This window comes from Janthinobacterium sp. JF4 (genome assembly GCF_059617925.1).
The window spans coordinates 57672-115342 of record NZ_JCAQAV010000009.1; the positions used below are offsets into that span (position 1 = coordinate 57672).

Annotated in this window: 39 protein-coding genes and 1 pseudogene (1 of these 40 only partly in view); 21 read left to right on the forward strand and 19 right to left on the reverse strand. The window is 64.4% G+C overall.

All coding sequences use genetic code 11. The annotated features are described in order from the left end of the window. Positions 1–400: 400 nt before the first annotated feature. The 4 genes and pseudogenes from AC54AF_RS10435 to AC54AF_RS10450 all read right to left on the reverse strand — a co-directional run. A complete protein-coding gene (locus tag AC54AF_RS10435; protein WP_496636489.1) occupies positions 401–1444 on the reverse strand; it encodes an OmpA family protein in 1044 nt (347 codons plus the stop codon). A gap of 41 nt (positions 1445–1485) precedes the next feature. Then, complete coding sequence (locus AC54AF_RS10440) at positions 1486–4791, reverse strand: hypothetical protein (RefSeq protein WP_496636490.1); 3306 nt, start codon at positions 4789–4791, stop codon at positions 1486–1488. A 52-nt stretch (positions 4792–4843) separates the two neighbouring features. Beyond that, the gene (locus tag AC54AF_RS10445; protein WP_496636535.1) at positions 4844–9301 is read right to left on the reverse strand and encodes a hypothetical protein; all 4458 of its coding nucleotides are present in this window, start codon (positions 9299–9301) and stop codon (positions 4844–4846) included. Positions 9302–9781: 480 nt separating this feature from the next. After that, positions 9782–16558, reverse strand: a pseudogene (locus AC54AF_RS10450) (hypothetical protein); the annotation flags it as partial. A 464-nt stretch (positions 16559–17022) separates the two neighbouring features. On the opposite strand from AC54AF_RS10450, the gene AC54AF_RS10455 reads away from it, so the two are divergent. Beyond that, positions 17023–17757: a YceI family protein gene (locus tag AC54AF_RS10455; RefSeq protein WP_496636491.1), complete on the forward strand. Its 735-nt coding sequence runs from the start codon at positions 17023–17025 to the stop codon at positions 17755–17757. On the opposite strand, the gene AC54AF_RS10460 is transcribed toward AC54AF_RS10455, so the two are convergent. Then, entirely contained in the window at positions 17720–18349 is a 630-nt protein-coding gene (locus tag AC54AF_RS10460) for a LysE family translocator (RefSeq protein ID WP_496636492.1), read from the reverse strand. The two genes, AC54AF_RS10455 and AC54AF_RS10460, sit on opposite strands and share 38 nt — an antisense overlap. A gap of 234 nt (positions 18350–18583) precedes the next feature. Between AC54AF_RS10460 and AC54AF_RS10465 the strand changes: the two genes are divergently transcribed. Beyond that, the gene (locus tag AC54AF_RS10465; protein ID WP_496636493.1) at positions 18584–21397 is read left to right on the forward strand and encodes a hybrid sensor histidine kinase/response regulator; all 2814 of its coding nucleotides are present in this window, start codon (positions 18584–18586) and stop codon (positions 21395–21397) included. Positions 21398–21461: 64 nt separating this feature from the next. Here the strand turns inward: AC54AF_RS10465 and AC54AF_RS10470 are convergent, their stop codons facing one another. Further along, entirely contained in the window at positions 21462–24617 is a 3156-nt protein-coding gene (locus tag AC54AF_RS10470; RefSeq protein WP_496636494.1) for an NAD(P)-binding protein, read from the reverse strand. A gap of 205 nt (positions 24618–24822) precedes the next feature. Here AC54AF_RS10470 and AC54AF_RS10475 point away from each other — a divergent pair, with 205 nt between their 5' ends. Together AC54AF_RS10475 and AC54AF_RS10480 are read left to right on the forward strand one after the other, a co-directional pair. Continuing rightward, positions 24823–25365: a phosphohydrolase gene (locus AC54AF_RS10475; protein WP_496636495.1), complete on the forward strand. Its 543-nt coding sequence runs from the start codon at positions 24823–24825 to the stop codon at positions 25363–25365. A 358-nt stretch (positions 25366–25723) separates the two neighbouring features. Further along, positions 25724–26323: a hypothetical protein gene (locus AC54AF_RS10480; RefSeq protein WP_496636496.1), complete on the forward strand. Its 600-nt coding sequence runs from the start codon at positions 25724–25726 to the stop codon at positions 26321–26323. A gap of 417 nt (positions 26324–26740) precedes the next feature. On the opposite strand, the gene AC54AF_RS10485 is transcribed toward AC54AF_RS10480, so the two are convergent. Next, complete coding sequence (locus tag AC54AF_RS10485; RefSeq protein ID WP_496636497.1) at positions 26741–26962, reverse strand: hypothetical protein; 222 nt, start codon at positions 26960–26962, stop codon at positions 26741–26743. A gap of 219 nt (positions 26963–27181) precedes the next feature. Between AC54AF_RS10485 and AC54AF_RS10490 the strand changes: the two genes are divergently transcribed. Next, positions 27182–27769, forward strand: a complete 588-nt coding sequence (locus AC54AF_RS10490; protein ID WP_496636498.1) for a chromate transporter — start codon at positions 27182–27184, stop codon at positions 27767–27769. Then, entirely contained in the window at positions 27766–28350 is a 585-nt protein-coding gene (locus AC54AF_RS10495; protein ID WP_496636499.1) for a chromate transporter, read from the forward strand. The genes AC54AF_RS10490 and AC54AF_RS10495 overlap by 4 nt, the downstream gene beginning before the upstream one ends. Positions 28351–28352: 2 nt before the next feature. Here AC54AF_RS10495 and urtE read toward each other — a convergent pair whose 3' ends face one another. The 7 genes from urtE to AC54AF_RS10530 form a co-directional block, all read right to left on the reverse strand. Next, positions 28353–29051 (reverse strand): urea ABC transporter ATP-binding subunit UrtE, encoded by a 699-nt coding sequence (gene urtE, locus AC54AF_RS10500; protein WP_131686298.1) that lies wholly within the window; start codon positions 29049–29051, stop codon positions 28353–28355. Positions 29052–29069: 18 nt separating this feature from the next. Beyond that, on the reverse strand, positions 29070–29900 hold the full coding sequence (gene urtD / locus AC54AF_RS10505; protein ID WP_496636500.1) for an urea ABC transporter ATP-binding protein UrtD: 831 nt from the start codon (positions 29898–29900) through the stop codon (positions 29070–29072). Beyond that, positions 29897–31018, reverse strand: a complete 1122-nt coding sequence (gene urtC / locus AC54AF_RS10510) for an urea ABC transporter permease subunit UrtC (protein WP_496636501.1) — start codon at positions 31016–31018, stop codon at positions 29897–29899. Before urtC ends, urtD begins: the two co-directional genes overlap by 4 nt. Then, a complete protein-coding gene (gene urtB, locus AC54AF_RS10515) occupies positions 31015–32613 on the reverse strand; it encodes an urea ABC transporter permease subunit UrtB (protein ID WP_496636502.1) in 1599 nt (532 codons plus the stop codon). The genes urtC and urtB overlap by 4 nt, the downstream gene beginning before the upstream one ends. A gap of 141 nt (positions 32614–32754) precedes the next feature. Next, positions 32755–34008 carry an urea ABC transporter substrate-binding protein gene (gene urtA / locus AC54AF_RS10520; protein ID WP_496636503.1) on the reverse strand — a complete coding sequence of 418 codons (1254 nt, stop codon included), beginning with the start codon at positions 34006–34008 and terminating at the stop codon, positions 32755–32757. Between the two features lie 186 nt (positions 34009–34194). Beyond that, complete coding sequence (locus tag AC54AF_RS10525; RefSeq protein WP_496636504.1) at positions 34195–34983, reverse strand: DUF4349 domain-containing protein; 789 nt, start codon at positions 34981–34983, stop codon at positions 34195–34197. A 16-nt stretch (positions 34984–34999) separates the two neighbouring features. After that, positions 35000–35197: a hypothetical protein gene (locus AC54AF_RS10530; protein ID WP_496636505.1), complete on the reverse strand. Its 198-nt coding sequence runs from the start codon at positions 35195–35197 to the stop codon at positions 35000–35002. Between the two features lie 302 nt (positions 35198–35499). On the opposite strand from AC54AF_RS10530, the gene AC54AF_RS10535 reads away from it, so the two are divergent. The 3 genes from AC54AF_RS10535 to AC54AF_RS10545 are packed head-to-tail and all read left to right on the forward strand — an operon-like array spanning position 35500 to position 40741. Next, complete coding sequence (locus AC54AF_RS10535; RefSeq protein ID WP_496636506.1) at positions 35500–36078, forward strand: DUF2760 domain-containing protein; 579 nt, start codon at positions 35500–35502, stop codon at positions 36076–36078. Next, entirely contained in the window at positions 36075–37946 is a 1872-nt protein-coding gene (locus tag AC54AF_RS10540; RefSeq protein WP_496636507.1) for an Hsp70 family protein, read from the forward strand. The genes AC54AF_RS10535 and AC54AF_RS10540 overlap by 4 nt, the downstream gene beginning before the upstream one ends. A 2-nt stretch (positions 37947–37948) precedes the next feature. Beyond that, positions 37949–40741: an Hsp70 family protein gene (locus AC54AF_RS10545; protein WP_496636508.1), complete on the forward strand. Its 2793-nt coding sequence runs from the start codon at positions 37949–37951 to the stop codon at positions 40739–40741. A gap of 24 nt (positions 40742–40765) precedes the next feature. Here the strand turns inward: AC54AF_RS10545 and AC54AF_RS10550 are convergent, their stop codons facing one another. The 3 genes from AC54AF_RS10550 to AC54AF_RS10560 form a co-directional block, all read right to left on the reverse strand. Beyond that, positions 40766–42307, reverse strand: coding sequence for a CHASE2 domain-containing protein (locus tag AC54AF_RS10550; protein ID WP_496636509.1), 1542 nt, complete (start codon positions 42305–42307; stop codon positions 40766–40768). Between the two features lie 106 nt (positions 42308–42413). After that, positions 42414–43742: a serine hydrolase domain-containing protein gene (locus AC54AF_RS10555; RefSeq protein WP_496636510.1), complete on the reverse strand. Its 1329-nt coding sequence runs from the start codon at positions 43740–43742 to the stop codon at positions 42414–42416. Between the two features lie 28 nt (positions 43743–43770). Beyond that, positions 43771–45267 (reverse strand): alginate export family protein, encoded by a 1497-nt coding sequence (locus tag AC54AF_RS10560; protein ID WP_496636511.1) that lies wholly within the window; start codon positions 45265–45267, stop codon positions 43771–43773. Between the two features lie 208 nt (positions 45268–45475). On the opposite strand from AC54AF_RS10560, the gene AC54AF_RS10565 reads away from it, so the two are divergent. Both AC54AF_RS10565 and AC54AF_RS10570 read left to right on the forward strand, forming a co-directional pair. After that, positions 45476–46618, forward strand: a complete 1143-nt coding sequence (locus AC54AF_RS10565) for a sigma-54-dependent Fis family transcriptional regulator (protein ID WP_496636512.1) — start codon at positions 45476–45478, stop codon at positions 46616–46618. Between the two features lie 143 nt (positions 46619–46761). Further along, on the forward strand, positions 46762–48570 hold the full coding sequence (locus AC54AF_RS10570; protein WP_496636513.1) for an NAD(P)-binding domain-containing protein: 1809 nt from the start codon (positions 46762–46764) through the stop codon (positions 48568–48570). 73 nt (positions 48571–48643) lie between these two features. On the opposite strand, the gene AC54AF_RS10575 is transcribed toward AC54AF_RS10570, so the two are convergent. Continuing rightward, positions 48644–49210, reverse strand: coding sequence for a YceI family protein (locus AC54AF_RS10575; protein ID WP_496636514.1), 567 nt, complete (start codon positions 49208–49210; stop codon positions 48644–48646). A 454-nt stretch (positions 49211–49664) separates the two neighbouring features. Between AC54AF_RS10575 and AC54AF_RS10580 the strand changes: the two genes are divergently transcribed. The 4 genes from AC54AF_RS10580 (at position 49665) to AC54AF_RS10595 (ending at position 52784) form a co-directional block, all read left to right on the forward strand. Beyond that, a complete protein-coding gene (locus AC54AF_RS10580) occupies positions 49665–50123 on the forward strand; it encodes a YbaN family protein (RefSeq protein ID WP_496636515.1) in 459 nt (152 codons plus the stop codon). Positions 50124–50447: 324 nt separating this feature from the next. After that, positions 50448–51257 carry a methionine ABC transporter ATP-binding protein gene (locus tag AC54AF_RS10585; protein WP_496636516.1) on the forward strand — a complete coding sequence of 270 codons (810 nt, stop codon included), beginning with the start codon at positions 50448–50450 and terminating at the stop codon, positions 51255–51257. After that, a complete protein-coding gene (locus AC54AF_RS10590) occupies positions 51250–51924 on the forward strand; it encodes a methionine ABC transporter permease (RefSeq protein WP_152251093.1) in 675 nt (224 codons plus the stop codon). Before AC54AF_RS10585 ends, AC54AF_RS10590 begins: the two co-directional genes overlap by 8 nt. 32 nt (positions 51925–51956) lie before the next feature. Further along, the gene (locus AC54AF_RS10595; RefSeq protein WP_496636517.1) at positions 51957–52784 is read left to right on the forward strand and encodes a MetQ/NlpA family ABC transporter substrate-binding protein; all 828 of its coding nucleotides are present in this window, start codon (positions 51957–51959) and stop codon (positions 52782–52784) included. A 224-nt stretch (positions 52785–53008) separates the two neighbouring features. On the opposite strand, the gene AC54AF_RS10600 is transcribed toward AC54AF_RS10595, so the two are convergent. Further along, complete coding sequence (locus AC54AF_RS10600) at positions 53009–53626, reverse strand: OmpW/AlkL family protein (protein ID WP_496636518.1); 618 nt, start codon at positions 53624–53626, stop codon at positions 53009–53011. A 367-nt stretch (positions 53627–53993) separates the two neighbouring features. Here AC54AF_RS10600 and fur point away from each other — a divergent pair, with 367 nt between their 5' ends. The 6 genes from fur to AC54AF_RS10630 form a co-directional block, all read left to right on the forward strand. After that, the gene (gene fur, locus AC54AF_RS10605) at positions 53994–54434 is read left to right on the forward strand and encodes a ferric iron uptake transcriptional regulator (protein ID WP_131686278.1); all 441 of its coding nucleotides are present in this window, start codon (positions 53994–53996) and stop codon (positions 54432–54434) included. 73 nt (positions 54435–54507) lie between these two features. After that, positions 54508–54873 (forward strand): MerR family transcriptional regulator, encoded by a 366-nt coding sequence (locus AC54AF_RS10610; RefSeq protein WP_496636519.1) that lies wholly within the window; start codon positions 54508–54510, stop codon positions 54871–54873. 59 nt (positions 54874–54932) lie between these two features. Continuing rightward, entirely contained in the window at positions 54933–55523 is a 591-nt protein-coding gene (locus tag AC54AF_RS10615; protein ID WP_496636520.1) for an NAD(P)H-dependent oxidoreductase, read from the forward strand. A 239-nt stretch (positions 55524–55762) separates the two neighbouring features. Continuing rightward, positions 55763–56920, forward strand: a complete 1158-nt coding sequence (locus tag AC54AF_RS10620) for a SpoIIE family protein phosphatase (protein ID WP_496636536.1) — start codon at positions 55763–55765, stop codon at positions 56918–56920. Positions 56921–56985: 65 nt separating this feature from the next. Continuing rightward, the gene (locus AC54AF_RS10625) at positions 56986–57543 is read left to right on the forward strand and encodes a SiaB family protein kinase (RefSeq protein WP_071076508.1); all 558 of its coding nucleotides are present in this window, start codon (positions 56986–56988) and stop codon (positions 57541–57543) included. A gap of 22 nt (positions 57544–57565) precedes the next feature. Further along, positions 57566–57671 carry the beginning of a SiaC family regulatory phosphoprotein gene (locus AC54AF_RS10630; protein ID WP_131686274.1) on the forward strand. 293 nt of this gene lie beyond the right edge of the window, so the window shows 106 of its 399 coding nt (coding positions 1–106); its start codon is at positions 57566–57568; its stop codon lies off the right edge, out of view.

The window sequence follows — 57671 nt, forward strand, 5'->3', positions numbered from 1 at the left end:
TTCGCAAAGTGCGGTAGCCGGTTGAAACGCTGTTTCAGAGCGCAGGGATAAAGCAGGAAAACACATGAAAAAGTAGAAATCGTGCCGGTCATTGAGGTGTCCGGCAACCTTGCGCTCGGGGTTTCCGTGCGCCATGTATCCACTATGCCAGTCCTTCGTCGACACAGGCTTAGGACTTCATTAAATCCCCGCCCGCTCCCTGCATTTCCCCTGCCCCACCCTGCGATCATTACTATAAAACAAGTTTTACGTGTCTGGTGCCGATGGTTGAGCTCACCGGCTAAGCTGTTGAGTCATGCCTGCATCCTATCGCTCCCGGAACGTAGTGATTTGCGCACCGCATGCTGTGTGCCAACAAGAGCATCATAGCAGCGGCATATGACCGGCTTATGACGTAGCGCTAAGGTGCGCCACCCTCCTTCGCGGAACTTTTGATACCCGTCAACTCAATTTCCACGCGACGGTTCGGCTGCAAACAGGCGATCAGGGCCGCGCGCGGCGCCACCTTTTCGCAGGTGGCGACGGGTTCCGCCTTGCCCTTGCCGTACGCACTGATGACATTGGCGATGCCTTGGTCGCGCAGCAACTGTTTCACCGTCAAGGCGCGCCGCTCGGACAGCGCCTGGTTGTAGCTGTCCGTGCCCAGGCGATCCGTATGGCCCGTCACGGACAAGGTATCGATCTGCACGTAGCCCTGCTTCAGGCGCGCCGCCAGCTCGCGGATCTTCTCGACGCCCTGCGGCAGCACGTCGGCCGCTCCCGCCTTGTCGAAACGGAACAGGGCGTCCATGTCCAGCGTGATGCGTTCATGGACGAGGTGCGGTGGCAACGGATCAGGCTGCGGTATCGGCTTGTCGACCGGACATGCCGCAGCGGCGGACTGGGCGACGGCCTGCGCATCCTCGGCCAGCTGCACATACGGGTTCGCATGGCGCCAGCCCTGTTGCTTGTACTCATTGCCCGCATGCACCAGTTCCACTTCGCCACACGCCACCTTCTGCGCCGCGCAGGCGAAACCGGGCGACTCGCGCAACGCTCCAAAGCTGGACCACAGATCCTCGCGCAAGCGCGTGGCATCGTTTACCAGCGGCGTGGCGTCGCCGGGATTGGGCGTGCTGCCATCTTCCAGCGCGGCGACGATCTTTGCCGATTCCTGCAAGGCTAGCAGGGGAAAGGCCGAGCGGTCGTTGCGCGTGTACTCATGGAAGGACACGTCGAGCCAGCATTGCGCCTTGGACAGGTAATAATCGCCCACGCGCACGCCGCCGTCGTTGAGCTTCCTGATGCGTTCCTGCAGCAGGCGGTAAGCCTGCTGGTCGGCAGAGACGGCTTGGTCGCTGATGCGCAGCTCGGGCATGGCCAGCGGCGCCGTTGGCAGGGTCGGCGTGGCCGCCTGGGCCAGGCCCATGGCCAGCAGGCTGGCGAGCGGTATCAGTTTCATCATCGGGGTCATCCTCGGTGTCATTTTCGGTGTCATGGTGGTTTTCATGGCCGGGCCAGGGTACGGTTGATGGTGGCGTCTTTGCCTTTGAACAGGTTTTCATCGAACTTGAAGCGCAGGCGCAGGTAGGGGCCGCGCGCCGTGTAGTCGGCGCCCGTCAGGTCGCGGTCGGAGAATCCCGACCAGTTGTGTCCAGCCGAGAGCCACAGGTTTTGCGCCAGCAGATAGCCCACTTCGACGCCGTTGGCCCACTGGCGGCTGCCCCCTTGCGGGCTGCCCATCACGGCCGCCAGCACGCCGATGTCCCAGTGCTTGCTGATGTCGTACACGGTGCGCCCGGAAAACAGCCAGGCCGTGTATTTCTCTTGCCCGGCGGGCAGGTTCTTGTCGTTGTTGTGCTTGGCGGCGACCCTGCCCGTGAACCACCACGGACGGCTGGGGTGGTAATCGAGGTGTGTGGAAACGATGTGCGCGCGGTAATTGTCGCCATCGATCTGCGACTGGTCGCGCACGGTCTTGTACTCGTAGCGGGCCAGGCCGTTGAAACGGTTGTCGTCCACCGGACGCCAGGCAAAGCCCAGCTGCGCCCGGTCCTGCAGCACGTTGCCCACGGGCGCGCCGCTGGCGTCGTCGTTGTTGCGCGTGTACAGCAGGTAATTACGCGCAAGCAAGGTCCAATCGCGGCTCAGCTTGCGCGCCCAGGCGATGGTGTTGAGCCATTGATCCTGGCGCTGGTCGCCGGGCGCGATCTCGCTGTCGAACAATCGCCGGTACTCGAGCTTGACGGAGCCGCGCCACAGGGGATTGACGGCATAGTCGAATCCCGCCGCCACGGCCACGGCTTGCTGCTGCTGGCCGTTCATGACTTTCAGGTATTCGATATTCGTGTTCGCCGCCATCCCTTCGCCGAGGTTCCACGTGTTGCGCAAGCCGGACGCCAGCTGCAAGTCGCGCTGGTTGCTGAGACTGTAATCCATGGCGTCGCGCATGCGGTACTCGCCAAACACGGTGCCGCCCGGCATGTAGCCCGTGTCCGCGCCGGCGACGAAACTGGTGCTGCGGTCAGCCGGATTGAGCGAGTAGGCCGATGCCAGCCCCGTCTGGTTTTCATAGCGGGCGTACAGGCGGCTGCGTTCAGCCAGCTGGTATTGCGCGCCCAGGCCGTAGCGGTGCTGGTCCGCGTCGGAGACGCTTTTTTCCACGTCACCATTCAGCGTCCAGCGCTCCGTGGCCTTGTATTGCGCCCCCAGGCGCACGGTGGTGGCATCCAGCGGTGCCGTCGTGCCCGTGCCAGCACCGGGATTGATCGGCGCAAACGTGGTGATGCTGCCGCCCGTGACGGGGTCGATGGCCGTGTTCGCCGTGCCGTTGCCAAAGAAACCGCCCGTGGGATTGAGGCCCGTGCCCAGCGGCGACGTGTTCGGCGCGATGCCGGCCGTCGACGGCATGCCGCCGCTCTCCTTCATGTGCTGGACGGACACGTCGAGCAGCCAGCGTTCGCTGGCATTCCACGCCACGCCCAGGCGCTGCGCATCGCGGCGCGCATCCGTGCTGCGCTCGTCGCTACGGATGGCCTCGCCATACACGGTGACGGCGGGACTGAGCTTGTAGCCCGCCTTCACGCCCGCCTCGCCCCGCCCTCCCGTGATGCCGGCCGCCGTGTTATTGAAATCCCTGTCGGAACGGTTCCAGAAGGCTTTCGCTTCCAGCTTGTCATCCTTGTGCTGCAGCTCGATCCGGGCCGCATTGCCGCTGACTTCATCGCGCAGCTCGCCCGCCTGGCCGGACGGCGTCGTGTAGATGCTGCCGCCCGCGCTGTAGCTGGTGGATGTGGTGCGCGCTACTTCGAGCACCAGCAGGCTGTGCTCGCCGAAGCGCAAGCCCGCATTGACGCTGTGCAGTTTATACGGCGACAAGGGATTCTTGTCTTCCACAGCCGAGCCACCGAGCGAAACCATCTTGCCCAATTGCACTTGCCCATCCACGCCCAGGGTCCAGAATTTTTCGCCGCCCTGATCCACCTCATAGCTGATGCGAATCGATTGCGGATCGCCATTCGGCGTCAGCGCGGGGATCGCCTGCTTGAACAGGATGCGCCCGCTGAACGGCTCGAAGCTGTAATCCTCGAAACGGCGCAGCTGCGTCACTTGCACGATATTGCCGTTCTGGTTCTTGTCGCGCACCACGATCTCGATCTTTTCCGCGTTTTCGATGGCGTTATTGTTGCGCACGGCAAACGGCCCCGAGGTGCCATTCGCCCGGTATTCCTCGACCACCTGCTTCAGGCTATCGTTGATGGCGAAGGCATTGGCGACGATGCCATCCTGTTCGTAGTGGCCGCGCCCGCCCGTGGCCGTGCGGTTGTACTGGCCCAGTTTTCTCTGCTGTAAGTTGGCCACGGCGCCGCCGCCCGTCATCTGGCTGAAGCCGTCGCCGGTGGCGAAGTCGCCATACAGCACATAGCTTTTCTGCTGGTCGATGCGCACGTACAGGCGGTCGCTGGAACGGGCGTCGAAGTTGCGCACGGAACTGTCGCCGTACACGGGATAAAACTCTTCCGGATTGACATCGCGCAAGAGACGCGCGCGCGTATCCTTGTCCGAGTCGTAGGCGGCCGTCAGCAAGGCATCGCCACGGATCGTCCCTTTTAAAAACATCGCTGCGCGGCCCGCCACGTTGGCCTTGCCGTTGTTGAAGGCGCGGCTCCAGCGCACGATGTCGCGCTCGAAACCGTCATTGAAACGCGACGGTGCAATGTCGCTGCTCGACAGGCTGCGCTTGCTGATGATGCCGTCGATCAAGCCCACGGCCAGCATGTCGCGCAGTTCCGGCAAGAAGCTGATGGTGCCCTGCGCCGCCACCTTGCCGGCCGACACGCGCAGCAGCACGTCCTGCGGCGTGGCCGGGGCCAGCAGGCTGAAGCTCGCTACGCCATCCTCCACCGTCAGCTGCGTGCCGGGCGTGACCCTGTCGACGTCGCGCCGCTCGGGGCCCAGCTCGTCCGTGCGGGCGCCGGGCAGCAGGATGCGCCCGCCGCTGGCTTCGATGGTGAGCAAGGCCGTGCCCGCCAGGGACTTGCCGTGCGCGTCATACAGCCTGACCGTCACCGTGACGGGGCTCTGGCCATCGGCCGGTGCCTCGCCGTGATCCGTCTCGACGGCGATGCGCGCCACGCCACGGTTGATCGCATAGTCGGTGCCGCTCACTTTGCCGGCAAGGAAGGATGGCGCCGCCACGGCGGAACCTGCCGCATGGTCCGGCAAGGGCAGTTGCGCGTGGCCAAACGCCGGGAAGGCCAGCAGGGCCAGCGCGGCGGCCATGCGCCGGGGCGCGGGGAGGGTTCTCTTCATGGCCTGTTTCTCTTTAGCTGCATTGGCAAGCGGCAAGTGAGGTGAAGGAGGCTTACTGCGCATGGCTGCCTCCTGCGGCTGGCACAGCGGCGGGCGCGGGCGCGCGGGGCGCGACGACAGGCTGGTTGGCGCTGTCCGTCGCCTGCGCGGGCGCGCTGGCGGGCTGGCTGCTGAAACGCAGTCCCGGCCCCGCCCTGCCCTCCCTTTCCACGCTGCGCACCTCGCCCTGCGCGCGGCGCGCCTTGACTTGCTCGAGCACGGGGTTCGAGCACGAGCCTTCGATGAAGTCGGCGCGCAGCAGTTCGCCGTTCTTGGTATCGAGGAACAGACTGTGCGGGTCGCCCAGGTTACGGTTCGACGCTTCCATCATGCGGCTCAGACGTGGCAAGGTGGCGCCATCGACCTTGATGACATGGCTGTTCGGCGTAATGCCGCAATAGCTGTACTTGCCTTCAACGTCCGTGGTGAAGTTCGTGCCATCCTCCATGTACAGGCGCACGCCCGGGATGCTCAGTTCCTCGGCGTCCTGCACGTGGTTGTTGTTGCAATCGACAAACACCTTGCCGGCGATGCAGGCATCCGTCGTAAACACGCCGCCCGTCACTTTCACCTTCGCGCGCGCCTCGTTCGAGGGCGGGCCGTTGGTGGTCGAGGCCTGGGCGCGGTTGATGCCGTCGCCCTGCAGCGAACCGACGCCCACGCGCAGGCGGTAGCGGAAGCTGGCGCTGGCGTTCGGCGCCAGCGACTCCAGCTTGAAGCTCAACTGCGGCCCCGGCTTGCCGGAGGGATCGGGCTGCACCACATTGTTGCGCGTGGTGGTGCCGTCGATATAGCGGAAACCGGCCGGCAGTTTATCGAGCACGCTGACACCAAACGCCGTCGCCACGCCCGTGTTCTTCACTTCGATCGTGTACTGCAGGCTGTCGCCGATCTCGGCCTGGGTCTTGTTGACGCTCTTACTGATCAACAACATCGGCTTGTCCGTCGTGTTGAACACCACGGGCGTGAAGCTCGGCGGCGTGGCGCCTGGCGTGGCCGGCAGCAGCAAGGTGTCGGCCGAGCTGGCCAGGGCCAGCACGCTGGCGGGGGGCAGCGGCGTCGTCGACGTACCCGTGCCGCTGTAGCTGTGGCCGATGTTCATGCCACCGCCGTCCGTGCCGAACATGGTGCTCGCATACACCTGGTTCAGCTGCGGCACGGTGGGAATCGCCGCCACGCTGCCGAAGTCGACCAGCACCGTGAAGCCGATGCTGCAGCTTTCCTGCGGCTGCAAGTCGCCCTTGCCATTCAACAAGCCAAACACGGTGGCGCCGTTGAAGTCAGGATTGGCAACGCAGGCCGTGGCGCCGGCGGGCCGCGCCGTGACGGCCAGGCTGCCCGGCTTGAGGGTGACGCTGGTCGCCGTGGGGAAGACGGCCTTCAGGTTTTCCGCCACCTGCACCATGGTCGAGGTCGGATAGCCGGCAGGATAGCGGTTGGCCGCCTGCACCGTGTAGCTGATCTCGAACTTGCTGGCATCGACCTGCTGTTGCGCGGACACTGCCTTGATGACATCGACCACTTGCCGCAGCAAGACCACGGGCGTGGGCGTGTCTTCGCCCGTGAAGGCGACGCCGCCCACGGTATCCGAGGCATTGCCGTTGCGGTTGGGATCGACCTTTTCCGCCAGCGCGGCCACGTCGGCGGCCGTGGCCACGGCGCCCGCATGGCTGCCGCCATTGTTGGACGCATCAAACACGAGGCTGCCCACGGGCGGCGTATAGGCCGGATTGGCGGCGATGGCGCCCGCCGTCGGCGCCGGCGGCACGCTGATGGCCCCGCCCCCGTTGGCGACATTGCCGCCCAGCGCGCTGGCAAACACGCTGTTGTTGTACTGCGGCAAAGTCGTCTCCTGCACCGTGATTTCCACGGTGAAAGTGATGACGCTCAGTTCGCCCTCGCCCAGGGCTGCGTCGCCGCTGAGCAAACGCAGGTCGCTGCCGCCGCAACCGCCCGTGAAGCCCGGGTTGACGGCCAGCTGCCTGCTGCCGCCAATGGCGGGCGCAGCAGGTGGCGCGACGATGCGACACGTGACGGGTTCGGGGAAGGCGGCGCGCAGGCTGTCGAGCGCCTGCACATTCGATGCCGTGCCCTTGCCCACATTCTTGACGACCACCGTATAGGGCACAGTGAAGACTTTGGCCGACAGCTGGGCCACCTTGCCCACGCCCAGCGCCACGCCGATGGCCGGATGCGCCACCTCCGTGACAGCCGTGCAGTCAGATGCTTGCGCGCAGCGTGGCAAATCGGCACCGGTGGGCACGATGATATTGCTCAATGTGCCGCTGGCGGCCACTTTCGCGCTCACCGTGACGGCCGCCACGGCATTGGGCGCCAGGCCTGCCGGCACCGTGCAGACCAGTTTATTTGCGGCCAGCGGCGCGCAAGTGGTGGGCGCGGCGGGCGTGACGACGATCTCCGTCAGGCTGGCGGCCAGGTCGTCCGTCAAGGTGATGGCCGCCGTGGTGGCGCCGCTGCCGCTGTTGGTGGCCGTCATCGTCCAGCTGACGGTGTCGCCGATGCTGGCATTGGCCTTGTCCGCCACTTTCTTCACCATCACACTGGGGCTGGTGACGTTGGTGCTGGTCTGGCAATCAGCTGGCACCAGGCACAGCGGCGCATCGGGACCGGACGGCACGACGCGGTTGAGCGCCGTGCCCGCCTGGGTGACGGTGGCCGACACTTCCACGCTGGCTTCGCCGCCATTGCCGATCAGGCCGGCAGGCACACTGCAGGTCAGCACATTGCCGGCCACGGGGGCGCAGGTGGCGCGCACGGGCGTCACTTGCACGTTCGCCAGGCCGGCCGGCAAGGTGTCGGCCAGGGTCATGACGGCGCGCGTGGGACCGCTGCCCGAGTTGGTAGCGCTGATCGTCCACACGACGGTCTCGCCCACGTTGGCGCTGACGCGGTTGGCGATTTTCTTGACGGCCACTTTCGGCCCCGTCAGCACCACGCTCGATTCGCAGCTGTTCGCCTGCGCGCAGGCCGGATTGTCCGGACCGCTCGGCATGACACGGTTCGACAGATTGCCTTCCAGGGTGCCCGTGGCCGTCACGCGCACGCTGCGCGTGCCATTGCCGATAGCCAATTGACCAGCAGCAATGGTGCAGCTTTGCACGCTATTCGCCACCCAGTTCGCCAGCGGCGGGCAAGTCACGCCGGCGTCGGCGTTGACGGCCAGCACCGTCAGGTTCGGCGGCAGGATGTCTGCCAGGGTCACCACGCCCAGGTTGGCCACGCCGCCGCTGTTGACGGCGGTGATGGTCCAGATGATGCTGTCGCCCACGTTGGCATTGCCGACGTTGGCCGTCTTGCTGACACGGATGACGGGGCCCGGCATGGTCACCGTCGCCGTGTTCGGCAAGTCGTACTGCACTTCCGTCGAGCTGGTGGCAATGAGGCTGACGATGGTCGACACGTTGCTGGCCGGCTGGATATACGACAGGCCGAAGCTGTGCAGCTCGTTGGGCGCCAGGCTGGCGGGCAAGCCCGTCACCGTCAGCATGCCGCTGATGGCGTCATAGCTGCCGGCCGCGCCGCTCAGGGTCACGCCCATCAGGCCCTGCGCCAGTTTCAGGCTATACGTCACGTTCTCGGCCGTGCCAGGACCGGCATTGCTGAAGCTGACGATACCGTTGATCTGGTCGCCGGCGCTGGTGCTGCCGGGGAAACCGTTGAGTGTGGTGGTCACGTCGACCAGCAGCTTGATGGCCGTGGTGCTGGTGCTGCAGTCCGCCGCCTGCACGCAGACCGGATTATCCGGGCCGCTTGGCAACACCGTGTTCTGCAGCACGCCGGCCGCGCCGGCCGTGGCGCGCAACACCACTTGCGCCTGTCCGCCCGGCGCCAGGCCGGCCGTCACGCTGCACGTGACGATATTGCCGGCCACGGGCGCGCAGGTCGCCAGTTGCGTGGACAGTACTTGCACGCCGCTGACGCCGGCTGGCAGATTGTCGGTCAGCACGATGGCGGACTTGGTCGCGCCCGTGCCGCCATTGCTGGCAGTAATGGTCCAGGTCAGCACGTCGCCCACGCTGACACTGCTCTTGTCGACGCTCTTGCGCACCGTCACTTGCGGTGCCACCAGGATCGTCGTGGCCTGGCAGGCGCTGGCCGTATCGCAGGCGGGATTGTCGCCACCGCTGGGCAAGACACGATTCGACAAGGTCCCCCCCAGGGTGCCGCGTCCCGTGATGACGACCTTGCGGCTGCCGTTAGCGGCGGCCAATTGACCTGCCGCCACCGTGCATGCCTGCACGCTGCCAGCCGTCCAGCTGGCCACCGGCGGGCAGCTCACGCCTGCGTCGGGCGTCACGCTGAGCACGGCGATGTTGGCCGGCAGCACATCGGCAATGACGACGGCCTGTTGATTCGGCAAGTTGCCCGTGTTCGTCGCCGTGATGCTCCAGGTCAGGATATCGCCCACTGCCGCGTTCGCCTTGTCGACCGTCTTGCTGGCGCGGATCACGGGGCCGGGCAAGTTCGTCGTCGCCGTATTCGGCAAGTCGTTGGCGATTTCCGTCGAACTGGTGCCCACCACGCTGCTGATGCGCGAGCTGTTGCTGGCAGGCTGGGTGTAGAACAGGTTGAAGCTGGCGCTCTGCCCGCTGATCAGGGTGGCCGGCAAGCCGCTCAGCACATACAGGCCCGTGCCGCTGTTGTAGACGCCGCTGATGCCGGGCGCACCGCTGACGGGGCTGACAGAAACGCCGCTCAGGCCCGCTTCCAGCTGCAGGCTGTAAGTCATCGTTTCCGCCACGCCAGGGCCCACGTTGGCAAACGTCACCACGCCACGGATGGCGTCGCCCGCATTGCTGCTGGCGGGGAAGCCGTTCAGGGTGGTCGTCACGTCGACCAGCAGTTTCGATACCACCGTGGTGGTCTGGCAATCGCCGGGGACGGCGCAGACGGGATTGTCCGGGCCGCCCGGCAGCAGCGCGTTGACGAGGCTGCCCGACACGGTCGCCGTCGCGCTCAGTTTCACACTGGCGCTGGCGCCGGCGGCCAGGCCGGCCGGCACGCTGCAAGTCACGACATTGCCTGCCGGCGCAGCACAGGTGACGGGCGCCGTCGGCGTGACCAGCACATTTGCCAGGCCCGCCGGCAAGGTATCGCTCAAGGTGGCGATGGCCGTGCTGGGGCCCGTGCCGGTATTGCGCAAGGTCAAGGTCCACACGAGGGTATCGCCCACGTTGGCCGCCGTCTTGTCGACGCTCTTGCTGGCGCTCAGCAAGGGCGAACTGACGGTGCTGGTGGTGTTGCAGTCGCCCGCCTGCAGGCAGGAAGGATTGTCCGTGCCGCTGGCGCTGACGCCATTGACGAGGCTGCCGGCCACGGCGGCGCGCGCCGTCACTTGCAGCGTGGCATTGCCGCCGGCGGCCAGGCCGGCCGGCACGCTGCACGTGAGGACATTGCCGGCCAGCGGCGCGCAAGTGACGGGCGCGGCGGGCGTGACGACGATATTTGCCAGGCCGGCCGGCAAGGTGTCGGTGATGGTGGCGACAGCCGTGCTGGCCCCCGTGCCGCTGTTGGCCAGCGTGACCGTCCACGTCAGGCTGTCGCCGATATTCAGCGCCAGCCTGTCGACGCTCTTGCTCAGCGCCAGGCTGGGGCTGGTAATGGTGGTCTGCGTCTGGCAGCTGCTGGCCTGGAAGCAGGCTGGATTGTCCGGGCCGCTCGGCATGACCTGGTTGGCCAGGGTGCCGCCCGCGCTGGCCTTGCCAGTCAGCACGATCTGGCGTTGGCCATTGCCTGCCGCCAGCTGGCCGATGGCCACGCTGCAACTCTGGCTGCTGTTGGCCACCCAGCTGGCCAGCGGCGGACAGGTGACGCCGCTGTCGGGCGCGACATTGGTGACGACGATGTTCGCTGGCAGCAAGTCCGTCAGGATCACGGCGCCCTGGTTGGCCAGGCTGCCCGTGTTGCTGGCCGTAATCGTCCAGATGATTTCCTCGCCCACGTTCGCCACGGCCTTGTTGGCCGTCTTGCTGACGCGAATGATGGAACCGGGCATGGTGACGGTCGCCACGTTGGGCTGGTCATTCGGCACTTCGGCCGACGTCGTGGCAATGCGGCTGACCACGGTCGACAGGTTGCTGGCCGGCTGGACGTAGCTGAGCTGGAAGCTGAAGCCCTGCCCCTGTGCCAGGGTGGCCGGCATGCCGCTGAAGGTCACCAGGCCGGAGCCCGCGTTATAGCTGCCCGCCACGCCGTTGACGCTCACGCCGGCCAGGCCTGGCGCCAGTTGCAGGCTGTAGGTGACGCCTTCGGCCGGGCCCGGGCCGATATTGCTGAAATTGACCGTGCCGGCGATCGCGTCGCCCGCATTCGTGCTGCCAGGAAAACCGTTCAGGGTGGTGGTCACGTCGACCAGCAGTTTCACGGCCGTGCTGGTGGTGCTGCAATCGCCGGGCTGCGGGCAGACGGGATTGTCGGGGCCGCTTGGCACGACGGTATTGACGTAGGCGCCGGCCGCATTGGCCACGCCCTTGACGACGATATTCAGCGCGCTGCCCGCTGCCATGCCGGCGGGAATCGAGCACACCAGCTGATTGCCGCCAGGCACCGCACACGTGGCGGGCGACGCGGGCAGCACTTGCCACAGGGTCAGGCTGGCCGGCAAGGTGTCGGTCAGGGTGATGACGCCCGTGGTCGCGCCCGTGCCCGTATTGGCCACGGCGATCGTCCACGTCAGCGCATCGCCGACATTGATATTGCTCTTGTCGACGCTTTTATGCACGGCCACTTGCGGGCTGAGGATGGTGGTGCTGGTCTGGCAGGAAGCGGCCTGGGCGCAGGCGGGATTGTCGGGCCCGCTCGGCAGCACTTTGTTGCCCAGGCTGCCGCCGGCCGTACCCCTGGCGGTAATGACGATGCTGCGGCTGCCATTCACGGCGGCCAGCTGGCCTGCCGCGACGGTACACGCTTGCGCGCTGTTGGCCAGCCAGCTGGCCAGCGGCGGACAGCTCACGCCGGCACCCGGCGCGACGGACAGCACCACCACGTTGGCGGGCAGGATATCGGTCAGCGTCACCGCGCCCAGGTTGGCCAGGCTGCCCGTATTCGTCGCCGTGATGCTCCAGGTGACCGTCTCGCCCACGTTGGCCGTCGCCTTGTCGGCCAGTTTCGTCACGCGGATGATGGGACCGGGCACGGTGGCCACGGCCGTGTTCGGCAAGTGGTTCGGCACTTCCACCGAGGTGGTGGCGATGGAGGACGTCACCATCGACAGGTTGTCGGCCGGCTGCGTGTAGCTGACGTTGAAACTGGTGCTCTGGCCATTCGCCAGGCCCACGGGCAAGCCGCTGAGGGTGACGACGCCCGTGGCGGGATTGTAGCTGCCCGCGGCGCCCGTCAGCACGACGTTGCCCAGGCCCGGCGTCAGCTGCAGGGTGTACGTCACGCCTTCGGCCGGGCCCGGTCCCACGTTGGCGTAGGTGACGGTGCCGGAAATCGTGTCGCCCGCCAGCGTATTCGGCGGGAAATTGTTCAGGGTGGTGGTGACATCGACCAGCAGCTTGACCACCGTGGTGGTGGTACCGCAATCGCCGGGCAGCACGCAGGCGGGATTGTCCGGCCCGGATGGCAGCACGCTGTTGACGGCAAACCCGGCCAGGGTGGCCGTGGCGCTGACGATGACCTTCGCCGAGGCACCGGGGGCCAGGCCGGCCGGCACGCTGCACGTCAGGTTCTGGCCCGCCACGGGCGCGCAGGTAACGGGCGCCTGCGGGCTGACGACGATGTTCGCCAGGCCGGCCGGCAAGGTGTCGGCCAGCGTGACGATGCCCGTGCTGGCACCCGTGCCGCTATTGTTCACCGTCAAGGTCCACGTGAGCGTGTCGCCTACGTTGACGCTGACCTTGTCGACTGTTTTCTTCACCGCCACGTTCGGGCTGGTGACGCTGGTGGTGGTCAGGCAATCGGCCGGCATGGCGCACGCGGGCGTGTCGACGCCGCTCGGCACGAGGCTGTTGGCCACCGTGCCGGGCGCATTCGCCACGGCCTTGATGAGCACCGTTGCCTGCATGCCGCTGGCCAGTCCTGGCGGCACGGTGCACGTCAGCGTGGTGCCGACTGGCACGCCGCAACTGGCGGGCGCCGCGGGCAATATCTGCAGCGCGCCCACATTGGCGGGCAAGCTGTCCGTCAGGGTGATCGGACCGTTCGTCGGGCCGCTGCCGCTGTTGATGGCTTTCAGGGTCCACGTGATGGTGTCGCCGAGATTGACGGTGGTCCTGTCGACGCCTTTCGTCACGGCCACGCTGGGGCTGGTCACCGTGCTGGTGGTGGCGCAGGCGGCGGGCGTGGCGCAGGCCGGATTGTCGGCGCCGGATGGCACGACGCTGTTGTTATACGTGCCCGCTGCGCCAGGCTGGGCCGTAACGGTGAAACCGGCCACGCCGCCGTTCGCGGCCAGGCCGGCCGGCACCGTGCAGGTGAGGATATTACCCACTGGCACGGCGCAGTTGGCGCTGCCGACCAGCGCCACGTTCAGGCCCACCAGGTTGGCCGGCAAGGTATCGGTCAGGGTGATGGGCGCGGTGGTGACGCCATCGCCGCTGTTCGTCGCCGTGATGCTCCAGGTCAGGGTGGCGCCGATGTTGATGCTGGCATGGTCGACGGTCTTCGTCACAGCCACTTTCGGACTGGTGATGGTGCTCGTCGTCTGGCATACGCTGGCCGAGCTGCAAGCCGGGTTGTCAGGACCGCTGGGCATGATGCGGTTCGACAGGCTGCCAGCGGCTGTGGCGTGTGCGGTGATGATGACCGTGCGGCTGCCGTTCAGGGCGGCCAGCTGGCCGGCAGCGACCGTACACGTCTGCGTGCTCGACGCCACCCAGCTGGCCAGCGGCGGGCACGTCACGCCCGGTGCGGCCACCACGCTGGTCACCACCAGGTTCGGCGGCAACAAATCGGCGAGGCTGACGACGCCCTGGTTGGCGACATTGCCCGTATTGCTGGCCGTGATCGTCCATACGATATTCTCACCCAGGTTGGCCGTGGCCTTGTCGGCCGTCTTGGTGACGCGCACGTTCGGTCCCGGCACCGTCACCGTGGCCGTGTTCGGATAATCGTTCGCCACCTCGGTGGAAGTGGTGGCGATGATGCTGGTCAACGAGGAAATATTACTGCCCGGCTGGGTGTACGACAGGTTGAAACTGACGCTCTGTCCTGGCGTCAGGGTCGCGGGCAAGCCCGTGAACGTGATGAGGCCGGTGCCCGCGTTATACGTGCCGCTCACGCCAGTGACCGACACGCCGGCCAGACCTGTAGCCAGTTGCAGGCTGTACGTCACGCCTTCGGCCGCGCCCGGTCCCAGGTTGGCATAGGTCACGACGCCAGCGATGACATCGCCCGCGTTCGAGGTGCCGGGGAAACCGTTCAGTGTCGTGGTCACGTCGACCAGCGGCTTGCTGACCACGGTGGTGGTCTGGCAGGCGACAGGCGTGACGCAGCCGGCGCCGTTGCCTCCCGACGGCAGGACGCTGTTGATGAAATTGCCTGCCGCCGTGGGGCTGGCGCTGATGCTGACCTGGGCGCTGGCGCCCGGCGCCAGGCCGGCAGGTACCGTGCAGGTCAGCGTATTGCCGGCCAGGGGCGCGCAGGTAGCGGGCGCCGTGGGCGTGACGACGATGCTGGCCAGGTTCGCCGGCAGGGTGTCGGCGAGGGTCAGGATGGCCGTGGTGGCGCCCGTGCCGGCATTGTTCGCCATCAAGGTCCATTGCACTGTGTCGCCGATGAAGGCGCTGCTCTTGTCGACGCTTTTTTGCACGCGCACGAGCGGGCTGACGATGCCCAGCGTGTCGCTGTCGACGTTATTCGCGGGAATGGGATCGAGCGTGCTGGCGCCGGCCGTCGTGGTGATCGTCAGGCTGCCGCTGGCGGGCAGATTAAAAGTGGAACTGCAATTGATGCGCGAGCCGGGAATGAAGGGCGTCACGGGTGCGCTGCAGCTGGCCGTGGCGCCGGCTGGCAAGCCGCTCATCACGCAGGTGGGCGCGGCCGCATTGTCGGGGCCGTTATTCGTGCACACGCCCGTCACCGTCACGGGGGCGCCGGCATTGTAGGGACCGGCCGGCACCGTCGTGACGGCTTGCATGTCCGCCTGCAGGCGGCGGTTGCTGATGGTACAGCTGACGGGCGCCTCGGGCATGGTGAAATTGCCCGCGTTGGCCGCGCCGCTGGAAATGACGGCGGCCGTATCCGTGCGCGCGCAGCTGTAGCTGCTCTGGTACTGCGCCAGGTTGGTGGCCGTGCCCGCAGTTTCCGCGAACGTCGCGAGGTTACCCACGCGCACCACGGCGCTCGCCGTGGCGCCGTTGCCGCCCTGCGCGCCAGCCGTGCCGTTGGCATTCATGATGAACAGGCCGCTGTCGCTGGCGGGCGTCAGCGCCTTAAGCACCGTCAAGGTATTCGTCCGGACCGTGGCCGTGGTGGTGCTGCTGTTGTTGCTGAGATCGCTATCCGTTTCATTGGGCGAGACGGTCACATTGGCCGTGTTCACGATGCTGGCCGCGTTGCCCGGCGTGGCCGTGATCGTCACGGTCAGGTAAGCACCCGTGGTGGGGTCGCTGACGGCCGCATTCACGGGCAAATTACCCATGACAATACCGACGCTGTTGCTGCCCGAGCCCGAGGTTTTCGTGCCGCAGGAAGCGCTGCCGCTGGCGGCGCAAGTCCAGCTGATGTTGCTCAAGCTGGCTGGCAGCACATCGCTGAAGGTAGCGCCCGTGCTGAGGGCCGGGCCACGGTTCCACACTTTCACCGTGTAGCTCAAGGGCTTGCCGACAGAGAACTGCGCCGGGCCCACCTTGCCGACGGCAAGGTCGGTCTTGCTATTGGTGCAATTGGCATAGGAACTGGCCAGGCTGGGGTCGCGCAATTGCGCTGCGGGAATAATTTCCGTCACATTGTCAGGACGCGTCCAGCGCATGCGTAAATAATTGATGCCGCCCACGTTATTCCACAGGACGCGGGCCAGATAGCAGCCGCCCGGCGTGGCGCTATTGAAATTGCCGGCCAAATTCTGGAAATCCGTTTCATTATTCGAATATTCGGCCACGCTGCCCACGGCCACGTTGTACACGGTATTGCGATAATTGGTCGAATACTGGGTCGAGAAATCGACTTTCACGTCATCATCATGCGCAACGCTGAATTTGTAATTTCCCGCCTGCGGAAACACGACCAGCGTGTACATCACGCGGCCCATGATCCAGGCCTGGCAGGCTGTCGACGTTTGCTGCGTATCGAGGTTGCATAACTGCGCGGGATTGGCGGGGGTGCCGTTGCTCCAGTTCATCAGCGCCGAGGTGCCCGTGCGCGCCGCGTTGGCGGCAGGATTAGCGGCCAGCGCCGCCAAACTGGCGAGCCGGCCGGTGCTGCCCGCGTTGAAACCATTGTTGTAATTGGGCGCGGGCGGATTGGCCGGCACCCGCTCGACGCCCCGGTAATCTTCCCACAGCACTTGCGCACTGGCGGGCGCAGCGGCGCCCAGCAGCAGGGTAGCGAGCGCCAGCGGCACAACATGACTCTTGGAAAGGTGCGGCAAGCGGGTGCGGCGGGCTAGCGCGGCCAGCATTCCCATGTAGCGCCCGGAGGACGAAAAAGCTGCATGGCGGCCAGAACGGCCTGCCGTTTCCTGTCGTGTTTTGATCATGTTATTCGCTAAGAAATGTACTGCTGCAAGGTGCAGACCAATATAAAAATGACATTTATTTGTCATGATTATATGAACAAGTAACAGTTCAAGCGTACGACAACAGTGGTTTTTTTGTTTTCAATATGGAAATTAAATAATATCGTTGATATTTCGCAACACATTTATCAAATTAATCGGGTATCAAGGCGACATTCTATTTTCTGCAGCATACTGATCAGCTCGGCATAGTCATTAAATTATCATTTATATAATTATGCGAAACTATCAAATGTGTAGTTTGTTTTTCAAAAGAAACTATTAATGCAAATTTTCATTAATTATTTCAATACACATTTTCTTTTCATGGCCGGCAGCCGTACGATTCAGTTCTGCGCCCCCGCCCATACACTCTCAAGCGCCCACGGTTATTACCATTCGCGCTTCCTTCGCGCGTAGCGGCTATCGCGCCGACGCCCGCATCGCTTACTATCTCCCCATTGCGCCATGCGCCACCACCGTTGCCATCCCTTTGCCAGGAGTCCTCATTGATGCCACATGCCCACCGCCGCGCGCTGCAGGCCTGCGCCTGCGCCTTGCTCGCGGCCTGCACCCCGTTCGCCCCGCCGCCCGCCGCCTCGCTGCCAGCCACGCCAGTAGCGGCGCCAGCCATGCAGGCGCCCGCGTGGCAGCGGCCAGGCGGGCAACTGCTGCACATCGCGCCCGAAGCATCCCTGCTGACCATCACCGTGCGCCGCGGCGGCGCGCTGGCGCGGCTGGGACATGACCACGTGATCGCCAGCCGCACCTTGCATGGCGTGGTGGCGCCTGCACTGGGGCGCGCGCAATTCCAGTTCCGATTGGATGAGATGAGTGTGGATGAAGCAAGCCTTCGGCAGGCGGCCGGCTTGACGACGACGCCATCGGCCGACGCCATCGCCGGCACGCGCCACAACATGCTGGTGCGCGTGCTGGACGCAGAGCGTTATCCGTGGGTGAGCATCGACGCCCGCCGCGCGGGCAAGCAGGACATGTTCGAGGCCGACATCACCCTGCATGGCGTGACGCGCACGCTGCAGCTGCCGGTGCGCATCGAACAAGCGGCCGATGGACGCCGCCTGCAGGCCAGCGGCAGCCTGCTGCTGAAACAGAGCGACTTCGGCATCGTGCCCTTTGCCGTGCTGGGCGGCGCCATGGCCGTGCAGGACCAGATGGAGCTGGCCTTCCGCATTACCGTCCGGCGAGACCTCAGCGGGCCAGGATCAGGCGCAAGCCCAGGCCGATGAAGATGGTGCCGGCCACGCGGTCCAGCCACAGGCCGGCGCGCGGGCGGCGGTTGAGCCACAAGCCGACGGCGCCGGAGAAATAGCCGAGCAGGCCGAACAGCACGCACGCCTGCGCCGTAAACACCAGGCCCAGCTGCGCCGTCTGCCAGCTGGCATTGCCCTGGCCCGCGACGATGAACTGCGGCAGGAACGAGAGAAAAAACAGCACGACTTTCGGATTGATACTGTTGGCAAACAAACCCTTGCCGAACAGGCGCAGCAGCGATTCGTCGGGCAGGGCCGCCGCGCCATCCACTCTGGCGCCGCCACGGCTGCGCAAGGCGCCGATGCCCAGCCACACCAGGTACAGGCCGCCAGCCACTTTCAGCATGGTAAACGCCATGGGCGAGGCGGCCAGCAGGGCCGACACGCCGATGGTCGCCAGCACGGTGTGCGTGAGGCAGCCAAGAGCGCAGCCCAGGCCGAACGCCATGCCCTGGCGGCGCCCGCGCGACATGCCCACGCCCAGCACCATCAGGTTGTCGGGGCCGGGACTGGCGGTGATCAAAACGGCGGCGGCCAGGAAGGCCAGGAACTGGTCGGGACTGAGCATGAACATCTCGCGGGCAAAGGCGCCATGATACCGGAGCGCGCGCCATGCCGGCAGGGCAGGAAATTGCCCGTGTGCCACCGAGAGTCGATTAAAATGAGTACTCCACAGCAAACGGCGCCGCCGCCAGTTCCCGCGCGACCATCACCAAGCCCATCGATGCCAGCCCATCCGCCCCCTTCCCGCCACCGCGCTTCCAGCTCCCGCGTCCGCGCCTGGCTATGCGGCTGGCCGCATGTGTTCGGCCTGCTGTTTAGCCTGCTGGGCTTGGCGGGCGCGGCGCAGGCGGCGCCCTTGCCTTTGAACCAGCAAGGCATCGGACACCTGGGCAACGGCGGGCAACTATTTCTCGCCGACAATGAAGCCGCGCCTGCCGATGCGGCCGCCCTGCCCGCCTGGCTGGCGCGCCAGCGTCTGGCCGGCCGGGTCGACCTGTTCGGTGGCGCCTACTGGCTGCATGCGCAGGTGCGCAACGACAGCGCTGAAACCGCCTGGGTCATTGACCCGAACGACACCCTGATCGACCTGGTGGACGTGCACGTGTATGGCCCCGGGCCGCACGCGGCGCCGCAGACCTTGCTGACGGGCTACCAGCGCCCGCACGAGTATTTGTTGCACTACGGCGGGAACGTGCAGCTGGCGCCGGGCGCCACGTATGACATCCTGATCCGCTTTTCCAGCCCGTACTACGCGCGTGCGCCCATGTTCGGCGTGAAGACGCAGCGGGACTACCGCAAGCTGGTGGGCAAGGAAAACTTCCTGATGGTGGCGTCGATCGGCGCCCTGCTGGCGCTGGGCCTGTTCAATTTCTTCATCTTTTCCATCACCCTGGAAAAGGCCTCGGCCTATTACGCGCTGTACGTGCTGACCTATGGCCTGGCCTGGGCCATGACCTTCCACGTCTTTGCCGACCTGTTCGACTGGCACCAGTTGCAGCTCCATTACGTGCCGTTTTTCCTGCTGCCCGTCTTCAGCACCCTGTTCTACATGCATTTCCTGCGCCTGCGTGACTACTCGCCCCGTCTGCAGCGCATCAGCCAGGTCAACCTGGTGCTGCCCTTGCTGCTGCTACCCAGCTGCTTCTTCGCCCTGTCGTATGCACACACCCTGGCCACCATCGTCATCAGCATCTGGATGCTGCTGGCGCTCATCTGCGGCATCGTCGTCTGGTGCCGCGGCTACCAGCCGGCGCGCTTCTTCGTGCTGGCCTTCGTCGCCCTGATGCTGCCCGGCTTTCTGATCCTGCCGGCCAACCTGGGCCTGATGCCGGCCATGGTGGCCAACGCCCAGCTGGTGACACTGCTGGGCGGCACGCTCGACGGCTTGCTGCTGGCGTTTGCCCTGGCCGACCAGATCCGCCTGCTGCGCAACAACCTGGAACAGCGCGTGCAGGAACGCACCCTGGCGCTCACCCTCAGCAACGACGCCCTGCTGAAGGCCAAGGAACACGCGGAAGTGGTCAGCCGCCACCGCATCGATTTTCTGTCCGCCATGAGCCACGACATCCGCACGCCGCTGGCCGGCGTGATCGGCATGCTGAAATTCGCCCTGCGCGACCAGTCCGTCAAAGGCCGCACGCAGGAATACCTGCGCATCGGCCTGCACAATGGCGTCTCGCTCCTGACCATCCTCAATGACATCCTCGATTTCTCGAAGATCGACGCAGGCAAGCTGACCCTGGAAACCGTGGACTTCGACCTGCTGGCGCTGATCGGCGACGCGGCCGGCATCGTGCAGGGCCAGGCCGACGCCAAGAGCCTGCTGCTGCGCCGCGAAATGGCGCTGGACCTGCCGCGCTACGTGCGCGCCGATCCCACGCGCCTGCGGCAAATCCTCATCAACCTGCTGGGGAATGCGCTGAAATTCACGGCCAATGGCGAAGTGCTGCTGGAAGTGCGGCGCGCCCGCACGCCGCCGCGCCACGATGGCCGCAGCGCCATCGAATTCATCATCAGCGATACGGGTCCCGGCATCGACGCAGACACCTTGCCGCGCCTGTTCCAGAAATTCGAGCAAGCCGACCACTCCACCACGCGCCGCTACGGCGGCACGGGCCTGGGCCTGGCCATCTGCAAGGAACTGGTCGAGCTGATGGGTGGCACGATCGGCGTGGAAAGCCGGGTCGGCATCGGTTCGCGCTTCCATTTCACCTTGCCGCTGCAAGACGGCAGCGCGCCGGCGGCCGATGCGCGCCGGCCCGCACGCCACGCGCGCCACGCCTGCCGCCTGCGCATCCTGTGCGCCGAAGACGTGCGCACCAACCAGATCATCATCGGCACCCTGCTCGAAAGCATGGGACATGCCGTGACCATCGTGGAAAACGGCGAGCAGGCGCTGCGCGCGCTGGGCACGGCCGCCTACGATTGCGTGCTGATGGATGGCCGCATGCCGCTGATGGATGGCGAACAGGCCGCGCGCCTGATCCGCGACGGCGGCAACGCGCAATTCCCCATTCCCGACGCGCACATCCCCATCCTCGCGCTGACGGCCAACGCCAGCGAACATGACCGGCAACGCTACCTGGCTTGCGGCATGGACGACTTCCTCAGCAAGCCCGTCGACGAAGAGCTGCTGTTCGAGAAAATCGACGCCATCATCGACTTGCTGCTGGCGCGCGGCCACGCGCTGCCGCCTGCCGCGCCCACCGAAGACGATACCCTGGCGCGCCAGTTCGGCCTGGATGACGCCGCCGACGCGCCGCCCGCGCCGGCCGATCCCATGACAGTGCCCGTGCACATTTTGCCGCTGGCCGGCCTGTCGCCGCAGCACTTGCAGCGCATCGCGCAAGCGTTCCTGACGGAAGCGCCGCGGCGCCTGGACCTGGCCTGCCACGCCGTGCGCGACGGCAACGCCAGCGCGGCAGCCGCCGCCTTCCACGCCTTGAAGGGCAGCGCCGGCTACCTGAGCCGCCCCACCCTGCACGGCCTGTGCCACCAGATGGAAACCCTGGCCTCGAACGGCCAGCTGGACAATGTGGAGCAGTTCCTGCCGCAGCTGCAGGCGGCGCTGGATGCGGCGCGGCGGGACCTGGAAACTCAGCCCGCCGGCTGAACCAGCCAGCCATCTGCCTGCAGCCAGGCGGGCCAACGGGCGAACAGGACGCGGTGAACCGCCATCAGACCTGAAAATCCGTCTCGCCCTGGATCACGGCCGGATAACCGGTCATGGCGCGCGCGGTCTGCATGCCGGCCATCACGGCCGCCTCCACGCAGCCCGCGTTGAGGCCCGTCCTGATCCAGTCGCCCGTGAGGAACAGGTTGCTGAACCCTGACTGGTCGGTGGCCAGCCGGTACTGCGTGCTGCCCACCACCGACATCACGTAGCGCTCGGACGGGTCGACGTTGGCGCGCCAGTACTGGCTGTCGAAGCGCGCCGGTCCCGCACTCTCCTTCGCATCGACCAGCCATTGCCACGGAAACGCGCCCGGTGCGCCCGCTTCCGGCCACAGCGCGCCGATCTCGCGCTCCAGCTGGTGCAGCGCGCCCTGCTTCGCCCTGGCCGCGCAGCGGGCGGGAAAGTCCGTGTCGGTGACGGGCGGATAGCTGTCGACGGGGAAGGCGCTGCAAAAATACGAGACGTTTTTCGGTTCCTGCCCCGCCGGCCAGTCTTCATGCGCCAACAACTGATCCATCGGCGCCCACGTGTCGTACGGTTCCGTGAAGGCCGACAGCACCGGTTGCTGGCCTTTCGGCTGCGTGGTCCAGCCCATCTGCGCCAGGTTCTTGTTGAGCCACACCTGGTACGCCTGCGTGGCCACGGTTTGCACCTTCTCGGACGCCAGCCGCAGGGCCGGACTTTGCGCCAGCAGTTGCGGGCACAGGGCGGGCAGCGAGCCGATGGAAATACCGAACACCACCTTGTCGAAATCGACGCCCTTCTTCAGTACCGTGGCGGGCAGCGCGCGGCCGAACGCCTGCTGGTACTGCTGCGGCCAGCCGCTCCAGTACGATTCCAGGTTGACTTCCTGCGCTTGCAGCAGCGCCGCCTGGGCCGGTTCGATCTGCGCGTAGTCGGGCGCGCTGGGCCAGCAAGCCAGTCCCTTGACGTCCACCAGCGGCGCATAGCCGGCGGCAGGGTCCTTCAATTGCACCTGCTGCGTGATGCGGATGCTGTCGATGTCGCCCGCGCCCGGCACCAGCTCTTCCACGCGCTGGAAGAATTTGAATTCCACGCCCCTTTTTTTCAGCACTTCGTACAGCGGCGTGAAAATCGTGTCGCCCATGCCGGCCTGCATCTTGAACATGATGCCGCCCTTGTAGGCCAGACCGATGCGTGCCATCGCCCGCAAGAGCGTCCCCGCCTCGATGTTCGGTTTCGAAAAATCGCCGCCCTCGTAGGCGAATACCAGATCATAGAAGCCGCGCACGGGCGCCGAATTGACGCTGAACTGCTCGTCGCCGCCATGTTTTTTCAGCCAGGCGCGGAAGTCGATGTCGTTGATGACGTCGAAGCCGTTCTTGAACACGCCATCTTCGAACATGCCCTTCATGACCGTGATGCCCAGGTCCAGGCAGGTGAACAGGCGGCGCAATTCATCGTCGCCGTCGATCAGGGCGCGGTAGCGCAAGCGCAGCCACGCGCGGATGCCGTTCAGGGTGCTGGCCAGCAGTTGGTGGCGCGCCTGGTCGTGGCGCGCGGAGTCCGGCGCCAGGTCGGCCACCAGCGCCGCCAGCGCGCCCACGGACAGGCCCACGTCGAGGCCCAGCTCATCGGCCTGCCCCACCACTTCATCGGCCAGGCGGCGCAGCCAGCCCGGCCACACGCCCTCGCCTTCGTCCTCACCTTGTGGCGCGCTGGCGCGGACGATGCGCGCGTCAGCATCGGCCACTTGCCGGATCTGGCGGATCCACTGCTCGATCCAGCCCACCATGGCGATGGCCATCTGCCACAGGGTGATGTCTTCGCCACCCTCGCCCGGCTCGCCCGGCAGGGTGGGAAAGACGATGGACCAGTTGCGCCATTGTCCCTTGACGTCTTCCGACAAGGCCACGTAATCGTGCTGCTTGAAGGCGTCACGCCAGGTGGCTAGCGGCGCGCCGGGTGGACGCTCCAGGCTGGCGTAGGCTTCCTTGATCATCCTGAAGGCATTCGCGTAGAAACCGAACCAGATATGCAGGCCGTGTTCCTCAATGCGCTGGCCCGCCTGCGCATTGCGTCCGCTGGCGCCCTTGCCGCCGAGGCGCCAGCCCAGCTGGTAGACGGTGATGGCATGCCGGTTTTGCCAGCCCGGCTGGTTCGTCAGATAATACGCCGTGGTCATGGCCGCCACGCCGCCGCCCAGGATGGCGATCTTTTCCGGCGCGATGCGGGAATTGTCGACCAGCTCCTCCCCCGGCATGGCCGTAAAGTCAAAGTTCACATTGAACGGCAGGATCGCCGCCTGCGGCCCCAGCTGCAAGCCCAGGGTCTGCTCCAGCGGGAAGCTGTCGAAGGCGTGCAAGGTGCATTCGTATTCATAGCCGAGCAGGCGCGCGCTGTGCAGCCGGTTGATCTCGGCCGGCGCAGCCACCAGGGCCTGGTACACGGCCTTCACGCCCGCGCTGTCGGGGAATTGCTTGAGGAAGATCTGGTCGATGCGGGGGTTGCGCAGCAGGGACAGGATGTCGGCCCAGCCGGATTGGTCCATGTCGAAGAAATCCGGGATGGAGAGGAAAATCTTGAACGCCTGCTCGATGAGTTCCAGGAAACTGTTGACGGGTTTGTGCTGCCCCGTCTGCACGGTGGCGTTCACTTCCAGCAACGGGTGCAGGGCCAGTTTCGTTTCTGGCGAAAAATGCTGGAAGCCTTTGGCGGCCACGGAGCAGCGCAGCGGCTCGCTGCCGGCGGCGGGGATCTCGTAGTCGCACAGGTATTTCGGATAGCCGAACAGCTCGCGCCCGTTGATCAGGGCCATCGCGTCGTCGACGAAGATATGGCATGGGTACCAATAGATATGCGCAAGCTTGCCCTGTGCATCCATCTCGCCGACCATGATCCAGGTGACGATGTCGACTTCCGTGATCCAGCCCTTGGCCTGGTCGACGGGGTTGGCGGAATCCGCATGGTTGACGCGGGTAAATGTCAGCATCACATACGGCGACAGGGCTTTCAGGGTCATCTTGCTGCCCGCCACCTGGTTCAGGGTGGTATTCACTGTCGCTTGCAGTTTCGCCAGGTCGCCCCGGACGAAATAGCCGTACATTTCCGACTGTTTCAATTGCAGCGGCGCGTGCATCAGCACCGAACCGCCCTGATAGATATACGAAGGTCTTGCCGAAGGTGTCGCCGTCATTGCCCTGTCCCCTTTAAATTTCATTCAAACAAGATTTCTACAGTGTATTTGAGAAATATCAATAAATGATATGAAATAAATTAAAGGATTTGCCAAGATGCATAGGCTCGGCAGCATGGAGGGGGTGGCGCGCAGGAGGCAGGTAGGCGCGCGCCATCGGGTGTAGGATGGATCATCCGTGCAAAGCAGGCGAACTGATCCAGAAATGATTACTACCGACTACGTATCGACCTATTCCGGCAACCGTTTTTATCCCTTGCGCCCGCATATCGACAAGGTCGCCATCGAAGACATCGCCCACGGCCTCGCTTACCAGTGCCGCTTCAATGGACAGACGCAAGTGTTTTACTCGGTCGCCCAGCACAGCCTGATCGTCGCCGAACTGGTGCCACCCCATTTGCGCCTGGCCGCCCTGCTGCACGACGCAGCCGAGGCCTACCTGGGCGACATGGTGAAACCCTTGAAAGTGCTGCTGCCGGAATTTGCCGTGCTGGAAGACAAGGTCAGCGCCCTCATCGCCGCCACGTATGGCCTGGACTATTCCGATTACGCGCCCATCAAGCGGGCCGACCTGATCGCGCTGGCCACGGAAAAGCGCGACCTGATGCCGCACTCGGCCGAACGCTGGGCTTACCTTGACGGCATCGCCCCCTTGCCCGGTATAATCGAGGCCATGGGCCCGGCCGAAGCCAAGCAGCGCTTCCTGCATGCCTTTGCCCAGTTGGGCGGGCTTGGGCTGTCGGCATGAACGCCGCTACCGCACGAACGGATGCTAAGCCCCGGTTTTTGCACGGCTTTTCCAGATATCCACAGCAACTGTGGATAAAGTTGTTGATAAGCCCCTCTTGACAAGCCGCAACGCCAGTACTGATGCGGGTTTCAATAATTTGCTGATTTCACAGGCAATTTTTTACCCCAATGAAATCAATGACTTGCAATCATGCATTTGCGCTTGAGCAAACTTACTCCACCTCCATGAAAATATATTTTTGCTGTGCATAAGCCGATGGGGCACCAGGCCGTCTTGCTTGAACAGCATTGTTTTGACAAACCACGCAGACTGGCATAGTGTGGAGTAGCGAGTACGATCAACGGTGGATAAACGCATGAATATGGATAGCGATAGCACCGCCAAGGGGGCGGATGAACCCGACTGGCTGGTCGACGAACCGCTGGGACGGGAAGAGGTGGCGGCAGAGCCTGCCACCGCAGCGCCTTGGCGCGTGCTGATCGTCGATGACGATGTCGACGTGCACGTGGTAACCAAGTTCGCCCTCAGCCAGGCCAGCTTCCAGGGACGCAGGCTGAGCTTTTTGCACGCGTATTCGGGCGCCGAGGCGCTGGCCTTGTTGCGCAGCACTCCCGATATCGCCGTGGTGCTGCTCGATGTCATCATGGAAACCCAGGATGCCGGCCTGCAAGTGGCGCGCCAGGTACGCGAAGACCTGCACAATAGTGCCGTGCGCATCATCCTGCGCACGGGCCAGCCCGGCCAGGCGCTGGAACACCGCATCATCATCGACTACGACATCAACGATTTCTGGTGCAAGACGGACCTCACCACGCGCAAGTTGTTTACCACCGTGATCGCCTCGCTGCGCACCTATGCGACCTTGCGCGAGGCGCAGCAACAGGTCACCGAACTGGCTGCCGCCCTGGCCCAGTGCGGCGACACGCCAGCGGCGCCGGCCGGCGGCACACCCTGACCTCCGGCTGCTACTTTCAGTCATAAAAACAAGAGCACTGGATAGGCATACAGGCTTGTGGAATCCCCCATTTTGGCCCATCTTGCCCGCCGATTGCCTGTGGCTGGCGGCTCCCATTTCCTAAGTGGCGGATTGTTAAGCGCTTTTTCAGATATCCACACGGACTGTGGATATCTTTGTGGATAAGGGCCTATTGACAGGCCTCAAAGCCACAGCCCGTGCGGCTTTCAATAAACTGCTCAATCAAACAGCAAAAATAAAATCCATTAAAATCAAGTACTTATAAAATCACACATAATCACAAGAAAATTATTTCGTCAATTTCGTTACCCCATCATTTGTGCATAACTGAGCCGTAATGATCAATCCGACAACACCGGATCGCGGCCGCCGGCAACACAGTTGCCGTGGGAATACTCAATGCATAATCTGGCGGCGCTGCTCCGGATGCAGCAGCACGCGCTCAATCAGTTCAGGGGCGACATTGTATGACTTCAGGTATTCCAGCGCGCACAAGGTGCTGAAGGCGGCCTGCACGGCGATGCCAAGATTGACGATATCGCACATCTTCTGATCGACCCGGGCATGCAGCACCACGGTGTTGACGGGCATATGCAGCGTTTCTGTGGAATGAGGCATGATGAACAACTCCTGCGAAGGGGGACGGAGGGAGAGACGGCGTAGCGGTGCGAACCGCGACAGCGCGGACAGGGACAGCGGTCATGTTGCCGCTAAAAGTATTGCCGATAAACTCACGATGTCAATGGCAGGGAAACATGAGCCACGGTTTTTTTCTTGCAGGCACAAGCGCAGCCGAAAGCGATGGACAAGCGCGAGCGGCCACGGCGATAATCAGCCATGTCTTCCCCTTCCGCCCTTCCACCCGACCGTCCCCGCCCGCAGCCCGCCTCGCTTGCCGACCTGTTTTTCTCGTTCACCTGGCTGGCCCTGCAGGGATTCGGCGGCGTGTTGGCCGTGATCCAGCGCGAGATGGTCGAGCGCAAGCGCTGGCTGACGCAGGAGGAATTCCTGGAAGACTGGGCCGTGGCGCAAATCATGCCCGGGCCGAATGTCGTCAACCTGTCGCTGATGGTGGGCGGACGCTATTTCGGCTTGCGAGGCGCGCTGACGGCGCTGGCCGGCATGCTGGCCGTGCCCCTCGTCATCGTGCTCGTGCTGGGCTTGCTGTACACGCGCTTTGGCGATAACCCGCAGATGGCGGGCGCCCTGCGCGGCATGGCGGCCGTGTCGGCCGGCATGATCGCCGCCACGGGCGTGAAACTGGCGACCGCGCTGGCCAGGCATCCGCTGCCCTTGTGGCTGACCTTGCCCATCACCGTGCTGGGCGTGCTGATGGTGGCGGTCTTGCGCTGGCCCCTGCTGTACATCCTGCTGGGCCTGGGCGGCATCGGCTGCCTGCTCACGTACCGAAAGCTGTCCGCATGAATCCGCCCTTGCAACTGGTGTTGAGCGCGGGCGACTGGCTGAACCTGTTCGGCCACTACCTGATGCTGTCGCTGATGTCGATTGGCGGCGCCATTTCCACCACCTCCGAAATGCACCGTTTCCTCGTCGAGCAGCATGGCTGGCTGACGCAGGCGCAATTCAATGAGTCGATTGCCATCGCGCAAGCCGCGCCCGGCCCGAACGTGCTGTTCGTCGCCCTGATGGGCTGGAACGTGGGCATGAATGCGGGCAGCTACACGGCCGCCTGGCTAGGCGTGCTGGTGACCATGGTGGGCATCATGCTGCCCAGCACCACCCTCACCTACGTGGCGGCCCAGTGGGGCTACCGCAACCGCGACCTGCGCCCCGTGCGTGCCTTCAAGCAGGGCATGGCGCCCATCGTCGTCGCCCTCCTGATTTCCACGGGCATGATACTGGGCGGCGCCAACCATGACCTCCGCACGGACTGGGCCCTGTGGAGCCTGTCCATCGTGGCTGGCCTCATCATCTGGCGCACGAAAATCCATTTGTTGTGGCTGCTGGCGGCCGGCGCCGTGCTGGGATGGCTGCAACTGGTGTAATGCTACACGGCCAAATGGCGCTTCACCTCCTCGCCATCCATCTGCGCCGCCGGTCCGCTGGCCACCACCTGCCCCCGCGACAGCACGATGAAGTCGTCGGCCAGTGCGCGGGCAAAATCAAAATACTGTTCGCACAGCACGATGGCCATGTCGCCGCGCTGCTTCAGCAAGGAAATGACCCTGCCGATATCCTTGATGACGGAGGGCTGGATGCCTTCGGTCGGTTCGTCGAAGATGATCAGCTGCGGCTCGGCCAGCAGGGCGCGCGCGATGGCCAGCTGCTGCTGTTGCCCACCGGACAAATCGCCGCCGCGCCGCTGCAGCATCTCTTTTAACACCGGAAACAGCTCATACACGTGGGGATCGATGCGCGACGCTTGCCTGCCCCGTTTGACCGCCATGCCCATCAGCAAGTTTTCCTCGACCGTCAGGCGCGCAAAGATGTCGCGGCCCTGCGGCACATAGGCGATGCCCAGCTGTGCCCGCGCATGCGGCGCCAGCCGGGTGATGTCGCGGCCCTGGAACACCACCTTGCCCTGCGCCACGGGCAGCACGCCCATCAGGCATTTCAGCAGGGTCGTCTTGCCCACGCCATTCCTGCCCAGCAAGGCCAGACACTCGCCCTTGCGCGCCGACAAGTTGATGCCGCGCAAGGTGTGCGAGGAGCCATAGTATTGATTCAATTGTTCGACTTCCAGCATGGTCTGTGATCTCCCCTATTACCTTCCCAGATAGACTTCGATGACGCGCTCGTCCGCCTGCACCTCTTCCATGCGGCCCTGCGCCAGCACGGACCCTTCATGCAGCACGGTGACGATGCCTTGCTGGGCAATGTCCGTGACGAAACCCATGTCATGCTCGACCACCATGATCGAATGCTTGCCGCGCAATTCATTGAGCAACTCCGCCGTGCGCGCCGTTTCCGCATCCGACATCCCGGCCACCGGTTCGTCCAGCAAAATCAGCTGCGGCTCCTGCATCAGCAGCATGCCGATTTCCAGCCACTGCTTTTGCCCGTGCGACAGCAAGCCGGCCGGCCGCGCCTCGTGGCCGTTGAGGCGGATCAAACGCAAGATCGCTTCGATCCTGCCTGCCTGCTCCGAGCTCAAACGGGCAAACAGGGTGGGCGCCACGCGCTTGTCCATCTTCATGGCCAGCTCCAGGTTGTCGAACACCGTGTGCTGCTCGAACACGGTGGGGCGCTGGAACTTGCGGCCGATGCCCGCATGGGCAATTTGCGCTTCCGTCATCGTCGCCAGATTCATGGTCTGGCCAAACCAGGCCGTGCCGGACGTGGGCCGCGTCTTGCCCGTGATCACATCCATCATCGTCGTCTTGCCTGCCCCGTTAGGGCCAATGATGCAGCGCAATTCGCCCACGGAAATATCGAGGCTCAGCTTGTTAATCGCCTTGAAGCCATCGAACGACACGCTGATATCTTCCAGATACAGAATAGCGCCATGCGTCGTATCGACGCCCTCGCCTTTCACGCGCGAATAGGTGGCGCCCGCTTCCGCGCTGGCCATGCCGGGCAACATGCGGATACTCATGCGGCCTCCTCTGCCACGGCGGCCACCTTTTTACGTTTGAGCTTGCTCAATACACCGAGCATGCCTTGCTGCATGAACAGGGTGACGCCGATGAACAGCAAGCCCAGCGCGAACAGCCACAGTTCCGGCAAGGCGGCCGTAAACCAGCTCTTCAAACCATTGACGGTGAAGGCGCCCAGGATGGGGCCGATCAGGGTGCCACGCCCGCCCACGGCCACCCATACGACCATCTCGATGGAGTTGGCCGGCGACATTTCGGACGGGTTGATGATGCCCACCTGCGGCACGTACAGGGCGCCGGCGATGCCGCACAGCACGGCCGACAAGGTCCACACGAACAGCTTGAACCACAGCGGGTTGTAGCCGAGGAACATCAGCCGCGCCTCGCTGTCGCGCACGCCCTGCAGCACGCGCCCCAGTTTCGAGCGGACAATGGCGCGCGCGCCGATCAAGGCCGCCAGCAGGAAAGCCAAAGTCAGCAGAAACAGCACGGCCCGCGTGGCGGGCGCCGTGATGCTATGGCCCAATATCGTCTTGAAATCCGTGAAACCGTTGTTGCCGCCAAAGCCGGTGTCATTGCGGAAGAACAAGAGCATGAAGGCATACGTCATCGCCTGCGTGATGATGGAAAAATACACGCCCTTGATGCGTGAGCGAAAGGCAAAGTAACCGAAGACAAAAGCCAGCACGCCTGGCACCAGCACGACGAGGGCCATGCAGTACCAGAAATGTTCCGTAAATGCCCAGTACCACGGGTAGGTTTTCCAGTCGAGAAAGACCATGAAGTCGGGCAAGCTGCTGTGGTACTGGCCCTGCTCGCCGATGGCGCGCATCAGATACATGCCGTGCGCATACGCGCCCAGGGCAAAGAACACGCCGTGGCCCAGGGACAGGATGCCCGTGTAGCCCCAGACGAGATCCAGCGCCAGCGCGGCCAGCGCGTAGCACATGAACTTGCCCACCAGCGCCACCGTGTAGGCGGACACGTGCAAGGCATGCCCTTCGGCAAACGCCAGGTTGAAAATCGGCAACAGCGCCGCCAGCACCGTGCATGCGGCAATCGCCAGCCAGACGGGCCGCGTGAACAGGCCCTGCTTGTTTTGACAGGAGATAGTCATTCGACGCTGCGTCCCTTCATGGCAAACAGGCCCTGCGGCCGGCGCTGGATAAAAATGATGATAAATACCAGAATGGCGATCTTCGCCAGCACGGCGCCCGCCACCGGTTCGAGAAATTTGTTCACTTCACCTAAGCCCAGCGCGGCGATCACGGTGCCGGCCAGCTGGCCCACGCCACCGAGCACCACCACCATGAAGGAGTCGACGATGTAGCTTTGGCCCAGGTCCGGCCCCACATTGCCCAGCTGCGACAGGGCCACGCCGCCCAGGCCCGCGATGCCGGACCCGAGGCCGAAGGTCAGCATGTCGACCTTGCCCGTGGCCACGCCCACGCAATCGGCCATGCGGCGGTTTTGCGTGACGGCGCGCACGAACAGGCCCAGGCGCGTCTTGTTCAAAATCAACCACACGGCCACGACGACGACGACGGCGAAGACGATGATGGCCAGCCGGTTGTACGGCAGCACGAGGCCGCCCAGCACGGTGACGCCGCCCGACATCCAGGCCGGATTGGCCACTTCCACGTTTTGCGCGCCAAAGATGGTGCGGACAAGCTGCATGAGGATCAGGCTGATGCCCCAGGTGGCCAGCAGGGTTTCCAGCGGACGGCCATACAGCCAGCGGATCACCGTGCGCTCGAGCGCCACGCCCACCAGCCCCGCGACGAGAAAGGCGGCAGGCAAGGCGGCCAGCAGGTAGGCATCCTGCAGTCCTGGCAGGTAGGCGCGGAAAAACAGCTGGCACAGATAGGTCGTGTAAGCGCCTATCATCAGCAATTCGCCATGCGCCATGTTGATGATGCCCATCAAGCCGAACGTGATGGCCAGCCCCAGCGCGGCCAGCAGCAGCACGCTGCCCAGCGAGATGCCGTAGAACACATTGCCGGCAAATTCCATGCGCGCCACTCTGCCCTTGATCTGGCGCATGGTGTCGATGGCGGCCAGTTGCACGGCTTCGTCCGGCTCACCGGCGCGGCCATCCGTACCCTTGTCCAGCATGGCTTGCAGCACGGGCAGCAAGCGCGCATCGCTGCTGCCCGCCAGCGCCTGCACGGCGGCCTTGCGCGTGGCCGCGTCCGGCGCATGCAGGTTGGCGCTGGCGATCAGCACCTGCAATAGTTGTTTAATGTCAGCATCGCTTTCCCGCGCCAGCGCGGTGCGGATCAGGGGCAGCTGCACCGGGTCGACGGCGCGCTGCAGCGCCTGCGCGGCGGCCAGGCGTGTGGCCCGCTCGGGCGCCAGCAGTTGCAGCCCCGACAAGGCGCCCGCCACAGCCGCGCGCAAGCGGTTGTTGACCATCACGCCATCGATGCCATCGGGCAGCGGCACGCTCTGACCGAGCGCCGGGTCATATGCCTGCTCGCCATCGACGATATACACCGTGCCATCGGGCGCGGCATACAAGGCGTCATCCTGCAAGGCTTGCAGCACGCGGGCGGCATCGGGCGTGGCCAGGGCGGCGATCTGGGCGACGGCAGCGATCCTGGTGTCGGGATCGTCGCCGGATAGCGGTTTCAGCAGGTCGGGAGGGATGGCAGCCTGCGCAGACAGCGGCAACAGGCAAAGTAATAGCAAAATACGACGTAGCAGACGCATGCGGAAAGACCTCTCATCGTTACTTCAGCCCAAGCGAAAATCTGGGGTCAGACGGGGACGCCAAGTTCCGTCGGGGGAATTCGTCCCAATGGGACGAATTCCGATCGCGAAGCGACGGACCCCGGCCTTTCTGCCGCTAACTCATAACTTCTGCTTGCCCTCATTGCCCTTGATAAACGGGCTCCAAGGCTGGGCGCGTATTGCGTCCTTGGTTTTCCACACGACATTGAATTGCCCATCAGCCTTGATCTCGCCGATCATCACGGGCTTGTGCAAGTGGTGGTTGGTCGGGTCCATGGTCAGGGTGAAGCCCGATGGCGCCTTGAAGCTCTGGCCCGCCATGGCGGCGATCACCTTGTCCGTGTCCGTCGATTTTGCCTTCTCCACGGCTTGCGCCCACATGTGGATGCCGACATAGGTCGCTTCCATCGGGTCGTTCGTCACCACCGAACCCGCATTCGGCAACTTTTGCGCCACGGCATACGCTTTCCACTGCCTGATGAAGGCCGCGTTGACGGGATTCTTGACGGACTCAAAATAATTCCAGGCCGCCAGGTGGCCCAGCAAGGGCTTGGTATCGATGCCGCGCAACTCTTCCTCGCCCACGGAAAACGCAACGACGGGCACGTCCGTGGCTTTCAGACCCGCATTGCCCAGTTCCTTGTAGAACGGCACGTTCGAGTCGCCATTGATGGTGGAAATGACGGCTGTCTTGCCGCCCGTGGAAAACTTCTTGATGTTGGCGACGATGGTTTGATAGTCGGCGTGGCCGAACGGCGTGTAGACCTCGCTGATATCGCTATCCTTGACCCCTTTGCTTTTCAGGAAGGCGCGCAATATCTTGTTGGTGGTGCGCGGATATACGTAATCCGTGCCCAGCAGCACGAAGCGCTTGGCGCCGCCGCCATCCTTGCTCATCAGGTATTCGACGGCGGGTATCGCCTGCTGGTTCGGCGCGGCGCCCGTATAAAACACATTCTTTTCCAACTCCTCGCCCTCGTATTGCACCGGGTAAAACAGCAGGCTGTTGAGTTCCTTGAACACCGGCAAGACGGATTTGCGCGACACGGATGTCCAGCAGCCAAACACGACGGCAACTTTATCCTGCGCCACCAGCTGGCGCGCTTTTTCCGCGAACAAAGGCCAGTTCGATGCGGGGTCGACGACGACGGCTTCCAGCTTCTTGCCCAGCACGCCGCCCTTGGCATTGATCTCGGCGATCGTCATCAGCGCCACGTCTTTCAGCGACGTCTCGGAGATGGCCATGGTGCCCGACAGGGAGTGCAAGATGCCCACCTTGATCGTATCGGCGGCCAGGGCCGACTGCATGGTGATGGACGTGGCCAGGGCCAGTGCGCCGGCGGCGGCCGCTTTCAGGATGATGCGTCGTGACATGGGGACTCCTGTGATGGGTTCGTGGGGGTCGGGCTGGGCTACGATGTTGTTAAAGCAGAATGCATGCCAGCGCCAACCGTCGTCCGCCATGGTGCGTGCACGCCAGCGCCGCACGAAAAAAAACCTGGCCGCACAAGGACTGTGCAGCCAGGTTTCAAATTGCCGTAAAACGGTGCGCGGCAGGCTTTACATCTTGCGCGGTGCACCTCGCAAACGGCGCCAGCCCTTGCGGCCCAGCGGGAACAACAGCACGAAAGCGATCAGCCACGGCAGGATATAGGCCATGGCCGTGATGGCGTTGGCCACGCCTTCCGACAGGTTTTCCGTGAAATTGCCCAGTGCGCGCTTGACGGGGCGCCAGAACGATTGTCTGCCTTCGGCGCTGATGACCACATTCAGCAAGTCCGTATCAATACGCTGCATCAACAGCGCATTGGCCGCCGTCGCCTGCTCCAGTTCCACTTGCACGGTGGCCAGTTCCTTGGTGACCTTGATCAGGGCATCGACGTTGGCGCCCGAGCGCTTTTCCAGGTCTTGCAGCTGGGCCTGGTACTGCCTGAGCATGTCCAGGCGTTTCTTGCTGTCGAGCACAGGACGGCCCAGGTCCTCCACCTTGGTGCCCTGGCTGGTGACGTCGCCTTCGGCCGCGACCAGCGCAACGAGCTTCTTGATACCGGCAGGCTTGGCGCGCATGCTGATGCGCGCATGCACGTAGCGGCCGCTGTCGACGCTGGAATCGAGCAGCAAACAGCCGTTTTCCGTATCGGCCTTGCAGGCGGCGACCACTTTCTCATACAGGGGCCGCACTTGCGCTTCGCGCGTATCGACGCTGACATTATGTTCATAGGCAAGGAACTCGCTGCCCTTTTCCTTGCCGTCAAGACGGGCAGCGCTCGACTGCCCGCCGCTCTCGCCCTTGCTGCCGCAGCCGGCCAGCAGCATCAGGCCAATCAGGCATATGGATATTTTTTTCATGATTTCTTTCTTTGGATTATTTTTGCAGCGGCAACAATTCGATATCGGGCAAGTGCGCCGCCACATCCTGCACGGTCGCATGGCCGGTCAGGGACGCCACTACCTGCGGCAACGGTGCCGGCCAGATTTCCGGCAAGTCGCGCTCTTCGGGCGCCAGCACGGGAAAGGCCGGCTGCTCGCGTGGCGGCGTGAAGGCGGCCGCCCTGGCGCGCACGGCCGGATGGTCGCTGTCGCTGTACAGGCTGAAAAGTCGGTAGACATGGCATCCAGGTCATGCAAAAAGATAATGCGCGATTCTAGTCGAAGCGGCACGAAATCGAGCGTTTCCTTGCGCAGGAACAAAGAAAAACCTTGCGTCAGGCTGGCTGCGCGGGGGCCGGCGACTTTGGCGGCGGGCCGGTAGCTGGTATCATGCGGACAAACGCAGCAGGCCCTATTGGCCCCGCACATGGCACTACCTTGCGAAGCGGCCCCCGCCGCCGACGCCTCCCTACAGATCAGAGAAACGAGTTCCCTATGAGCACTTCATCGTCCCACCCATCGTTCTGGCGCCGAATCCCGCTGGCTTTCGGCGCCTTCTTCAGCACCCTGTCGGACGCAGCCTATGCGGCCCGCGTGGAAAAACTGTCCCTGCCCGAGGCTGCGCCCGTGGCGCCTGCTCCTGCGCCAGCTCCCGTGCCGACGCCGGCCGCCGCTCCCATCATCTTGAAAGAAGCGACGCCGGACGCCGCCCTGCAACTGCTGGCCCTGCTGCAACGCGAAGCGCGATTGATCGACTTTACGCAGGAAAACCTGGGCAGCCATGCCGATGCCGACATCGGCGCGGCCGCCCGCGTGGTGCATGAAGGCTGCGCCAAGGTCATGCGCGAGTATTTCACCATCGAGGCCGTGCGCCAGGAAGCCGAGGGCAGCCGCATCGTGCTGCAGGAAGGTTTTGACTCCGCGCAAGTTCGCCTGACGGGCAACGTGGTCGGCTCGGCGCCATTCACGGGCACCCTCAGCCACCGCGGCTGGCGCGCCTCCAGCGTGCGCCTGCCGAAACTGAGCGGGCAGCACGACGCCGCCATCCTGGCACCGGCCGAGGTGGAACTGTGAACGATCAAACCAACACCACCGCGCGCTACGCCATCGGCATCGACCTGGGCACCACCCACAGCGCGCTGTCGTATGTGAACCTGGTCGAAAGCGATGGCGAGCAATCGAGCCACGGCGTGCTGAAGGTGCCGCAGCTGTCGGCGCCGGGCACGGTCGAAGACCTTGCGCTGCTGCCGTCGTTCGTCTACCTGCCGCACGCCGATGAAGTGGCGGCGGGCGACCTGGCCCTGCCCTGGGTCACCGAGGAAGCGGAAGCGCCATTCGTCGTCGGAGAAATGGCCCGCAGCCGCGGCGCCACCACGCCCATACGTCTGGTCTCAAGCGCGAAAAGCTGGCTGTGCCACCCGGGCGTGGACCGCCGCGCGGCGATCCTGCCGAACGACGCGCCGGCCGAAGTGGCGCGCATTTCGCCCATCACGGCCGCCACGCGCTACCTGACGCACTTGCGCCAGGCCTGGGACAACGCCCACCCGCAAGCGCCGTTCGCCGAGCAGGAAATCACCGTGACGATTCCCGCATCCTTCGACCCGGCCGCGCGCGAGCTGACGATGGAAGCTGCGCAGGCGGCTGGCTACACCTCGCTGACCCTGCTGGAAGAGCCGCAGGCAGCCCTGTACAGCTGGATCCAGACCAGCGAAGGCCGCTGGCGCAAGGAAGTCAAGCCGGGCGACATCATCCTGGTCGTCGACGTGGGCGGCGGCACCAGCGACTTTTCGCTGATCGCCGTCCTCGAGCGCGACGGCGTGCTGGAACCGCACCGCGTGGCCGTCGGTGAACACATCCTGCTGGGCGGCGACAATATGGACCTGGCGCTGGCCCACCTGGTGGCCCGCAAACTGGCCGCCAACGGCACCCAGCTGGACGCCTGGCAGATGCGCGCGCTCACTTATGGCTGCCGCAGCGCCAAGGAAAGCCTGCTGGCCGACAGCGGCCTCGATGTGGCACCCATCGTCGTGCCGAGCCGCGGCTCGAAACTGATCGGCGGCTCCATCCGCACGGAACTGACGCGCGCGGAAGTGTCCACCTTCATCCTCGACGGCTTCTTCCCGCAGGTGGAAGCGTCGAGCCGCCCCGCCGTGCGCACGCGCGCCGGCCTGACGCAACTGGGCTTGCCGTATGCGCAGGACGCGGCCATCACGCGCCACCTGGCCGCATTCCTGGGCCGGCAAGTAGCGGCGACAAGCGAACTGGAAGGCTTTGCGGGCCGCCAGGCGGACGGCGCCAGCTTCCTGCACCCGACGGCCGTGCTGTTCAACGGCGGCGTCTTCAAGTCCGACCTGCTGGTGCAGCGCATCATGGCCACCGTCAACGACTGGCTGTACATGGAAGGCGCGGAACCGGCGCGCATGCTGGCAGGGGCCGACCTGGACCTGGCCGTCGCGCGCGGCGCCGCCTACTACAGCTACGTGCGGCGCGGCCATGGCGTGCGCATCCGGGGCGGCACGGCCAGTTCCTTTTATGTCGCCATCGAGTCGGCCATGCCGGCCATCCCCGGCATGGAACCGCCTATCCAGGCCCTGTGCGTGGCGCCGTTCGGCATGGAAGAAGGCAGCGAACTGGAACTGCCGGGCCAGCAATTCGGCCTGGTCGTCGGTGAACCCGTGCACTTTCGCTTCTTCGCCTCGTCCACGCGCCGCAACGACCAGATCGGCGACCTGCTCGACTTCTGGGGCCCCGATGAATTGCAGGAGCTGAGCGAAATCCAGGCTACTTTATCTGCCGAAGGCCGGTCGGCCGGCGACGTCGTGCAGGTGAAACTGCATGCGCGCGTGACGGAAGCGGGCACCCTGGAGCTGCTGGCCGTTTCCCCTGATGGCGCCGAGCGCTGGAAAGTGGAATTCGACGTGCGCGGCACGCCGCAGCAATAAGCATGCGCAGCGCTGTGGGCAAGCCGGCCTTCCTGGTCGGCATCGACCTGGGCACCACCAACACGGTGGTCGCCTATGCCAATGCGGCCAATGCGGCCGATATGCAGGCAGGAATCGAGCTGTTCGCCATCGAGCAGCTGGTCGCTCCCGGCGAAGTGGGCGCACGCCCCCTGCTGCCTTCCCTGCGCTACCACCCTGCCGCCGGCGAACTGGCGGCGGGCGACTTGCAGCTGCCCTGGCCGCAGCAGGACGCGGCCGGCGTGGAGCATGCCGTGCTGGGCGCCCTGGCGCGCCAGCTCGGCGCGCAGGTACCGGGCCGGTTAGTTGCCAGCGCGAAGAGCTGGCTGTCGCATGCGAACGTGGACCGCCAGGCGCCGATTTTGCCGTGGGACGCCGATGCCGACGTGGCCAAGGTGTCGCCGGTGGCGGCCAGCGCCAGCTACCTCGCGTATGTGCGCGCCGCGTGGAATCACCGCTTCCCGCACGCTCCCCTCGAAGAGCAGGAACTGGTGCTGACCATTCCCGCCTCGTTCGACGAGGGTGCGCGCGCACTCACCTTGGCATCGGCGCGCATGGCGGGCTTGCCCACGCTACGATTGGTGGAAGAACCGCAGGCCGCCTTTTATGACTTCCTGCAGCGCCGGCGCGCCACGCTGCGCGCAGACCTGGCCAATACGCGCCGCATTTTAGTGTGCGACGTGGGTGGCGGTACCACCGATTTCAGCCTGATCGACGTCGCCTTCGATGACGATGGCAAACCGCAGCTCACGCGCAGCAGCGTGGGCAACCATTTGATCCTCGGCGGCGACAATATGGATCTGGCGCTGGCCCACCTGGTGGAAACGCGCATGGCGGCAGGCAGCGAAGGCGGCATGAAGCTATCGGCCGCGCGCCTGTCGCAGCTGATGGAGCGCTGCCGCGCCGCCAAGGAGCTGCTGCTCTCCAGCGACGCACCAGACAAGGCCACCGTCACCCTGCTGGGCGCCGGCTCGCGCCTGATCGGCGCCAGCCGCTCCGTCGACGTCACGCGCGAGGAAGTGGCGGCCATGGTGGTCGACGGCTTCTTCCCGAAAGTGGAATTCAACGAGACGGCGAAAAAGGGTCGCGCCGGCATCGTCGAATTCGGCCTGCCGTATGCGCAGGACGCGGCCATCACGCGCCACCTGGCCAGCTTCCTGCAGCAGCATGCCGGAGAACTGCCCGACACCCTCTTGCTCAATGGCGGCGTGTTCCGCGCCGACGCGCTGGCGCGCCGCCTGGCCGACACGCTCGCGCACTGGCGGGGTCAGCCCCTGACCATCCTGCATAACGACAATCCCGACGTGGCCGTGGCGCGTGGCGCCGTCGCCTACGCGCTGGCGCGACGCGGCCAGGCGCCGCGCATCGGCGGCGGCTCGCCGCGCAGCTACTTCCTCGTGCTGGGCGAAGCGGGCAAGGACAAGCGCGCCGTCTGCATCCTGCCCCGTGGCAGCGCCAGCGGCGAGGAAATCCGCCTGACGGAACGCCTGTTCGCGCTGCGCCTGGGCCGGCCTGTGCGCTTCCACCTGGCCACGTCCCTCTTTGAGGCGGGCACGCCGCCGCGACTGGGCGAGATCGTCGACCTGGACGCCGGCGAGTATCTGCGCCTGCCGCCGCTGGCCAGCGTGCTGCACGATAAACAGGATGCCAGCGACAAGCGCGAAATCACCGTGCAGCTGGCCACCGTCATGACCGAGGTCGGGACGCTGGAAGTGCATTGCGTTGCCGCAGCCGATGCCGGCCAGCGCTGGCTGCTGGAATTCCAGCTGCGCGCTGGCAAGGAAGAGCAAGGCGATGGCGAGGCTCAATCCATCTCGCCGCGCGTGAAAGAAGCGGTCGAGAAGATCGAGCGCATCTTCGGCGGCAAGGCGCAAAAGGTCGAAGTCAAAGAAGTGCGCCAGCTACGCCAGCACCTGGAACGGGGGCTGGGCGGGCGCGAAAGCTGGGAGACTCCCCTGCTGCGCCAGCTGTTCGACGCCTTGCTACAACGCGCGCGTGGGCGGCGCCGCTCCACCGAGCATGAGCGGGTCTGGCTGAACCTGGCGGGCTACTGCCTGCGCCCCGGCTATGGCGACGCGCTCGACCCGTGGCGCATCGAGCAGCTGTGGGCCCTGTTCGACGCGGGCGTGCAGCATTACAAGGACAACCAGGTGTGCGCCGAATGGTGGACCCTGTGGCGCAGGGTCGCCGGCGGCTTGAGCACGCAGCAGCAACTGCGCCTGCTGGACGACTTCGCCTTCAACCTGCAAGCCGATGCGGCCCAGCGCGGCAGCCGCCCCGTCACCCTCGTGAACGGCAGTGACGACGACATGCTGCGCCTGGGTGCATCGCTCGAGCGCATCCCCGGCGCCTACAAGGCGGAAGTGGGCGCCTGGCTGATCAAGCGGCTGGACACGGCCGCCAGGAAGGGTGAAGCGGCCGACACGAATACCCTGTGGGCGCTGGCCAGGGTAGGCGCGCGCCAGCCCTTCCACGGCAGCGCGCACGAAGTGGTCGACAGCGCCACCGTGGCCGAATGGCTCACTATGCTGCTGGCGCTGGACTGGAAAAAGACGGAGCCGGCGGCGTTTGCCGCCACCCACCTGGCACGCATGACAGGCGACCGCTCGCGCGACATCGCCGAAGACCTGCGCGCCACCATTCTGGCCCGCCTGAAAGCCGTCGGCGCCCCGCCCCTGTGGCAGGCGATGGTCAGCGAAGTGACGCAGCTGGACGAAGCTGTTACCCGGCGCATGCTGGGAGAGGCGCTGCCGCCGGGGTTGAAGCTGATCGGCTGATCGGCTTCCAGCGCAGCCTCCCCCCTACACCAGCGCCACCACCAACACCAACACCGCCAGCGGCGCCTGCACCAGCACGATGCCCGGATGCGTGCGGCGCAGCTGTGCCCAGACGGACAGGCCAGCCACTTCCTCGTGCGGATGGTGCGCTTCGTCGCGCAGGGACATCGCGTGCAGGAACATGCCGGCGATCAGGGGGCCGGGGTTGACCCACCAGCCCTGCTCGAGCAAGCCGCGCGACAGGTAGATGGCCAGCGCGCCGATGGCAAACGGTGAAGCCCACACCAGCGCCAGCATCAGGCGGATGCCATAGAATTCGAACAGGGTGCCCAGGCGGTGCAGGCGGCTGAAATCGTGGTCTTCCATGCGCTTGTCGATGGCCAGTTCGGCGCGGCCGTACAGTGTCCACAAGCCGCCGAACAGGCAGCCCAGCAGCACGCCGATGACGATGTCGGCCACGAACACCGCATATTTGTTGACGTCGGCCGTGCCGATGCCGAGCGACGTGTGGGCGGCCGCGTGCAGGTGCAGGCCGGCCTGCTCGCCTTCGGCCGTCGTATAGCGGTCGCGCACGTCATACGTGCTGCCGATGTAGACGACTTTCTTGCGCAGTGTGTCGTCCGCCACGCCAGCCTCGCCATCGCTCAGTTTGACGCGTGTGCGCGTGGGATTCAGGAATGCCGGCGCCACGGCGGCCGGGTGAAACGGCGCGGTGACGGCGTTCTGCTCCGCCGCATCCTTCGCATCGCCGTGGATGACGGGCTCGAACGCCCAGCGCGCCAATTCCTTTTCGCTACCCGCGCGCCGCGCCAGCTGGCACACGCGGCCGGCCAGCGCCAGCCCTTCCTTTTGCTCGGACAATGCGGCCGGCATGGGCTGCTTCTGCTCCTGTTCGTCGGCGCCATGCGCCAGCTCGAAGGCCACGGCCGCCAGCACGGGGCTTTTCAATTCGATGCGCGTGACGGCGCCCATGCGTTCGCGGATCTGCGGGCTGGCAAAGTGGATGCCCGCCGCGCAGCGCACGCGTATCCAGGGCAGGTTCGCGTTCCGGTCCGATTGTTCGGGCAGAATCAGCGCCAGTTGCCGGCCATCGGCAGCCAGCCGGTCGAGCAGGCGGTCCAGCGGCCGCTCGCCCGCCTTGTGCTGTTCATACACGGCTGGCGCCAGGTCCAGGTCGATGGCCAGCACCTTGCTGCCGCGCGCGGCGGCGCTGGCGATCACTTGCTCCAGGCGTGAACGCTCCAGCGGCTCGCGCTCGTCGAAGACCTGTTCAAACGCGGGCTGGTCGATTTCGATGATGCCGGGCCGGTAGGCGGCGCCCGGGTCCTTGTCCCGGTTCAGCAGCTGCCCCTGTTCCGCGCTGGCGCGCAGCATGGCCGCATCGAGCCATTCGAGCACGTGAAAACCTTCCAGCGCCAGCATCAGCGCGGCGATCAGGCTGGCGCCGATCACGTGGTGCAGCAAATGCGTGCCCGTCAGCTTGAAGGCAGAGCCTAGCTGGGCAACTGGCCACAGCAGGCGCCGCCAGAGCGGCGGGCGCGGTCGATCTGGCGGGCTGGTTTCCACGGTGTGCTTCCCTTGCGTGCGGTGCGTGAATTGCTATTCAGGCAATAATTAATGACGAAAGGACAGTGTATTCCAGTTTTGCCCAGCCCTCCGCACGGCTGGCAGCCTATTTCGGCTTGGCCAGCAACAGCTTGCCCAGCGCTTCGAAGGCTGGCGTGGTGGTCGGGTCGTTGGCCGCATTGGCTGCCGTCGGCGTCGAGGCGAAACGCACGATCACCATTTCCGCCTTCGGATCGATATAGATGCGCTGGCCGTACACGCCGCGCGCCATGTAAGCGCCATGGTCGTTATGCGTGACCCACCACATGTCGCGATAACTCCAGCCTTTGAGCAAATCATAGCCGCCCTTGGCAAACAGCTGCTTGTCGCCGCCGCGGCGGATATCGTCGACGGCCGCCTTGGGCACAATCTGCTGGCCGTTGTAGCGGCCATCGTTGCGCAGCATCTCGCCGAAGCGGGCCAGATCGCGCAAGCCCGCGCTCAAGCCGCCTCCGGCAAATGGGGTGCCCGTCGAATCGACACTCATGTAGGCATCCTGCTCGGCGCCCAGCTTCTGCCAGACGCGCTCGGACAGATACTCGTTGACGTTCTGTCCCGTGACCCGGGCAATGATCCAGCCCAGCACGTCGGAATTGACCGTGCGGTAGCCGAACGCCTCGCCGTGCCGGCCCTCGTGCTTCACCGTTTGCAGGTACTCGAAATAGCTGCGCGGCCCCGTATAATCCTTCGGCTTGGGCAGCGGATTGCCTGCCGCTGCGTGCTGCCACACTTCCGCTTTCGGGTCGGCGTAATCTTCGCTGAATTTCAGGCCCGTGGTCATGTCGAGCACCTGGCGCACGGTGGCGTCACCAAACGCCGACTTGGCCAGCTCCGGCACATACTCTGCCACTTTCTTGGCCGGATCGAGCTTGCCTTCGGCCACCAGCGCCGCGCCGATGGTGCCCATCACGGACTTCGTCACCGACATGGCGCCATGCTGGCCGCTTTCCTTCAGCACGCCAAAGTAACGCTCGTACACGATGCGGCCCCGGTGCAGCACCACGATGCCGTCCGTGTAGTTGGCGCCCAGCGACTGCTCCCAGGTCATCGTTTCCTTCGCGCCCAGGGGCGTGAAGCGCAGGCTGTCGATATCCTTGCGCAGCGCGCGTTTCAATGGCACGGGTGCCTTCAAGCCGCGTGCTACGTCCACCGTCGGCATCAACTGGCGGAAGTGCGACACGCTCCAGCGCAGCTGCGGGAAAGTGAAATAGCTGCCATCGTCGAAGCGGATGATTTTATCGGCCGGCGGCGGCGCGCCCACCATCCATTGCAAGGCAGCCGGATCGCTGGCGGCCGCTGACAGCGGCGCCGTCGTCTCTGCCGCTTGGGCGCCGGCGGCCAGCGCCAGACAGGCGGCGGCCAGGGCCCGGCGTTTCATGCTGGGGAAATCGTTCATGTGATGCTCTCCTTGATAGAAAGAATGCTTAATAGACCCATACGACGTTGGCCAGCCAGCCCGTCCACGTCCTGGCCTGCCCGTTCACCAGCTGGTTCACGCCCGACTGTGCGAACGATGCGCTGAAACCCAGGGTCAGATAGGTATTCGGGTTCACCACGCGCACATACTTGACGAAGACATCGTTTGCCAGCATCGGGCGCAGCACGCCGGCGATCACCACGGGCGCGTCGCCCGGCACGTCGAGGCGCGTGGCCTGGCCGAACTGCAGCGGGCTGCCCATCCGGTTGGCGCGCACCTGGGCCAGGTAGGCGGTCACGGTGTCTTTCGGCGTCGGGTGCAGCTCGACGGTGGCCTGCAGCGCATTCACGTTGGCATTGACGAAGACCCAGGTCGCCTTGCTGCCCGAAGCCCAGGCGCCCGGCGTGCCTTCGAAGAACAGCGGGTCGAAGCGCTCGTTGCGCGCCGTGCGCGGATCGTCGCCGGAAAAGCTCTGGTAGCCGAGGGTGAGCTTCGGCGTCCACGCCACGCCGGGCAGGGAAACGCCCCCTTCCGCGCGCCAGCCCCAGCCACGCATCGGCTCGCGCGTATTCCATTCGCGCGCCGCGTCGACGCCGAACCAGCCTTTCGACAGCACGGAGGGCAATACGGGAACGCGCGCGTAGCCATACACGAATTGCAAGTCCTTGCGGCCATCGGGCACGGCCAGCGGCGCGCCGATGCCGCCGGGCGCCGCCTGTGGATACGCGGCATGGGAGCGAGGCACCTTGCCATACGCGAGGCCGGCCTTGCGGTCGTTCGCGGGCGCATAGCTGACGTCCGCGCCCACCAACCGCGTGCCCGAATCGTTGTCGGGATTTTCATTCGGGTCGAGATAGAACGCCTGGACGCTGAACGCATCCTGGCTTATTTTGGCCACCACGGAATTCTGGAAGGCCTTGCGCGGGCCGAGCTTCAGCGCGCCACGGTCAAAGCCGTTCGAGCCGCCATTGGCGATCAGCATGCCGGTGCCCAGCGTGAAATTCTGCGCGCCGGCCGACAGATCGAGCATGGCGCGCGTGCCGCCGAGCGGCATGCGGATGCCGGCGACGAATTCCTCGATCGAGATGCGGCCCGTGTCGCCAGCGCCGAATGGATCGTGGCGCAAGGTGCCCGATCCGACGGCGGAGACGCGCGCATACAGCTGCTTGCCGTCGCTGAAATTGCGCTTGAAGCCGAGCGCCGGCTTGACATAGAACTCGTACCAGTAGGGATTGAAATCGAAGTCGGGATTGCGCGCCGGGGTGTTCAACAGCTTCCAGAACAAGTTGTTTTCGCCAGCCACCTGCACGCCCGCTTCCACGGAACGCGTCATGTGCCAGCTGGCGACTATGGCCGGTTCAAAGGCGGCGCGCCGGGCCACCTCTTTTTCCAGGCGGCTCTGGCCATCGGGATCGAGCTGGCCGGCGGCGCCGCAGGCGGCGCTCCAGCCCAGCAGAGCAAGGATGAGTGAAAGGCGTACCGGAAACGTCGCTTGCATTGCCATGGATGCCCCTTGCGCTGGCTGACTGTCAATTTGAGCGAATGTTATCAGAGATGCTCTTGTTGAAAAGCATCGTATTGTGCGGCACTGCCATGGTGAGACGTACGTCTCACGGCAATCCCATGCTGCAATGCGGCATGCATGTGCCTGCGCTTCGTGCTACAAATGGAAAACCATCAAAACACCAGCAGCAGAGACACCGGAGAGCGCCATGCCCTACGTCCGCCAGACCAGCCATATCGACCGCGTGCGTGACCTGATCGCCGGCCGCATCGTCAATCCCGGGGCCGACATGGCCCGGCTGGCCTCGTCGTACCGGCGCTCGCTGGACGACTACCAGCTCGACCCCGCCTCCACCACGGGGCCGCGCATCCTGACGGGCGCCGAACTGCGCGCCATCCAGCAGTCCGAAGAAAATTTTCTGCGCTCCACGGGCCAGTGCCTGCCGCGCCTGCACGCCATGGTGCGCGAGGCGGGCTACTGCGTCATCCTCGCCAATGCGCGCGGCGTGACGATCGACTACGTGGTCGACACGGACCAGCGCAAGGATTTCAAGAAGGCGGGTCTGTATCCGGGTTCGTGCTGGTCGGAAGAGGAGGAAGGCACGTGCGGCATCGCCTCCGTGCTGCTCGACCAGGAAGCCATCACCGTGCACAAGACCGACCATTTTCGCGCCGCGTTCACGGGCCTGACGTGCAGCGCCGCGCCGATCTTTTCGCCGCATGGCGACTTGATCGGCGTGCTCGATGCGTCGGCCTTGAGCTCCCCCGACGCGCGCGACAGCCAGCGTCTGGTGAAACAGCTGGTGCGGCAAGGCGCGACCCTGATCGAGGACGGTTTTTTCCTGAAGTCCTACAGCCATTGCTGCATCCTGCTGGCGCACCGCAACCGCCACTTCGTGGAAGTGCAGCCGGAGATGCTGCTGGCCATCGACGAACATGGCGACATCATCGCCGCCAACCGCTGCGCGCGCGACGTCATCGGGGGTCTCGACACCCTGCCGCGCCCCGTCGCCGAGGTGCTGGAAGTGCGCGCCGAGCGGCTGTTCGACGCGCGTGCGGGACACAATCTGCTGTCCTTGCGCCTGGCTGGCGGCAGCACCTGGCTGCACGCCCGCGTGCGCGCGCCGCTGCGCCAGGCCAGCGCCCGAACACGCGTCAAGAACACGGCCCCCGTGACGGATGGCGTGGCGGCATACACGCCGCCGGAGCTGGCCGAACGCACGCGCATCGTGCACGCCATGAACGCCGCCAAATGGCGCCCGCTGCAAGCGGCAGCCATGCTGGGCATCTCGCGCGCCACCCTGTACCGTCGCCTCAAGCAGCTGCACATCGTGCCGCCGCACCGCCAGTAACGCATCAGGCCAGCTGAGATTTCCGTCTCAAGCGCCGCCATGCTGCGCTGCAGGATGCGGCGCAAAAACGCCAGTGTTACAACATCGTCAGCGGCAACACAGCCGCATCCCATCATAAAGTCAGCAGACTTGGAGGAGACACGATGCAAACCGATATCAACCCGCACGACCTGGCCGTGGCCGGCATCCTGGAGCAGCTCGAAGGCTCTCTTCGCGCCAGCGACGGCACGGGCGCCGCGCAACTGTTTGAACAGGACGGCTACTGGCGCGACCTGGTGCTGTTTACCTGGAACCTGAAAACCCTGGAAGGCCGCGCGCAGATCGCCGCCATGCTGGCCGCCCAGTTGGGCGCCGTGCAGCCGGTATCCATCCGCATCGCCGACGGCGAACATGCGGTGGAGGCCGGCGGCGTGCTGCAAAGCTGGATCACGGTGGAAACGAGCGTGGCGCGCGGCGTAGGCTTCATCCGCATCCGCGACGGCAAGATCTGGACCCTGCTCACCACCATGAGCGAATTGAAGGGCTTTGAGGAAGCCAAGGGTGGCCGCCGGCCCATGGGCGCGGAACACGGCGCGCGCACGAATCGCAGCAGCTGGCTGGAACAGCGCGAGCAGGAAGCTGCGGAATTGGGCTACGCGCGCCAGCCCTACTGCGTCATCATCGGCGGCGGCCAGGGCGGCATCGCGCTCGGCGCGCGGCTGCGCCAGTTGAACGTCCCCACCATCATCATCGAGAAAAACGCGCGCCCCGGCGACAGCTGGCGCAAGCGCTACAAGTCCTTGTGCCTGCACGACCCCGTCTGGTACGACCACATGCCCTACATCCCCTTCCCCGACAACTGGCCCGTCTTCACGCCCAAGGACAAGGTCGGCGACTGGCTGGAAATGTACACCAAGGTGATGGAGCTGAACTACTGGGGTTCGACCTCATGCGAATCGGCCAGCTTCGACGAAGCCGCCGGCGAGTGGACGGTGCAGGTGCTGCGCGACGGCCAGCCCGTCACCCTCAAGCCAAAACAGCTGGTGCTGGCCACCGGCATGTCGGGCAAGGCGAACATGCCGAAGTTCAAGGGCATGGAGGTGTTCCAGGGCGAACAGCAGCACTCGTCGCAGCATCCGGGGCCCGACGCATATGTGGGCAAGAAGGTGGTGGTGGTCGGCGCGAACAATTCCGCGCACGATATCTGCGCCGCCCTGTGGGAAGCGGGCGTGGACGTGACCATGGTGCAGCGCTCGTCGACGCACATCGTCAAGTCCGATTCCTTGATGGACCTGGCGCTGGGCGACCTGTATTCCGAACGGGCGCTGGCGGCCGGCATGACGACGGCCAAGGCCGACCTGACGTTCGCCTCGATTCCATACAAGATCCTGGCCGACTTCCAGAAGCCCGTCTTCAAGGCCATCCGCGAGCGCGATGCGGACTTTTATGCGCGCCTGGAAGAGCGGGGTTTCATGCTCGATTTCGGCGACGACGATTCCGGCCTGTTCATGAAATACCTGCGCCGCGGGTCCGGCTACTACATCGACGTGGGCGCTTCCGAGCTGGTCGCCGAAGGCAAGATCAAGCTGAAAAGCGGCGTCGGCGTGCAGGAACTGAAAGCCCGTTCCATCGTGCTGTCCGACGGCACGGAACTGCCAGCCGACCTGGTGGTGTACGCCACCGGCTATGGCTCCATGAATGGCTGGGCGGCCGATCTGATCTCGCCCGAGGTGGCCAACAAGGTGGGCAAGGTGTGGGGACTCGGGTCAAACACGACAAAGGACCCTGGCCCGTGGGAGGGCGAACAGCGCAATATGTGGAAGCCCACGCAGCAGCAGGCGCTGTGGTTCCACGGCGGTAACCTGCACCAGTCGCGCCACTATTCGCAATACCTGTCGCTGCAGCTGAAGGCGCGCATGGAGGGGTTGAACACGCCCGTGTATGGGCAGCAGGAGGTGCATCACCTGGCGTGATCGCCGCAGGGGCCAGACAAAAAAAAGGCGGCGGACCGAAGTCCGCCGCCTTTTTGCATCATGCAGCCAACAATTACTGTTTGATGGCTTCGATGGCAAACGTCAGGGTCACGTCATCGCTGACAGCCGGCGCATATTTGCCGGCGTTGAATTCCGTGCGCTTGATCTTGGCCGTGGCATTGGCGCCGCAAGCGTCTTTCTTCAGCATCGGGTGCGGTGCGCAGGTGAACGAGGTGACGGTCAGGGTCACTGGCTTGGTCACGCCTTTCAGGGTCAGGTTGCCGTCAACGGAGGCCAGCTTGTCGCCGTCGAAGTTGAACTTGGTCGATTTGTAGGTGGCGACCGGATACTTGGCCGTGTCGAGGAAGTCTTCGCCCTGGATGTGCGAGTTGAACAGGGTCGAACCCGTATCGACGGATTTGGTGTCGATCAGCACTTCGACGGCGCCCGTCTTGGCGGCGCGGTCCAGGGTGACCTTGCCGGTGGTGTTGTTGAAACGGCTTTGCTGCGTCGAGAAGCCCATGTGGCTGTACTCGAAACGGGGGAAGGTGTGGCTACCATCGATAACGTAGACTTCAGGCGCGGCAACGGCGGACAGCGAGAGACCGGCGGCGGCGATAAAAGCGAGCAGTTTTTTCATTGTTGGTTCCTAACAAAAAGTGGAGGATGTCAAAACCGCAAGCAGCTGCAGGCGAATGGCGCCTGCGGCTGATTGTCTGGCTTCAGTTGCAACAGATTATGCATGGCATGAAGATCGATGTAAAACGGAAAATATACCTAGTTAGCATCGATAAAATCGATAATACAGACGATAATGTCCGTGACAGCGCCTTCTGCTGCCGATTATTGTCTGCCTTGTCAAAAATATCCAGCGGTATACGACTCAACAAATGAGAATGATTCTTGTTATTATTCTGTGGACTGCTTATCATGGCGGCCCCGGCGCGCATGCAGCGTCGCCCTGATTCCTCCATAATAGAGCTGAACAGCGAGCAGAAAAACATGACGGCTACCCGCCACGACTGGGACACCTTGAACCCGCACCCCGCCACTTCCCCGCCCCGCAGCCAGGCCTTGACCGGAGCCTTCGCCTGATGCGGGAGACGCGCGCCCAGGCGCCATTGCGCGAAGCACACGGCGTGCGCCTGCGCCGCTGGGCCTGGACGGCAACCGGCGCCCTGATGCTGCTGCTGGGGATCATCGGCGCCATGCTGCCCGTCATGCCGACGACGATTTTCCTGATCCTCGCCCTGGCCTGCTTCAGCCGCGCCTCGCCACGCCTCGAGCACTGGCTGCTGCAGCATCCCCGTTTCGGCCCGCCGCTGCGCCAGTGGCGCGAACACCGCGCCGTCTCGCGGCGCGGCAAGGCCATGGCTTGCCTGGGCATGGCCATCGGCTTTGTCGCCATGTGCCTGGGCCATCCGCCGTGGTGGGTCATCGCCATGGTGGGCACCATGGAAGTCGCCGTCCTCGTCTACCTGTTACGGCGCCCCGAAGGCCCTGCCGCCAGCGGAGCAGAATCTGCCCGCACAGAGAACAAAGGCAGGCACTAAGCCGCCCTCTCCGCATCAACAAAACGGCAAGTCAGCCGAACTTCCTATAAAAACACCGTGACGCGTCCCTGGGGCGCGTCGAACTTTTCACCAAGATGCGGCCCTGCCACGCCCGTCCGCGCGATTAAATTCGGCAAACATCCCGCTTTCCCACTTTTTCAACCAAGAAACAGACACATAGACATTATTTGCATATTCAAAGCAAGATTCTGTCGTAGGAGTAATAACACGATCGGAGGTATACTACGCAACCGACGTAGCAGGCCGGGCGATTTGGCCCCTGCAAGCAAGCCTGTCACGGTCCAATAAAAAAGGAAACACTGCATGACCACACCACACCGTACGCCGGTGATTCGCATCGATGGCGCGAACAAGACCTTCGCGCTGCCCAAGGGCGAACAATTCCACGCGGTCAAATCGGTCACGCTGGAAGTCTATCCCGGTGATATTTTCGGCCTGATCGGCAAGAGTGGCGCCGGCAAATCGACCTTGCTGCGCCTGATTAACCTGCTCGAGCGTCCCGACAGCGGCAGCATTACCGTGGCCGGGCGCGAACTGACCCGCCTGGGCAAGAGCGAATTGCGCGACGCGCGCCAGAACATCGGCATGATTTTCCAGCAATTCAACCTGCTGCAAAACGCCAGCGTCTTCGACAACGTCGCCTTCCCCCTGAAAATCCATGGCACGACCAAGGGCGAGCAGATCGCCGCCCGCGTCAAGGAATGCCTGGCGCTCGTCGGCCTGTCCGACAAGCTGCACAGCTATCCGGCGCAATTGTCCGGCGGGCAGAAACAGCGCGTGGCGATTGCCCGCGCCCTGGCCAGCCACCCGGACGTGCTGCTGTGCGACGAGCCGACGTCCGCGCTGGACGCGGAAACGACGCGCGCCCTGCTCGACACCCTGCGCGACATCAATGCGCGCCTGGGGGTGACCATCGTCATCGTCAGCCACGAGCTGTCGGTGCTGGGCGCCATCTGCAACCGCGTGGCCGTCGTGGAAAACGGCGCCATCGCCGAACAATTCGATTTGAGCGACACGGCCACCCCGCGCAAGACGGCGCTGGGACGCGAGCTGGCGTATTACGGTACCGAGGCGTTTGAAGCCACCGCATGGAAGGATGCAACACATGTTTGAAGAATCGATCAATAACGTCATCAAGCTGTTGCCGGAAATCTGGGTGGCGCTGGGCCAGACCATGACCATGCTGGGCATAGGTCTGACCGCCGCGATCCTGATCGGCGGCCCGCTGGGCATTTTGCTGTTCCTCGTCTCGGAAGGCCAGTCGCTGGAAAACCGCCCGCTGTCGACGATCCTCGGCTGGCTGGTGAATACCGTGCGCAGCTTCCCCTTCATCATCCTGCTGGTCGCCCTGACGCCGTTTACGCGCATCATCGCCGGCACCTCGATCGGCCCGCTGGCGGCCAGCGTGCCGCTGTCGTTCGCCGCCATTCCCTACCTGGCGCGCCTGGTGGAACAGAACCTGCGCGAAGTGCCGCGCGGCGTGATCGAGGCGGCGCACGCCATGGGCGCGTCGGAAATGCAGATCATCTTCCGCGTGCTGCTGGTCGAAGCGCGCTCCGGCCTGGTGCTGGCCCTGACCGTGCTGTCGATCAGCTTCCTGTCGTATTCGGCCGTGGCCGGCGTGGTGGGCGGCGGCGGCATCGGCGACCTGGCCATCCGCTACGGCTACTACCGCTTCGAGACGGACATCATGGTCGCCACCGTGGCCATCCTGATCGTGCTGGTGCAAACCATCCAGTTCGCCGGCACGCGCATCGCCAAGCGCCTCGACAAACGTTAATTCATATTCAGTATTTCAGTACAAGGAAAAGCATGAACCATATTCGCCGCAATCTGCTCCTGGCCGCTGCCAGCCTGGCCTTCGCCACCGCCGCACACGCCAAGGACCCGAAAGAACTCGTCATCGGCACCAGCTCCGGCCCATATTCGGACCAGCTGAAGCTGGGCATCAAGCCTATCCTGGAAAAACAGGGCTACAAGGTCAAGATCGTCGAATTCAATGACTACGTGCAGCCGAACTACGCGCTGGCCGAAGGCTCGCTGGACGCCAACGTGTTCCAGCACATCGTCTACCTGACCAAGTTCGCCACCGACAACAAGCTGCCACTGAGCGCATTGATCACCGTGCCGACCATGCCGATCGGCCTGTACGGCGGCAAGCAAAAATCGCTGGCGGAAGTCAGGAACGGCGCCACCATCACCATGCCGAATGATCCGACCAACCAGGCGCGCGCGCTGGTGATGCTGGCCAAGATGGGCTGGATCAAGCTCAAACCGAACGTCGACCCGCTGCGCGCTTCCGAGCGCGACGTGCTGGAAAACCCGAAGAAGCTGAAACTGGTGCCGCTGGAAGCGGCGCAGCTGCCACGTTCGCTGGCAGACGCCGACTATGCTTTCGTCAACGGTAACTTCGCCCTGGCCGCCGGCATGAAACTGACGTCGGCCCTCGCCGTGGAAAAGATCTCGGACAGCTACATCAACCTGGTCGCCATCCGCACGGCCGACAAGGCCAAGCCATGGGTGAAAGACCTGGAAGCGGCCTACCGCTCGCGCGCCTTCCTCGACGCGACGAACAAATACCTGGCCGGCTACGAAAAGACGGACTACCAGCTGGCGCTGGAAAAGACGCTGAAAAAATAAAGCGGCGCATGCAATGCAAAAAGGACGGCCAGGTGCAAACCCGGTCGTCCTTTTTTTCGCCCGCGCTACGCGGGTATCTTCAACACTTGCAACGCCTAACAAAACCGTAGCGAGCGGAAGTAAGGCTTGGCGCCCCCGTTGGCTTGAGAAGCGCAACTGTACGAAGGTACAGTGAGCATCGCAGACCACAAATTACGACGCGCAGTAGGTTTTGATAGGTGTCCCTAGAAACGGTAGCCGACGCCGACGCCGATCAGGATAGGATCGACCTTGACTTCGCTGATCTTCGCGCCACCGGCCAGTACGTCGCTGCGGATCTGTACTTTCTTGATGTCGAAGTTCAGCGACCAGTTTTTGTCCAGCTTGTAGTCGACGCCAGCTTGCAGCGAAAAACCCCAGCTGTCATGCTCGAGGCGGCCGGCGCCGTTCAGCAATTTCACGTCCGAGATATTCGTGTAGTTCACGCCGGCACCCACGTAAGGGCTGAGCTGTTTTTCAGGCATGAAGTGGTATTGCAGCGACAGGGTCGGCGGCAGGTGCTTGAACGTGCCGATCTTCGTGCCGGACAAGGTGACGTCATGCTTTTGCGGGTAGGTCAGGATCAGTTCGGCAGCGATATTCGGTGTGAAGAAGTACGAAATATCGATTTCAGGAATCGTCTTGCTGCTGACGTGGATCGTGTCCGATGCGCCGACGCCGCCCACAGGAGCAGATTTGTTGGCCGGATCGATGTGCACAGCGCGGGCGCGCACCAGCCATGGGCTTTCCTGCGCCATTGCGTTGCCGGCGAATGCGCCGATGGCGGCCAGGACGATTGCTGCTGCAGTTGCGGACTTCTTCATTTTATTTCCCTCTGTCGTTAAGTAACGCTGCGAAGTCTAAGAGTGCAGTGCAACAAAAACTTTGATCCACATCAAATAGTGCTAGATGGCATCACTAGAGGGATTTTTTCCTTTGCCCAGGTCAAGAAAATGCGGCATTGCGGCGTGGCCGCGCGCATTGCCCCCGTTTCTCCGGCGGCCAGCCCGCCGCGCCATGCGGATCCAGTTGCCCGCCACGCAATCGCCACTTGCGCCGATGTCACTGGTTTGCAGGCCAGCTAGCCAGCATAATATTTCCACTTCACACGATACAAATGAGAATAGTAATGATTATCATTTGCGATATAATGGATTACCTCGCTAGGCGACTATACAAGGAATGGGAGACATGGATATATTGAGGGAACTGCGTGAATCGGGCTTGAAAGTGACCATCCCCCGCTTGCGGATTCTGCAGCTGTTTCAAGAAGGCACGATCAAGCACCTGAGTGCGGACGATGTCTACAAACTCTTGTTGGCCGAAAAGATCGACGTGGGCCTGGCCACCATCTACCGCGTGCTGATGCAGTTTGCCGAAGCGGGCATTCTGTTTCGCCGCCATTTCGAATCGGGCCACGCCGTCTTCGAACTGAATGAAGGCCAGCACCACGACCACCTGGTTTGCACGGGTTGCGGCAAGGTCGATGAATTCGTCGATGAAGGCATCGAACTGCGCCAGAACGAGATCGCCGCCGAGCGGGGCTTCGTGCTGCATGAGCACGCGCTGTCGCTGTATGGCACCTGCGCCGAGTGCACGGCCAAGAAAGTCCCGCCGCGCCGGGCCTCCTGAGACAGCGCGCAAGGTAGCACCTGGGAAGCCACTGCGCTACACTGCGTGCGCCGCAGCTCAACAAAGGATAAGCATGTACATCGGAGAAATCGCCCGCCTGGCGGGCACCTCGCCCAAGGCCTTGCGCCACTATGAAGCGCTGGGCTTGCTGGGCGACGTGCGCCGCTCGGGCGCCTACCGCGTCTACACGCAGCAAGACCTGGCGCAAGTCAAACTCATACGCCAGGCGCAGGTCCTGGGCTTCCGCCTGGCCGAATTGCTGCCCATTCTGGCTGGCGACGATACCGACTGGGCCGCCCTGTCGCAGCACATCACCGCCAAGCGCGCGCAGGTGCGGCAGGATATCGCCCGCCTGCGCCAGCTCGATGCGCAACTGGCCGACATCGACACGGAAATCCGCGACTGCCTGGCGCACCAGCGTCTGCAAGAAGCCGCTTGACTCTGCCACTAGGGGCAGGCTTTAGCATGCAAGCTCTTCTTTAACGGACAGCCCGCATCATGAGCAAAATTACACCGAAGCGCATTTTAATCCTTCTCGGCCACCCGTCCAGCGACAGTTTCTGCGCTGCCCTGGCCGAGGCCTATGCCGCCACGGCCCGCAGCGAAGGCCACAGCGTGCGCGAGCTGCGCCTGGGCCAGCTGGACTTCGATCCCATCCTGCACGAAGGCTACCGCCAGGTGCAGCCGCTGGAAGCGGACTTGCTGGCGGCGCAGGAAGCCATCAGCTGGGCCGAACACCTGGTGTTCGCCTACCCGATCTGGTGGGGCGGCGCGCCAGCCCTGCTGAAAGGCTTTGTCGACCGCGTCTTCCTGCCCGGCTACGCTTTCAAGTACCGCCCGGGCAAGGCTTTCCCCGCGCAACTGCTGAAAGGCCGCACGGCCCAGTTGCTGGTGACGATGGATACGCCGCCCTGGTATTTCCGCTGGGTCTACCATATGCCCGGCATCCACCAGCTGCGCAAGACGACCCTGGAATTTTGCGGCGTCAAGCCCGTCAAGGTGGCCAGCTTCGGTCCCATCCTCAATTCCACCGAGCAGCAGCGCGAGCGCTGGCTGGCGCAGGCCAGGACGCTGGCGCGCCATCTGTAGCCCGGCAACGGCTTGCCATGCAGCCATCTTGCATACGGTTTTGACAAGCTGGTAATCAAGCCGTCATATTCAAAGGCTACCATGATGATATTGCCTGTTTGTCAGTCGCCTTGCTCTCGCGACAACAAGGGTCCGATCGTCATGTAAAGGTAGCCGCTGTGGAGTTCAACGCTTCTCGATTGCATCTTCCCCGTTATCGCACGTCCGTGGCGGCTGATCTGTGCATCCCCACGGAATCCGTGCAGGCCGACGCCAGCAATTTCGCCGTGCTGGAACTGTTCACGGAGCGACGCGACATGATGAGTCTGCCCGTCACGGAACAGCAGAAACCCATCGGCCTGATCAGCCGCAACATCTTCATGTCGCAAATGTCCAAGCCCTTTTATCACGAGGTGTACGGCAAGAAGAGCTGCATCGCCTTCATGGACAAGGAACCGCTGATCGTCGATGGCGCCATGAGCATCGAAGACCTCACCTTCCGCGCCGTGGAAGCGGGAGAGAAGGCGCTGGCCGACGGCTTCATCATCACCCACGATGGCGCGCTGGCCGGCGTGGGCTTCGGCTTGCAACTGATGAACGTGGTGGCCACCATGCAGGCCGAAAAGAACCGGCAGATCATGCACAGCATCGATTACGCCAGCGTGATCCAGCGCGCCCTGCTGCGCACATCCAGCGCGGAATTGCGCGCCACCTTGCCCGATGCGCACCTGGAATGGCAGCCGCGCGACGTCGTCGGCGGCGATTTCTACTTTTTCGAGCGCCACGCGGGCGGCTGGTTCGCCGCCATCGCCGACTGCACCGGCCACGGCGTGCCGGGCGCCTTCATGACCCTGATCGCCTCGTCGGCCCTGAGCCAGGCCTTGCGCGAACTGGGGCCGCGCGATCCGGCCGCCCTGATCGGCGCCGTCAGCCGCGCCATCAAGACCTTGCTGGGCCAGGACGGCGCCAGCAGCGGCGAAGCTACCGGCCACGCCGGCTCGAACGACGGCATGGATTGCGCCTTCCTGTGCTACGACACGGCCAGCGCCAGCCTGCGTTTCGCGGGGGCGAAACTGGCGCTGCACGTGGTCGCGCCGGGCGAAGAGGCCGTGCGCGCCATCGATGGCGCGCGCATGGGCGTGGGCTATGTCGACACGCCGGCCAGCTACTGCTGGCACAACGAGACGCTGGCCATACCGGCCGGCAGCTTGCTGTTCATCACCACCGACGGCTTGCTCGACCAGATCGGCGGTGCGCGCGACATCGCCTACGGCAAGCGGCGCATGCGCGAGCAGCTGCTGGCGCGGCGCGACGCGCCGGCCGGCGACGTGGCGGCGGCACTGCTGCAGGACAGCGCCGCCTGGCAGGGCAAACAGCCGCGCCGCGACGACCTGACCTTTTTCTGTTTCCGCCTGTAGTTTTGGCGCCAGCGCGCCACCTTATCAACAAGAAACCGGGTCACCGGCTAGCCAGGAGCACGGACGTGCTGTACGAAGAATTCAACGAGTTTTGGGACGTGGCGCGCAAGCGCAACATCATCTTTTTTTACGTGGGCTATTTCTCGCAGCACGTGGTCAGCGCCATTTCCGAAACCATCAAGGCGCGCCTCGATACGGCCGGCGCGGCCGGACCCACGCGGCGGCGCATCTTTTCCTCGTTCATCGAGATGTCGCAAAACATCATGCATTATTCTGCCGACAGCCTGACGCCCGATGCGCAGCTGGACCAGCAGATGCGGCGCGGCTCATTCTGCATCGGCACGCGCGGCGACAGCTTTTTCCTGCTGTGCGCCAACCCCGTCTCGACGGACAACGTGGCGCAGATCCGCGCCCGCCTGGAACCGCTGCACACGATGACGATGGAAGAAATCCGCCTCGCCTACAAGAAGGCCTTGCGCGAGGAAGCGCCGGCCGACAGCAAGGGCGCGGGCCTGGGTTTTCTCACCATGGCGCGCGACGCCAGCGAGCCGCTGGAATTCGAATTCGTCCAGGATCCCCAGGAGCCGGGCCACACCATCTTCTGCATCAAAGCCATCATTTGAAAGAGCCGACTCAGGAAAGCATATGCAATTACCGTCACCACTGTTCATCGCCGCGACCCCGAGTTCGCCCGAAATCGACTTCCGTTTCGAGCAGCACACCCTGTCGATCAAGGGCGAGTCGTATCCGG

Coding starts and splice junctions, on each gene's coding strand:
- AC54AF_RS10560 (WP_496636511.1), bottom strand. CDS start 45,267: ATGGCAATGCAAGCGACGTTTCCGGTACGCCTTTCACTCATCCTTGCT.
- AC54AF_RS10615 (WP_496636520.1), top strand. CDS start 54,933: ATGAGCAAAATTACACCGAAGCGCATTTTAATCCTTCTCGGCCACCCG.
- urtC (WP_496636501.1), bottom strand. CDS start 31,018: ATGACTATCTCCTGTCAAAACAAGCAGGGCCTGTTCACGCGGCCCGTC.
- urtD (WP_496636500.1), bottom strand. CDS start 29,900: ATGAGTATCCGCATGTTGCCCGGCATGGCCAGCGCGGAAGCGGGCGCC.
- AC54AF_RS10600 (WP_496636518.1), bottom strand. CDS start 53,626: ATGAAGAAGTCCGCAACTGCAGCAGCAATCGTCCTGGCCGCCATCGGC.
- AC54AF_RS10545 (WP_496636508.1), top strand. CDS start 37,949: ATGCGCAGCGCTGTGGGCAAGCCGGCCTTCCTGGTCGGCATCGACCTG.
- AC54AF_RS10460 (WP_496636492.1), bottom strand. CDS start 18,349: ATGCTCAGTCCCGACCAGTTCCTGGCCTTCCTGGCCGCCGCCGTTTTG.
- AC54AF_RS10585 (WP_496636516.1), top strand. CDS start 50,448: ATGACCACACCACACCGTACGCCGGTGATTCGCATCGATGGCGCGAAC.
- AC54AF_RS10435 (WP_496636489.1), bottom strand. CDS start 1,444: ATGATGAAACTGATACCGCTCGCCAGCCTGCTGGCCATGGGCCTGGCC.
- AC54AF_RS10580 (WP_496636515.1), top strand. CDS start 49,665: ATGCGGGAGACGCGCGCCCAGGCGCCATTGCGCGAAGCACACGGCGTG.
- AC54AF_RS10525 (WP_496636504.1), bottom strand. CDS start 34,983: ATGAAAAAAATATCCATATGCCTGATTGGCCTGATGCTGCTGGCCGGC.
- AC54AF_RS10475 (WP_496636495.1), top strand. CDS start 24,823: ATGATTACTACCGACTACGTATCGACCTATTCCGGCAACCGTTTTTAT.
- AC54AF_RS10570 (WP_496636513.1), top strand. CDS start 46,762: ATGCAAACCGATATCAACCCGCACGACCTGGCCGTGGCCGGCATCCTG.
- urtB (WP_496636502.1), bottom strand. CDS start 32,613: ATGCGTCTGCTACGTCGTATTTTGCTATTACTTTGCCTGTTGCCGCTG.
- AC54AF_RS10455 (WP_496636491.1), top strand. CDS start 17,023: ATGCCACATGCCCACCGCCGCGCGCTGCAGGCCTGCGCCTGCGCCTTG.
- AC54AF_RS10590 (WP_152251093.1), top strand. CDS start 51,250: ATGTTTGAAGAATCGATCAATAACGTCATCAAGCTGTTGCCGGAAATC.
- AC54AF_RS10535 (WP_496636506.1), top strand. CDS start 35,500: ATGAGCACTTCATCGTCCCACCCATCGTTCTGGCGCCGAATCCCGCTG.
- AC54AF_RS10470 (WP_496636494.1), bottom strand. CDS start 24,617: ATGACGGCGACACCTTCGGCAAGACCTTCGTATATCTATCAGGGCGGT.
- AC54AF_RS10575 (WP_496636514.1), bottom strand. CDS start 49,210: ATGAAAAAACTGCTCGCTTTTATCGCCGCCGCCGGTCTCTCGCTGTCC.
- AC54AF_RS10480 (WP_496636496.1), top strand. CDS start 25,724: ATGAATATGGATAGCGATAGCACCGCCAAGGGGGCGGATGAACCCGAC.
- AC54AF_RS10485 (WP_496636497.1), bottom strand. CDS start 26,962: ATGCCTCATTCCACAGAAACGCTGCATATGCCCGTCAACACCGTGGTG.
- fur (WP_131686278.1), top strand. CDS start 53,994: ATGGATATATTGAGGGAACTGCGTGAATCGGGCTTGAAAGTGACCATC.
- AC54AF_RS10495 (WP_496636499.1), top strand. CDS start 27,766: ATGAATCCGCCCTTGCAACTGGTGTTGAGCGCGGGCGACTGGCTGAAC.
- AC54AF_RS10610 (WP_496636519.1), top strand. CDS start 54,508: ATGTACATCGGAGAAATCGCCCGCCTGGCGGGCACCTCGCCCAAGGCC.
- AC54AF_RS10595 (WP_496636517.1), top strand. CDS start 51,957: ATGAACCATATTCGCCGCAATCTGCTCCTGGCCGCTGCCAGCCTGGCC.
- AC54AF_RS10565 (WP_496636512.1), top strand. CDS start 45,476: ATGCCCTACGTCCGCCAGACCAGCCATATCGACCGCGTGCGTGACCTG.
- urtA (WP_496636503.1), bottom strand. CDS start 34,008: ATGTCACGACGCATCATCCTGAAAGCGGCCGCCGCCGGCGCACTGGCC.
- urtE (WP_131686298.1), bottom strand. CDS start 29,051: ATGCTGGAAGTCGAACAATTGAATCAATACTATGGCTCCTCGCACACC.
- AC54AF_RS10555 (WP_496636510.1), bottom strand. CDS start 43,742: ATGAACGATTTCCCCAGCATGAAACGCCGGGCCCTGGCCGCCGCCTGT.
- AC54AF_RS10490 (WP_496636498.1), top strand. CDS start 27,182: ATGTCTTCCCCTTCCGCCCTTCCACCCGACCGTCCCCGCCCGCAGCCC.
- AC54AF_RS10440 (WP_496636490.1), bottom strand. CDS start 4,791: ATGAAGAGAACCCTCCCCGCGCCCCGGCGCATGGCCGCCGCGCTGGCC.